The sequence below is a fragment of the uncultured Tenacibaculum sp. genome, assembly GCF_947499065.1.
GTDB lineage: Bacteria > Bacteroidota > Bacteroidia > Flavobacteriales > Flavobacteriaceae > Polaribacter.
Genome location: NZ_CANMMT010000012.1, coordinates 1 through 57,671, shown reverse-complemented (window position 1 = coordinate 57,671; position 57,671 = coordinate 1). Strand labels below are relative to the sequence as shown.

The window sequence follows — 57,671 nt, the reverse complement described above, 5'->3', positions numbered from 1 at the left end:
TAGCTCTTTATAATTACGATAATGGAAAACTTATTTGGGAAAATGATTTAACTAAAAGTGGTTTTTTCAAGGCTGTCAAAGAAGCTTTTCTTGATACTGAAAAAATAATGTTAGATAAGCATGGCGATATTTTTTGGTTACATAATAAACAGCTCCTAAAAATAAATAAGCTTACAGGAGAAATAGTATTTCACCAAAAGGATGTGAATACTATAGAGATGAATAGAGAAAAAGATGTAGTCTTTGTATTTACAGATAAGATAGCTTTAAAAAAGCTAAACGAAGAAACTGCAATTTTTGCTAAACATACCAATTCTATGGAACCTGTATGGGAAGCCCCTATAAAAGTTGTAGGTAACATAAAAAATACAATTGTCGATAATGAAAAAATGGTGGTTATTACATCTAAAGGATTTAATGTAATAGATAGTTTAGGCCAAAAGCAATGGGAAAAACCTGAGCTATTACCCTTAATAAGAAAGATAGTTCCAATAGAAAAAGGGTATTTAGTTGTTCAAGAAAAGGAATTGAATTTTATTAATACAAAAGGAAAAAAGCAGTGGAAAAAGTCTGTGAAAATTTCACTAATGCCTAATGAAAATCCAATACATTTATTTAATGAAGGAGACAAAGTATTATACATAACACCTTCTAAAGCAAATATTATTGATTTATCTACTGGGAAAGCTTTGGATAAAGAAATCGCCTTGAACGATGAAGGATTTATTGTAAGAAACTTAAGATTAAAAAAGCATTTCTTTAGAATTTGGTACGATCAAAAAAAGCAACAGTTTCCTGTGTATAACGAAAACGAATTGTATGTGTTCAACATAAATGATTCTTTACCAAAACCGTCTTTCAAGTTTAATTTTAAAGAACAAATTCCAGATTTAGACATTCGTGAAAAAGGATATTTTATGCATTGCGATAATAAGTTTTACTTGTTTGATTTTAAAGGAAGCTTAATTTACGAAAGAGAATACCCATCAAATCAGCATAGATCATTTTTCGAAAAAGCTTTTGGTCTAGTAGAAGATGGTCTAGGAGTGTATACAGCAGCTATTGGTTTTGTTGGAAGTCAATTAAATCAAACATTTAAAAATGTACTAGTTACTAAAGATCTAGGTTTTTTGAGTACGATGGCTTCTGATATATATGGAACGTATCAATCTTACGAAGGATCCTTAGCAAAACTAACGAAATTGAACGCTATGGATTTCAATTCGAGTTTAATGCAAATATTTAGTCGTTATAAAAAAGGACAAGAGAATAACAATAGCTTATTGGTAACTGTAGCTAATGACAAGGATGATACCAAAAAAATAATACGATTGTTTGTTGATAGTGGGGATGAAAAACTAGTAACTAAGTTAAACGAAGATCAAGATGATTTTATCATAGACCAAATTGAAAACAGAATCTTCTTCTTTACTAAAAAAACAATAAGCATAAAAAAGCTAAACTAATATCTTATCTAAGAAATTATAATGCATAAAGATGTAAATTCTTTATGCATTTTTTTGTGAATTATTCATAGTACATGAATGAAGCTATTGACTAATAAATAAGTAGAAAATAAAAGATACTCAATATTACAAAGAAGTATTAAATATAGTAAGTTTGTACTGTAGATAGTAGTAATTACTTCAAGTGAATCTACTTAATTAAAAAGGTTGATAAAACACTCCAAATAATGACAAAACCAACAATCAATATAGGGATATTGGCTCATGTAGATGCAGGAAAAACAACGCTTACTGAACATTTTTTATATAATTCAGGAGCCATTAGAACTTTAGGGAGTGTAGATAAAGGTTCGACAAGTACTGATAGTTTAGAGCTTGAAAAAGAACGTGGTATTTCTATAAAAGCAGCAACGACTTCTTTTGAGTGGAAAGGAACAAAAATTAATTTGATAGATACACCAGGCCACGTAGATTTTTCTAGTGAAGTAGAACGAGCATTATGTGTAGTAGATGCCGCAGTACTAGTAGTATCGGCAGTGGAAGGAGTACAAGCGCATACACTAAACATTTGGGATTCTTTGCAAGAATTGAAAATACCGACTATTATTTTTATTAATAAAATTGATCGTCAAGGAGCAGATACCGAAGCTACCCTAGCGCAATTAGAGCAGGATTTAAAAATTAGACCAGTTGTATTGTATGCTTCAGAAAACGATGGGCTAACCAATGCTACAACCGTTCCTGTTTTTAATACAGATGCTCACACAACAGTTAAAGAAAAATCGATAGAACATATTTTAGAAGGAGAAGAGGATTTGTTAGAACGCTTTTTAAATTCAGAAGCTATAACAGATGAAGAATATTTAAATAGTATTTCTAAACTAACAAAAAAACATAAAATAGTTCCAGTATTTACAGGAATAGCCAAAAATAACATAGGAGTAACTGATTTATTAGATGGAATTATAACTTATTGTCCTACTTCAAAAGTAGTAGCAAAAGAAGAGTTGTCAGCCTTTGTTTTTAAGTTAGAACATCATAAGGTGTATGGTACCATGGCACATGTAAAAGTTTTTTCGGGAGAATTATCTTCAAAAACAACAATTTACAACCATACACAGCAATTAGAAACCAAAATCAATCAAACCAAACAACTACATCACACCAAGTATATTGATAATGTAGTTTTAAAATCGGGAGATATAGGAGTAATTACTGGAGTTTTAGGAACTAAGTCGGGAGATATTTTAGGTAGTCCAGAAGGTATTCCTAAGCTTCCACAATTACATATTCCTGTACTAAGTGTTCAAGTAGTTCCAGAAAATAAAGCCGATTATAATAGTTTGGCTGAAGCACTTCAACAAATAGATAGAGAAGATCCTTCTTTAAATTTTAAATGGTTTAAAGCAGAAAAAGAATTACAGTTGTTGTTAATGGGACAAATGCAGATTGAAATTTTAGAGCATGTTTTAAAAGACAGGTTTTTAATCAAAGCAAGTTTTACAGAGCCACAAGTAGTATATAAAGAAACAATTAGTACAAAAGCAGAAGGTTATATTAGGTATTGGATGCCAAAACCTTGTTGGGCAATCATGACTTTTTTAATTGAGCCAGCACCTTTAAATTCAGGGGTGAGTTATAGTTCTATTGTATCACAAAACGATGTACATATTAAGTATCAAAATGAAGTAGAACGTACAATACCCAAAGCGTTAGCACAAGGAATATTGGGGTGGGAGGTAACCGATGTAAAAATTACCTTGATAAAAGGAGAGGATCATAATGTACATTCAAGACCGGGTGATTTTAATTTAGCAACTCCTATGGGAATTATGAAAGGATTACAGACGGGAGGAACTCATTTATTAGAACCCATCTTAAGTTTTGAAATCAAAGCAAAAGAAGCTTTATTAGGAAAAATAGTTTCTGAATTAAGTACTCGAAGAGCTATTTTTGATTCTCCAGAGTTTAAAGACGATATTTTTAGTTTAAAAGGAACCATTCCAGTAGCAGCTTCTTTAGATTTAAGTATTAAACTAAATGCTATAACAGGGGGTAAATTAAGGTTACGATTACAATTTTATGGCTACGATACTTGTCCAGAAGGAGAAGGAGTGATTAGAGAATATAAAGGAGTAAATCCTTTAGATGAAGCTCAATGGATATTACATCGTCGTGGAGCCTATAAAGCAGATGAGCGTGTGATTTAATTTATTAAAAAAGTTTGCGTCTTTTTTAATCTTATACGTCTACAAATAAATCAAAGATTTATTTTTGTTATTATGAGCAATGAAATAGTACATGTTTGGAACGATATGAATACAAGATTAACCAATTTTGTGAATTCTAAAGTCCATGATTCTGAGTTGACTAAAGATATCGTTCAAGATGTGTTTTTAAAAGTATTTACTAAATACGAAACCTTAAAAAATAAAAAGAAATTAGTTTCTTGGATATATCAAATTACAAGAAATGAAATTGTTTCTCATTTTAGAAAGTTTAGATATAATGAGACTTCAGAGAATATTGATTCTGAAGACTTTTCAGAAGAAACTCTTACCTCAGAACTTACAAGTTGTATAAGTCCATTTATAAATTCTCTTCCTGATAAATATAAAGAAGCTATTGTATTGGCAGATTTAGAAAATATTTCTCAAAAAGAAATAGCTCAGCGTTTAAATATCTCTTATTCAGGAGCAAAATCGAGAGTACAACGAGGAAGAGAAATGTTAAAATCTGCTTATGAAGAATGTTGTACAATATCTACCGATGTATACGGAGATGTTATAGATTATAAAGAGAAAAAATGTAATACTTCGTGTAAATAAAAATCTTTGCATCTTTTTTAAAGAGTGACGTCTATAGAGTGAAAATAAACACTTTAAATAAACAGATTATGTCACAAGAAATAAAAGAACAAGTAAAAGAAGCATATACAAGAGTAGCAAATTCAGGAGCAGGATGTGGTTGTGGACCTACCTCTTGCGGTTCGCCAGCTCAGGATTGGACATTAAGTGAAAGTTATTCGAAAGTTGACGGTTATGAAGCAGAGGCCGATTACGCTTTAGGATGTGGAATTCCTACAGAGCATGCCAATATAAAAAAAGGAAATACAGTTCTTGATTTAGGTTCAGGAGCAGGAAATGATGTTTTTGTAGCTCGAAGTATTGTTGGAGAAACAGGTCATGTAATTGGAGTAGATATGACCGAAGCAATGATTGAAAAAGCAAATGATAATAAGCAAAAACTAGGTTATGATAATGTAGATTTTATTTTAGGAGAAATAGAGGCTTTACCGTTAAAAGAAAATAGTATTGACGTTGCGGTAAGTAACTGTGTATTAAACTTAGTTCCAGATAAAAAGAAAGCGTACGAAGAAGTATACCGTGTTTTAAAATCGGGCGGTCACTTTAGTATGTCTGATATTGTTCTTCAGGGTGATTTGCCAAGAGGTATTATGAATGCAGCTGAAATGTATGCAGGATGCATTTCTGGAGCTTTACAACAAGAAGACTACATACAAGCAATAAAAGATGCAGGATTTAAGAATATTAGAATTACTAAAGAAAAAGTAGTAGAAATGCCTGATGATGTTTTATTAAACTATGTGAATTCTCAAGAGTTGGAAACATTTAAGGCTAGCAATAATGCTGTTATTAGCCTTGGTGTTTATGCTGAAAAATAAGTTAATCCACACATAAAATAAGTCTCAATAAAAAAGAGGCTTATTTTTTTTTGCGTCTTTTTTTTAGTGATGCGTCTATAGAGAAATTAACTATAAAAGTATTACAATGCAAAACACAGAAGATTTAGATAATTGTCCTTCAAATTGTTGTTCTCCAAATAAGAAAGGAGAGAATAAAGGAATGAAAATTAAACTAGGACTGGGAATTTTTACTTTAGCATTCATTTTAGCAATTACATCAGCTTTTAAAGAAGCTACAAGCGCTGAGTCTGGTTGTAGTTCAATAACTAAAGAAGTAGTCTCAAAAGATGATTTTAAATGGATAACAACAGATAAAGAAGTTGTTTACGTATTTCTAAAAGGAAATGATAGTAATAAAAATAAAGTTATAAGTAATATAACTCGAAATGTAGTTTCAGAATTAAATAGTTCAGAAGGGTCTGCAGATTATTTAGAATTAGAGAAAGCAGAGAACAATTTCAAAGAGGTTGTTTCTAAGTTGAATATTAAAGAAATACCCACTATTGTTGTCTTAGGAAAAGGTGTGTCAATTATCGAAAATATTCATCTAACAACATTAATTAGAGCTTATGATTTAGTTCTAGATTCAAAAGTATTGTGCTCGGTAAATAGTAAAGCTTCTTGTAATACAAAGTTGAAAGAAACATTTACTACAAAGCAAAAAGCTTCTTGTAAAAGTTCCAATAAGTAAAATTAGAAAGTATGTTGGAAAATATTCAGGAATGGACGAATGCTATCATTGAAAATCAATTGAATTCTCCACTATTTTTTATAGCAGTTTTTATGTTGGGAGTTATAGCGGCAATAGGATCTGCTTGTAATTTAGGTGTCTTAGCTGCTGTAACTAGCTATGCAGGTTCAGAAGCAAGTGTAAAAAACAAAAAATCACATATAAAAACGGGGCTGTCATTTTTATTAGGAAATATTATCTCTTTATCATTAATAGGAGCTTTAACAGGGATAATTAGTGTATCTATTGGGCAAATAGTAGGAAAGTACTGGACAATTATAGCAGGGGTTTTGGTAGTATATTTAGGTTTGATGAGTTTAAATATGCTTCCATTTAACTTAAAAATTGGAGGGAGTTTTTCATCCAAAATCGTAGATTTAACTAATAAGAGCTTTTTATTTGGATTGCTTTTAGGAGGATTTGCAACTGCCTGTTCTGTTGGTTGTAGTCCAATTTTCCCAATAGTTTTAGGTACATCATATTTACAAGGTAGCTTATTTCTAAGTTGGTTAACTCTTTTTGTGTTTGCTATTGGTTATAGTATTCCCTTAGGAACATTATTAATAGGAATGGGCTTCGGATTTAGTAAAGCTTCAGATAAATTATTACAAAACAAACAAATTATAAATCAAATATCAGGAATCTCCCTAATACTGTTAGGCTTCGGATTGTTATTAGGTTGGATTTAAAGAAGTAAAGAAAATAAAAGAATGAACAGATTAAACATAACATTAATAGTACTAACAGTTACTCTAGGGATGTATGGACAAAACTCCATCTTTTCTACAATCCATGAAATAGAACCAGTGAAAAATCATTATAAAGAATTTAAAAAACTTAGTAATGAAAAAAGAGCTGAATATGCGTTTATGGATACTATTGAATATCCTACCGACAATTATTTAGATTTTATATTGGTTTATGCCTCGAATAAACCATACTATTTGAGTTCTAATCAGGTAGACTTTATAATGCAGTCCGTGAATTTTCCAGCAAATAGTTCTGAACAAACCAGAGCTGAACTTGATTTTTTACTTTCTCTTCAAAAAAAGAGAACAGAAAAACAAGAGGAACGAGTTATGGAATTAGCAAGAGTAGGGTATTGGCCCCATAAAAATTACACTAAAACTGACGATAGATATGAGCGTAATTTAAAAGATTTATTCTTTTTAGTAAGAGAAACTTTTGACGAAAGTTACAATCCAAAAAAGTTTCCAAATACAACAAAATTATTAAAAGGAATTATGAACGATGCAAGGTTATTAGAGTTTGTTTTAAAGTTTAATAAAATTAGGGCAAGACCTTATCATTTAGATTCAAAGATAAAACCATTACAAAAAATACCAACTCCTTCATTTGCTAGTGGTCATACATTATGGGCTTATATTCAGGCTTATACCTTGAGTGAGTTGATTCCAGAAAAAAGAAGTAAATTTATATCTTTAGCTTATGAAGTAGGTTTGTCTAGAGAAATTATGGGAGTACATTTTCCTAGTGATGATGAAACTGCAAGACAAATAGCACATAGAATGTTGTTATTGATGTGGAATACGAGTACGTTTCAAAAGGATTTTGAAGCTGCTAAAGCTGAATGGAATTAATAATGAATTAGAGAAAATTATAATGAGTCAATTTGATATAACACGAACAGTAGAAAATAACTTTGCAAAGAGTAATTCAAGTTATTTAAAAGCAATGTTTGGTGCAACAGATGTTATGCCTTTATGGATAGCAGATATGGATTTTGAAGTTGCAAACCCCATACAAGAGGCTTTGAAAAAATTAATGAATAGAAACGTATATGCATACGAATTTAATACAGGAGAAGTTTTTAAAGCTATTTCAGATTGGAATCTTAAACGCAATAACCTGAAGTTACATCCAAAATCATTTGTACAAGTTTCTGGAGTACTAACGGGAATTGGAGTTCTAATTAGAGAATTATCTGAAAAGGGCGATAGCATTATGGTTCAAACACCAGTATATCATCAATTTTTTAAGCTAATAGAATCGGCAGGTAGAAAAGTAATTCAGAACAAATTAAAACTAGTAAACGGGCATTATGAAATGGATTTTGAAGACCTTGAACGCAAGTTTAAAACGTTAAATGTAAAATCATTTATACTTTGTAATCCGCATAATCCAGTGGGAAGAGTATGGACTAAGGAGGAATTACAAAATCTGGTAAACCTTGCAAATGAACATAATGTAACTATTATTAGTGATGAAATTCATTCAGATATTGTGTATTCAAACTCTCAGTTTAATAGTATTGCATCTATAGAAAACAGTGAAAAACATATCGCAGTTATAGGATCTCCAGCCAAAACATTTGGAATGCAAAGTATTTCTAATGGTTATTTATATATTCCTAATGAGAATTTTAAAGAACAGGTAAAAGCAAGTGTAGCATCGTTGTATTTAGATCATGGAAATATACTCTCAGCACACGCTACTATTGCAGCTTATAAAGAAGGAGAGGAGTGGTTAAATGATTTATTAGTTTATTTAGAGAAAACATTAAATTGGGTAGAAAGTTATATTCAAAAAGAATTGTCTGAAGTTACTCTATACAAACCAGAAGGAACCTATCAAATTTGGTTAGATTTTAGTAAGTTGAAGTTATCAGATAAAGCATTGAAACACTTAGTTGTAAATCAAGCAAAATTAGCTTTAACTCCAGGTGATTGGTTTGAAAAAGGACATACACAATTTATGAGAATGAATATAGCTTCGCCATTTTCAACAATTCAAAAGGCATTTCAACAATTAAAAAGTGCTATTGACAATGGAGTAGATGCTTCTTTTAAAGAAACTACAGCATCAGATAATTGCTGTTCTTGTTAAAGAAATAAAATTTTTAGAAAATAAAAAAAGCTTAGAATTCTATTCTAAGCTTTTGTGTTTGTATATAGTAATAAAAATTAAAAGTAAATTCTAAAAACGGCATTAGGAGTAAAACCTAAAGAGAATCGTTGAATAACTTGCTCTAAAATAACCTCTAATTCCTCAGGAGTACTACCTGTAGTTCCTTCAACTGCAATACCACCATCGTCTAAAGGTTTACGTTCAGCTTTGTAAATTAGGTTTAAAGGCTTAATTCTGTTGTATATATTTAAGAAGGAAATACCTAATTGCGCTTTTAATTTCTTATTTCTAGTATTGATATTAAAATCATGTAAAATTGAAGCATCTAAACGATGAAAATCAGGCAAGCGCTCACTGTTTATAGCTCCAAAATTAACAACACCAGCAGGTTCACCATCGGCATCTATTTTTATAACATAGCTGTTTACAGGTGTAATAGGTTTTCCTGATCTAAACTGCCATCCAAGAGAAAACTGCCAGTTTTTAAGCTGTAGGGTATTAGAGATTCTAAAATGATGTGTTATGTCGTTATTTCCAGGGAAATTATCAGAAGTATCTTTTAAGTTAGGAAACTTAAAAGTAATATCATTAAAAGTATAACCAGCCCATATTTTATAATGATCCCACTTATATTTTAAAAGAACATCTAAACCTTTAATATTACTTTTACCTTTTTCAAGGTTTTCTAACGGATTACTAAATCCACTAGTAAACGTAGTTAAACCATCTAGTTCTTTATAATAAGTATCAATATCGATGTTTAAATTCTTATGATGATATAATAATCCACCCGATATTTGATTACTACTTAATAGAGGAAACTGTTCCCCGTCAGATAATCGCCATAATTCATTTTCTAAACGAAGTTCAGTATGGTTAAACTCAACCAATTGAGAAATAGGCTGATTTCTTTTTTCTAGGGCGGTTTTAAATCGTAAACTACTAGTTATAGGATATTCTAAATTGATCCGTGGTTCGACCAAAAATTTATTTAAAGAACTGTAGTGCACAAATCTAAGTCCACCATTTACAAATCCTTTATTTTTAAAACTAAAAGTGTACTCTCCAAATAAAGCATTTTTTAAGTTGGTATCATCTTGTATTGATTGTTCTAATTTATTTTTTACAGGATTTTCCTTGCTTATCAATACATTTAAATCAGTATAAGAGAGTTGATAACCTAAAGTTAATTGTTGAAAATCTTTTATTTGAGTTGTAGAAGTGAAGTTTAAACCAAAATCGATGATATCATTTTTACGAATATTAATCTCAGCTAAGTCTAAAATACCGTTACCAGTTTCATCTTTGATTTCGTTATTTTGATACAATGAATTGTATTCAGAATAGTAAGCAGTTAGCTTTTCTTTTTGCTTTTCATTAGAAATATGTGTCCAATTAAAACTTAAGCCTTTATTTTGAGTTTTAAGCGAATCTATGAGCTTTTCATCACCACCAGTAAAGTTAAAATCTAAACGATTTCTAGTATATAAACCACTTAAAGAAATGGTGTTTTTTTCATTTGGCTTATAAATTATTTTAGAATTGAAGTCGGCAAAAGAAAAATCATTAGTACTGGTTTCAGGGCTATAGTCATCATCAGTTTCCAGAACTAAAGGAGTACCATTTATATCTTTTACAACACCAAAATTGGTAAAGATTTTATCTTCATAACTGTTATAAGTTGGAGTTTTTACAATGTCGTTATAAGATCTTCTAGCAAAAGCATATACAGCTAATTTATCGGAAAGAGCAGTTTTTACATATCCATTAATAGATAAACCGTCAATTTCAAAACCACCTTCAGTTTTTTTAGGAATATCAGTACCACTTGAAATATCTATAATTCCAGATATTCTATCTCCATAACTGGCACTTGTTCCCGATCTAAAGATGGTTGCTTTTTCGGTAGCAAAAGGATTAAAAAGTGAAAACATTCCATAGAAATATCCTGTATTGTATAACTTTATATCATCATATAAAATTAGATTTTGATCAGGAGAACCTCCTCTAATTTGTATTCCTGTAGCAGATTCATCTAAAGTAGAGATACCAGGTATTAATTGAATACTTTGTGAAATATCTGGACTTACTAATCCTGGAAGAATTCCTAACTTCTTTGAGTCTACAGAAATAGAACCGTCTTTGTTTCTATCAATACCAGAAGTAATATATCCTAAAACGACAACTTCATCAAGTTGAGAAGATTGTGGGTGAAGGTGTAGTGTTTTACAATCATCATTAGTACTTAAAGTAACTTCCTTGTCTTGGTAACCTAATAAAGTTAGCGAGATTTTTTCCGAATTTTTTGGAGGATTTTCAAAACTAAAAAAACCACTTTCATTAGTGGTGGTATATAGTTTACTATTTATAATTACATTGGTATACGCTAAAGCTTCGTTAGTGTTAGCATCAATAATATAACCACATATTCTTCTAGGTTTACTAATAATGATTTGCTTATTGCTAAGAACTTCAAAAAGTAAACCTGTTTGTTGTGTTAACTCAGGAAGAATATTTTTAATACTTACTTTTTCTTTAGTAAACGTAACTTCTTTTTTATGAATTACTTCTTTAGAGTATGAAAAAATGAAAGTTGTTTTAGCTTCTAAATCGGCAATAACTTGTTGAAGAGAAGTTTGTTTGTAAGAAACATCAAACTTTTCTTGAGAAAAAGTATAATTAACGAGAAATAAAAATACTATAGTTAGTATTGATTTTTTAATCATTTTAAGGGAAAAAAATTAATTATTGTAAAGATACAATTGTTTTATCTTCTGATAATGTGTAAACTATCCCCATTGGAGTAAGAGTAGTTTTTAACGCATTTTCTAAATTGTTATGAGTAAAACTTCCTGAAAAACGTTGAGTTGTATCAATTTTATCAGTTTTAAAAGAAATTTTATACATACTACTCAATTCATTTAAAACATCTTGTAAAGGACGGTTTTTAAATAAACTAATTCCTTCTATCCAATTTGGTTTATTAAATTGAGTTTTTAGTTCAGAAATTACTTCTTTTTCAATAATAATTTTATCGTTTGCAGTTAAAATCTTTTGGTTTTCGCTGTCTTTTTGATCAAACCTAACTTTACCTTCATAACAGTTTAATTCAAAAACATGAGTTCTAGATTTTACATTGAATTTGGTTCCTAATACAGTTACATTACCATAATTAGTAATTACTTTAAAATCGCTCCCTTTTTCTACTTCAAAGTATGCTTCTCCTTCTATGTCTAATTGGCGGTTGTTTGTCCAAAAAAAGCGCTTGTGTTCTAAGCTTGAGTTTGCATTTAATTGTACTTCACTACCATCGGGTAAAACAATGGCTAATTGCTCTCCAATACCTGTAACATAGTTTTTAGTAGAATTTATTAAAAAGTAACCAGAAATAAGAATAGCAATAGAGGCTGCTACAGAAAACCAAAAGCTTTTATTGAGTGTTTTTACTTTTCCTCTTTTCATTTTAGCTTTTGTACTTAACAAAGCAGCTTCTTTGTCAATTTTAGGCCCTTTAAACTGTTGAGCAAATTCATTAATACGATTAAAATCTTTGTATGCGTCAGTTTGCATGAATTCAGCAAGTTCGTCTTCACTCAACTCATTTGCAGCCCAACGTGCTAAAAAAGATTTATCTGTTTCGTATTTTTTCATGTCTTTTATTTAGTGCTCTTATCTATTGTACCGTTATATCTTTAATTACCCTATTAAAATTTTAAATCTTTTCCTAAAGTTTTTCTTAAACTAATAAAAGCATTGCTCATTCTTCTTTCAACAGCTTTTACTGTAATGTTCGTAATCTCAGCAATTTCTTTATAGGTTTTCTTTTCAATTCTACTCAATAAAAAAACTTCTCTTTCCTTATCTGATAAGTTTGAAATAGCGTTTTCCAGTTTATTTCTAAACTCTTCAGTTTCTAAAATAAAATCGGGACTTTCATGATCTTTATCGCTTTTGGGTATTGCTTCATGACGTAAAACTACTTTTTTATGAGCAAACTCATTGCGTAAAGCATTATTGCAAATAGTGTATAAAAAAGCTCTTGCTGTTTCATAAATTACTTCTGCACATTTTTTCCAAATCTTTACAAAAGCATCTTGTACAATGTCTTCTGCCTGCTGTAAATTACCACATTTGTAATAAATATACTTTGTGGCAGTTTCGTAGTAGGTATTAAATAAAGAATCGAAATTCTTTTCTTCACAAACAGATTTTTGTTGGTCGGGCATTGACAAAAATTATTGGTACACAAATCTAAAAAAAAACATGATATAAAATAGGGATACCTTCATTATAGCTGTACAAGTAATGAAACAAAACAGAAAGGAACCAAGGATTATTTGAATTTACTCAAAAGAAATTTTTAAGACCATCATATTGTAATAGGTTATATTTTAATTTAAAAGGATATGTACGGTACCATTTTTACGTAGAGATGTAAAGTTAAATTGAAGTATCCTTTGTTTCTGTTTTGTATAGAGTTTTGTATAGGTTTTTATTTGAAAAACTATGCAAAATATTGTTTTAAATACATATAGGTATTATGCTAATTATTTATAATCAAATGGATTTATGAAGTTTTATACCCTAGTTGCTCTTATGGTGTTTTCTTTGGTGCAGGGACAACAAAAAATGGATTATATATATATTCAAGATAGTTTGAAGATTGAGAAACTATATGCTTTGGCTAAAGAATATTCGAATCGTAAACCTTATATAGCCAAGGAATATTTATATCGAGTTGTAAGCTATATAGATAGTATTGTAGGTCTACGTGAACAAAAGAATAATTATTTTAATAAAAGAAAGGCGGATGCCTATCATTTTCTTAGTTATTATGAACGTAGAGAACATAATTTTGATGAAGCCGCAATTTTAGCTCAAAAAAGTATCAATATAAAACTTGAAGAAGGTTTAGATACTTTGTTAGCAATATCGTATCATCAAAAAGCTAAAGCTTGGATTTCTGTTATAAATTCTATGGATGATGGAATAAGGCAGCTTAAAATAGCCGAGCAGGTTGCTAAGAAATATAATCAAACGGATCAGTTATTAGAGATATATAGTTCATTAGGATCGGCATATGGCGTGAAAAAAGATACTATTCTTGCTATGAAGTATTATAATAAGTCTATTCATTTGGTAAACGCCATAGGAACAGATTATCAAAAAGCAGCTATGTACTCTAATTATTCCGCTATTTTAAGACGTTTTAATGACTACAAGGGTAATTTACCATATTTAAAAAAAGCAATAGAACTTCATAAAAAAAACAAAAATAAAATAGGATTAGAGTCAGGCTTGTACGCTCTAGGTATACATTTTACTGAAACTGGTAATCCTCAAAAAGGTGTTTTGTATTTAAATAAAGCGATAACTTTATGTATGGAACTTAAAAGTGATGCTGTATTGCCATTTAGATATCTAGCTTTAAGTAGAAGCTATAAAGCATTGGGAAATTACAAAGAGAGTTATAATACATATGTAAAATATCATAAACTATTAGAAAAACGTAATGATGTAGAAGAAGCAAAAAAATTAACAAAACTTGAAACGGTTTTTATGTTTAAAAAGCAAAAAGCTATTGATAGTTTAAAATTTGTGGCAGAAAAAAGAAGTTTGGAATTAATAAAAGATAAAGAAGAAGCTAAAAAGCAATTGTATTTTCTATTATTTATTATCACTGTTCTATTAGGAATTTTAATTAGTATATGGTTGAAAAGATACTATAAGGAGAAGAACCAACTGGTAGTAGCTAATTTTGAAAAAAAGGAAAGTGAATTAAAAGCATTTACCAACGAACTACTTAAAAAAATAGAAGAGCAAGAACAACAAATAAAAAATAGTATTCAGGAAAAAGAAGAAAGCAACATAAATAAAAAACTTCATGTATCTGTTGCAGAAAGAATATTAACTAAAGAAGACTGGTATAATTTTAGGGAAAAATTCAACAAAGCGTATCCGTTATTCTTTAGAAAAATACAAGATAAAGGAATTAAATTAACTAATTCAGAAGAACGACTTGTATCCTTAGAAAAATTAGGTTTAGATAATAACCAAATAGCAAAAGTGCTAGGTATTTCACTAGATAGTGTTTTTGTAAGTAGATATCGACTTCGAAAAAAGATATCAGCGCCAAAAGAAATATCTTTAATAGAGTATTTAAGTTAAAAAGGAGCATGTGCTCCTTTTTTTTATGAAAAATATTTTTTGAGTGTTATATGATTCTAAGGTGTTTAATGTGTTGGTAGTTAGTTTGTTATTGTTTTTTGTATGGTGTTTTGTATAGGTGTGCTTTTAGTGTTCTTTATAGAGTAAGAATAGTTTTGGTAAAAAATAAATAGGGTGTTTAAAAATTTAACTGTACAGCAAGTATAGGACACCTTAAAGGTTTAATAATAACAAACAAAAACTAATTTAAAGAACCTCTCATGAAAAAAACTACTCTCTTGTATGTGATGTTTTTGTGTTTGATGATAACACAAACATTTTCACAAACCTTTAACGAGGTTGAGAACAACAATTCCGTCAGTAATACACTGATAAGTTCTCAAAGTCGTATCTATTCATCTGCTAATTATGAAGGAACGGTAACAAGTTCAGATTCTGATTTTTGGATTATTTCAAGAAAAGCAACTCAAGCATCAGATATTATACTCTATTTTGATAGACTTTGGGTAAATAGTAATCCAGGTTTTGATTTTAGAATATGGGAATACCGAGGAGGAAATTGGGGGGTAACTCCGGTAAATATCGGAACCCTTAGAACCTTAATGCAAGTATCAGGTATTTATAATTATAGTATAACACTGCCATATAGTAATAATGTAAGCGGTGGTAACAGTAATAACTTTTATGCAATTGAAGTATTTACTGGTGCAGCTAACTTTAATTATAATTTTAAACTAGGAGCTAGTTCAGTAAACTCTTTTTATTACTGTTATGAGTTCGGGATAACAGATCCAGTGCCTAACCAAGTAAATGATGCAGATGTTACTTTAAACGATTTAAGAGTAAATGGAATTGATGATGTATATTATATCGTAAAGTTTTCTGCTACTAATTCTTTTACAGATTTTACGGATGCTTATGTTCAAAATCAAGCTTTACCTGTAAAAGCTGCTAACAATTCATATAGTGGTTCTGGAGAACATATAGCCTATGTAGGTACAGATAATGGTGCGTTACAAGCAGCGTTGACGATGACAAATTTGCAACGAAATACAGCCTATTATTATAAGGTCTATACCTATAGTAATTGTAATGGTTATATTAATTATAATAACTCAATTGCATCAATACCAGTAACTACTTGCCCAGGCACAGCTCCAGGAACAAGTTCTGTAAATTCAGTTTCGGCAACTTCACCTACTTCAGCAACAATAAATACGTTGGGAAGGCCAGCAGGAGCTGATACTTCTATGGGATATTTAGTAAAGTTTAGTGATACTAATAGTTTTACGGCTCCAGTAAGTGGAACAACAATACCAGTTGCTTCTTTAGATTATTCAGGGAAAACTGGTGAGCAAGTTGTGTATACAGGAGCTATTGGAAGTGGTGTTGGAAGTACAGATGCTATTAATCAGGTTGTTACTGGATTACAAGTTAATAAAGATTATTATGTAAAAGTATATACCTATGATTTATGTGGAGGAAAATATAACTTTGAAACTACAGGATCTACTGTAGTTACAACTAATTATGTATGTGCAGCTCCTTCAGCAGCTAATAATGTTACTGCTAATGCTACAGGAACTAGCACTATGACATTAAGTTCTTTTACCGGTTCTTCAGCAGCAAATGGTAGTATAGAATATATTGTTAAATTAAGTGATTCGAATTCATTTACTACACCAAATGCAGTGCCTGGTAGCTCAAGTACAGTATATAACTCAGCTGCAGGAGGAGAACAAGTTATGTATGTAGGTAACTCTGTTACTCCAAATCTTAATATAACTGGACTTGCTGCAAATGGAACTTATTATGTAAAAGTGTATGCTTATAATAATTGTGGAGGAACAAATTACTTCGAAACTACTGGAAGTACTTCAGTAACAATTACTACATGTGGTACACCAACAGGAAATGCACAATTAGCGAGTTTTAGAGAAGATTTAAATTGGGAGAATAGAGTTTCTCCAATTATATCAAATGTTCCTGCTGATGCAGAAGGTCAAATAGTAAAAATGAATATTGAAAATTCATTTACAGATATTACAGGTGTACAAAATACGTTACCTACAGCAAATGTAACCTATTCGGGTTCTGGAGAGCAAGTAATTTTAGCTGGAGCTTTTCCAAATGGACAGGCATTTACAGGACATAACTTATTACCAAATACTGAATACTTCTTTAGAATATATTCTTATAAAGAATGTAATGGTCAATATTATTTTTCAAGTACAAACGATAGCACATCAAAGTTTACAGCAGGAGTTTCAACAAAACTAGCTTCTAATACGGTTGTTAATAATCTTACAGGAACAGCTTTTACTTTAGCTTCTTTTACAGGTGCACCAGCTGCAGATAATGGTAATGGAATACCAACTGGTTATATTGTAAAAATGAATACAACCAATAGTTTTTCATCATATGGTTTTAGAAGTAATTTACCAGCTTCAAATGCAAATTATTCAGGAGGAGAGCAAGTTGTATATGTTGGAACATCAACTACACCAAATCTTGAAATAACTGGTTTAACAGCCAATGCAACTTATTATTTTGCGATTTATGCCTACAGAGATCATGGTTCACCATATTTTTTCAAGAGTTATCAGCAAACTGGACATCAGTTTTCAATAACTAATAATGCAGCACTGGTTAATCCAACTATTACATTTGATAATGTACAAGCACAAGTTGGTGATGCAAACTTTAATTTGAGTGCAACCTCAAATTCAACAGGAACAATTACTTATGAAATTATTAATGATGGAGGAACAGGAACTACTTTAAGTGGTACCAATAATGCTACAGTTACTATAGGAAATAAAGCAGGAATTGTAATTGTAAAAGCATCACAAGCTGCAACTGCAACACATCAAAGTGCAGTTAAAACAATGACTTTAACCATTAATAATCAACCAGCTACTTTATCAGGTTTTATAGGTTATCAAGTAAATTCGGGTATTACCACCTTGGATATGACTACTAGCTTAACTTCTGCTTCTACAGGAGCTTATACTTTTGAAATTATTGGACCAGATTTAGGATATTCTGTTAATGGAAATTTATTAAATGTAAATAATGTAGCAGGATCTATTATTGTAAAAGTAACACAAGCAGCTGATGCTAATTATGGAGAATCTACAGCATATTTTTCTACATTATTTTACAATGCAGCGTTGAGTCCTAAAGTTCCTGCAGCACATAACTTATTTGATTTTTCATTAGATGTTGGAGAAACAAAAACTATTGTAGCCGCAAATAATGTATTTAGTACTTCTGTTACTTACAGTATTGTTGATAACGGAGGGACAGGTTCTACCATTATAGGAAATGTATTTACAGCTGGGAACACACCAGGAACGGTAACGTTACGTTCTTCAACAGTGGAAGATACTGGGTATTTGGCTACAACGAAAGATGTAACAGTAACGGTAACAGGAACTTTACCACAAAACATAACATTTGGAGCTTTAGCAACAAAAACATATGGTGATACAACTTTTAACTTATCGGCTACTTCAAACTCTGGATTACCAGTTAGTTATGCAAGTTCAGATACTTCAATAGCTACAATTTCAGGAAATACGGTAACTATTATAGGAGCAGGTACAGTAACTATTACAGCATCACAAGCAGGAAATGCAATTTATGATCTAGCTACAGATGTACAGCAAAATTTAGTAATTAATAAAAAGATGTTAGTAGTTTCTCCTAAAGATGCTACTGCAACATATGGTATCTTAGATTTACCAGCAGATAATTCTACAGAAAACTATCCTTTTCAAGTAGAAGGATTGGTAAATGGAGATTTAGCAACTAATGTATTAAGATTAAGTACGTCTTTTTCTGATATATCAGATTTAGTAATTGTAAATGCTGCAAATCCAGGACAGCCTTTAAATGTAGGAACTCATACAGGGGTAATGACATGGGGAACACCTCCAATTATTGATATTTTATCGCCAAACTATGAGTATAGAGCAAATGCAACTGGTAATTTAACGGTAACTGCTGCTCCTATAACTGTAACAGCAGAAGTAAAATCTAAAAGTTATGATGGTGGTTCAGCAGCTGATCCAGTTTTAACTTATACAGTAGATAGAAGTAATTTACCAACAGGAGCAGATGTAATAAATTATCCAAATCCATTGGTTTTTACTGGAGGATTGAATAGAGTATCAGGTCAAAATGCGGGAGCTTATGCGATAAACCAAGGAACTTTAAGTTTAGGAAGCAACTATGCTATAACATTCAATAGTGCTAACTTTACTATTAATAAAGTAGATTTAACTGCAACCTCAGTTTCAAATAAAGTATATGGAGATGCATTGGGAACTTTACCTATTCAGTATACAGGATTTGTAAATGGAGAGAATGCTACAGTTATAGGTACTCAACCAAATGCTATTCCAGCAATAGCAATAGACGGAACAACTCCAGCAGGAGGACCGTATGTAGTTAACGTATCTGGAGGTACCGATAATAATTATAATATTGTAACCAATAATGGAACTGTTACAGTTACTAAAAGAGCTTTAAATGCTGTAGTAGAAAATAAAACAAAAGTATTCGGTGATGCAAATCCTACATTTACCATGCAATATTCAAACTTTGTAAATGGGGATGATGAAAGTGTTATTACACAAAATGTAAACTTAGGAGCTTATGAAGCTGGTTCAACTTTAGTAAGTGAAACATCTCCGGTAGGATCTTATGTTATTACAAATTTACCAGGTTTATTTATTGCAGATAACTATTTTATAAACTTTACCAATTTAGGAGTAGCTCGATTAACAGTTTCTAAAAAAGCAATTGAAGTAACAGCAGAGGCAAAGTCAAAAGTATATGGAGATGCTGATCCAACGTTTACTTATCAAATTACGAATGGAAATTTAGTAGGAAGTGATGCTTTTACTGGAAGTTTATCTAGAGTTACTGGAGAGAATGTTGGAACTTATGCAATAGATAAAGGAACTTTAGCTTTAAACGCTAATTATGATGTAAGCTTTGTAGCTGATAATTTAACTATTAGTAAAAGAGCGATTGAAGTAACAGCTGATGTAAAGTCAAAGGTATATGGAGATTCAGACCCAGCACTGACTTATAGAATAACAAACGGAAGTTTAGTAGGAAGTGATGTTTTTACAGGAAGTTTAACTAGAGAGGCTGGAGAAACTGTATTTAATAGTTTACCATCAAATCCTTTTTATGCAATTACTCAAGGTACATTAGCATTAAATGCAAATTATGATTTAACTTTTGTAGATTCTAGACTTAGAATTGCACCAAGAAATGTTAATTTTTCATTAGAAAATACAAATAAGGTTTACGGAGAAGGAAACCCTATCCCAGTATTAAATATAGTTGATGGAACTGCAATGGCATATGATGATGCACTAGTTTTAAAGAATGTGAGAAGAAAATCTGGAGAGAATATAGGTACATATGAATATGGAGGTTTTATAACTAATTTTACTGGTGATTTTGAATTTGAAGTAACTTCTTCTCATAGTACAGATTTACGTAACTATCAATTTAATTTTAGAAGTTATGGGTCACCTGGACTTACAATTACTAAAAAATCAATTGAAGTAACAGCTGATGTAAAGTCAAAAGTATATGGAGATTCCGACCCAACATTAACTTACCAAGTAACTAATGGAAGTTTAGTAGGAAGTGATGCTTTTACTGGAACATTAAGTAGAAATACAGGAGAGAATGTTGGTAATTATGCTGTAACTCAAGGGAGTTTAACATTAGGTAACAATTATACGCTTTCATTTGTTTCTAATGATTTAACAATTAATAAAAAGGATATTGAAGTAACCGTAGATGCAGGTCAAGCAAAATCATTTGGAACAACTGATCCTACGTTTATTTATAGAGTTACTTCAGGAGCTTTAGTTAATGGAGATACATTTACAGGAGCGTTAAGTAGATTAGCAGGTGAAAATGCTGGAACATATGCTATAAACCAAGGAACTTTAGCTTTAAATGCAAACTATAATTTGTCATTTGTTCCTAATAGTTTTGAAATTCACAAAGGAGCTGCTACGGTTATTGTTAATAATTTAACTCAAACTTATGATGGAACAGCTAAGCCAGTTTCACCAACTACAATGCCAAATGGATTATCGGTTGATGTTACTTATGATGGAGGAAGCACAGTACCAACAAATGCTGGTACGTATACAGTATTAGCTACTGTAAATGATGTAAATTACCAAGGAAACACTACGGAAACTCTTACCATTAACAAAGCAAATCAGGTAATAACCTTTGGAGCTTTAAGTAACGTAACTTATGGTGATACTAGTTTTAATTTAACAGCAACTTCAGATTCAGGATTAGGAGTTACATATTCGAGTTCAGATACTTCGGTAGCAACTATTTCTGGAAATACAGTAACTATTGTAGGAACTGGTTCAACAACAATTACAGCAAATCAAGTAGGTAATATAAATTATAATGCTGCTAATGTGCAACAAACATTAACAGTAGGTAAGAAAGCAATTGAAATTACAGCAGATGCTAAAACAAAAGTTTATGGAGATGCAGATCCAGCATTTACTTATACAGTAACTAATGGAAGTTTAGTAGGAAGTGATGCTTTTACAGGAAGTTTAACAAGAGCTACTGGAGAAGCCCAAGGAAATTATGGAATTACTCAAGGAACTTTAGCATTAAATAGTAATTACGATGTTACGTTTGTTGGAGCTAATTTTTATATAGATTATCGTTTTATACGTATTGTGCCAACAGCAGCAGTGCAGAAAACATATGGAGATTCAGATCCAGCTAAATTAAATTTCCCTTTTGCTATTACACAAGGTTCATTAGCTTTTGATGATGCTATTGAAGTATTTGGAACATTTAGAGATAGTGGAGAAAATGTAGGAAGTTATCAAATAAGAGGTTTATCATCTACTTTTACATCAACTAATGGAGGTCAATCTTCGTACTCAATTACTTATACTCATGCAGGATCAGTACGTCTTCAGATTAATCAAAGAGCAATAGAAGTAACAGCAGATGCGAAGTCTAAAGCTTATGGTGATACAGATCCAGCTTTAACTTATCAAGTTACCAATGGAGCATTGCAATTTAGTGATGCCTTTACAGGAACATTAGAAAGAGTAGCAGGAGAAGCTCTAGGTAGTTATGCAATTAATAAAGGAACTTTAACCCCTGGAAACAATTATGCAGTAACTTTTGTAGGAGATAACTTAACAATAGGAAAGAGAGCTATTGAAGTAACAGCAGATGTTAAAACAAAAGCTTATGGAGATGCTGACCCAGTATTTACTTATCAAATTACTAATGGAAGTTTAGCAGGAAGCGATGCCTTTATAGGAATTTTAGAAAGAGCACCGGGAGAAAGTTTAGGAACATATGCCATTAACCAAGGTACTTTAGGTATTAACGGAAATTATACAATATCATTTGTTTCAAAAGATTTGACTATAGGAAAAAGAGCTATTGAAGTAACAGCAGATGCAAAGTCTAAAGTTTATGGAGATGCTGATCCAGCATTGACATATCAAATTACTAGTGGAAGTTTAGCAGGAAGCGATGCTTTTACAGGAAATTTAGAAAGAGTTTCAGGAGATAATTTTGGAACTTATGCAATAAATCAAGGAACGTTAGCTTTAAACTCTAATTATGCAGTTACATATGTAAGTAATGATTTGACCATTACTAAAAAGGATATTATGATTCTTACTGCTAATCAAGAAAAAGAATATGGTGAAGTAGATTCAAATATTGCTTACAGTTTATTCCCAGGTTCAATTTTAGCAAATGGAGATTCTCTTTCTGGTAGTTTAACAAGGGAGGCAGGTGAAAATGTAGGAATTTATAATATTAGTTTAGGAACACTTTCAGCAGGTCCTAATTATAATATGACACTTTTTGGTTCTCCTACTTTTGAAATTACTAAAAGAGTTATTGAAGTAACAGCAGATGCTAAATCTAAGGAGTATGGAGCGTTAGATCCTACATTAACTTATCAAATTACTAGTGGAAGCTTAGCAGGAAGTGATTCATTTACTGGAGGTATAGTAAGAGTAACAGGTAATAATGCTGGAACTTATGCTATAAATCAAGGTACATTAGCTTTAGATAATAACTATACCTTAAACTTTGTAAATAATGATTTTACTATTACTAAGCGTCCAGTAACTATTACAGCAGATGCTTTAGTGAAGGTGATTGGAGATGCTGATCCAGCATTGACATTTAAAGAGACATTAGGATCAATACTTGTAGGTGATTCATATACTGGAACTTTAGAAAGAGTAGCAGGAGAAACATTAGGAAACTATGCTATTAATCAAGGAACAGTTACCGCAGGAAATAACTATACAATTACTTATGTTGTAGCTGATTTAGAAATTATTGAAAAAAAGAATGCTACAGCATTAAATTTTGAAGGACCAGCTAATGGAACTTATGACTACATTGAAGTAGCAGATGATTCAAGTTTAGACTTTACATCGGCATTTACATTTGAAACTTGGGTAAACTTTGATGAGATTACACGTTATAATAACGGATGGGATTGGCAATGTTTATTTGCAAAGTCTAGATTTAATGAATCTTATGGGTTAATGTTATTAACTGAAGGATCAAAAATATTAAGATTTTACCATGCTGGATTCGGAACAGGACATACCGATTTTAATTGGACTTCTACATTAGCAGCGAAAAAATGGTATCATTTAGCTGTTACTTTTAACGGAACTAAAGCTACAATTTATGTAGATGGAGTTGAGGTAGCTTCTCAAACTGATACAGCAAGTAATTTAGTTCCTAACAACAATTCATTAATGATTGGTGCTAATAAAACAGCAGGAGCTGACCCATATCCATTACAAGGTACATTAGATGAGGTTCGTTTTTGGAATGTAGCTAGAACAGCAACAGAAATTAACGACTATAAGTCAAATGAATTAGAAGGAAATGAAACTGGATTAGTTCTGTATTATGATATGAATCAAGGAAATGGTTTTGGAAATAATACAACTATTACACAAGTAACAGATAAATCTTCAGTAGGAAATAATGGAACATTAAACCAATTTGCTTTAACTGGAAGAACAAGTAACTTTGTTAATGATGTAACAAATGGAGTAACTCCAAAACAAGATCAGGTAATTACATTCAATGCAATTCCAACAAAAACTTATGGAGATGCCAACTTTAATTTAACAGCAACTTCAGATAAAGGATTAGATATTGTATATGCTAGTTCAAATAGTAGTGTTGCAACAGTAAGTGGAAATACAGTAACTATTGTAGGAGTTGGTACAACAACTATTACTGCAAGTCAGCAAGGAACTGCTCTAGTTAAGTCTGCTTCTGCTACTCAAAGCTTAACAGTAATTGCAGGTGCTAATAAATCAGTTTGGAATGGTAATACAAGTTCAATATGGACAATTGCTACCAACTGGAGCGACAATATAGTTCCAACTATTACAGGAGATGCAATTATACCAAATGTGACAACTACACCTGAGGTTGGAACTACAGTACAATTAAATGACTTAACTGTTGAGTCACTTGCTTCATTCGATATTAATGAAAATGGAAGTGTAATGGTTGACGGTAATTTAGATAATAGTGGAAACTTTACAATGACTTCTACAGAAACAAAGAGTAGTACATTAATAGTAAAAGGAACTTCTAATGGACAAGTTACCTACGAAAGAGGAGGATTAAAAGCCAATGTTTGGAGTATCGTTTCTGCACCAGTAGCAGGGCAAAGTATTAAAGAGTTTGCTGAGAATTCAGCAAATGATATTAGAGTTAATACAAGTGTAACACCTAATAGATATGCAATTGCGTATTATGATGATAGTAAACCAGCTGGTTCTAAATGGGTATATTATACAACTGATGATTTAGCTACGAACACTTTAACCTTTGAAAAGGGTAGAAGTTATGCAGTGTCTAGAGCAACGAACGGTAGTGTAACATTTACAGGAACTATAGAAACTACAGATGTAGCAAAATCAATTGTGGCATCAGAATGGAATGCTATAGGAAACCCATATACAGCGTTTTTACCAATCAATGAAAATGCAGGAACTAACTTTATCAATAGTAACGTAAGTAAATTCAATCCAGCAAATGTTGGTGTATACGTTTGGGATAACGCGCAAGCTAAGTATGTAGGGAAATCATTAATAACAGGAGAAAGCTCATTAGCACCTGGACAAGGATTCTTTGTAAAAGCAGCAGTAGGCGTATCAAATGTTACTTTTAATCAATCGCAAAGAAAAGTACAACCATTAACAGGTGGAAACTTTAGTAAAGGAGGAGCGGTAGTTCCAAGTATTCAATTGCTAGCAACATCAAAAGGTGTAACAATTGATACGAATATTAAATACTTCGAAAATACAACTGAAGGTTTAGATCCAGGTTATGATTTAGGAAACTATGCAAGAGCTTCATTTGATGTATTTACAAGATTTGTTGGAAATGATAAAGGAGAAGACTTTACAATTCAATCTTTACCAGTAGAGAGTGTTAATAGAACAGTTCTTCCAATCGGTTTAAATGCTACTGCAGGAGCAGAGGTAACGTTTACTGTAAACTATAATAATTTACCAGAAGGAGTAGAAGTATTTATTGAAGATAAAGAAGAGAATACTTTTACAAAGTTAAGTTCTGAATTGAATGAATTTTATACGGTAACAATTACAGAGAAAGTAAATGGAGTAGGTCGTTTTTACTTACGCACTCAACAAAAAGCTAAAGTAAATACAAAAATTAATAATGTTAAGATTTACAATACATCAGATAATACTTTAATTATAGAAGGAATTTCTAAGGGTACTTTTAATATGACTTTATATGCTATTCATGGAGCTGCAGTACTAAGTAAAACAGTTGAAGGAAAAGGAAGAAATACAGTAAGTCTTCCAGATTTAGAAACAGGAGTTTATGTAGTAAGAATAACTTCAGAATTAGGTAAGAAGAGTAAGAAGATTATTATTAAAAAGTAGAAATCATGAAAAACAATATAAAATCACAAAAAGAAGTAATCACTAGAAAAGAAGCATTACAAAAGTTGGGAAAGTATGGTAAATATACAGCCCTAACAGCTTTAGGAACTTATATGCTTTTAAATCCACAAAAAGCACAAGCACAAAGCCCAGAGGATCCAGGGGATGGGTTTTAGTAAACTAAAATTAGGGGTTTAGTTTACACAAAAAAAGACAGCTAATTTTAGCTGTCTTTTTATTTTATATAACAATAAGGTTACTTAATTATTTATATAATTATGATACGTCTTTTTCTTATTCATTTCTTGTTTAACCATTTTACTAAACTTTTTACCGTGTTGTTTTTCAGTAAAACCATTCTTTTCAGATTTGCGTCTTTCTAAATATGCAAGTTCTTTTCTTAAGTGTAAAAAACTATCATATCGTTGAGGTGTTATATAGCCTCTTTCTAGTTCCATTTGAACAGCACAACCAGGCTCACCTTCATGTTTACAATCACGGTATCTACAGTTATTAGCAATGCTAGATATTTCAGAAAAAACGTCATCAAGATTTTCCTTTTCAGCCCATGCTTGAACTTCTCTTATACCAGGAGAATCAATAATAAAACCACCACTTTCCAATTCAAACATATAAGAAGCTGAGGTTGTATGGCGTCCTCTTTTATCTTTTAATTTAGTAGCTCTTGTTCTTTGAACTTCTTTTTTCAAAAGAATATTAGTAAGAGTAGATTTACCAACACCTGATGGACCAATAAAAACGCCCACTTTTTCTTTAGTTAAATATTCTAGAATAGTATCGATACCAATATTATCTTTTATACTACTTATAATTATATCAACTCCAGGCGCGATAGTTTCCGCTTGCAATTTCACAAATTCTGCTTGATTATTTAAATCAGCTTTATTAAGTACAACTAGGGGAGTAGCTCCACTGTTCCAAGCTACAGTCATTAAACGCTCTAAAAGACGATCAGAATAGTTCCTTCCACCATCTAGTCCTAATACAACTACAACATAGTCTACATTAGAAGCAATTACTTGTTCTTTTGTAGCATTGCCTGGTAGTTTTCTACTTATTTGGGTTTTCCTTTTAAGAACGTTTTCTATAACAAGTATTTCGTCATGTTCAGAAACTTCAACCCAGTCACCAACACAAGGAAAAATATTATTAGCTTCTTTAAATAGTTTTCCTTTTAGTTTAGCATTTTTAACAATACTATCTACTTGTACTTTATAGTTATTGTAATGTTTTTCAATAACTCGACCGATTTTATTCTTAGTGTACATTTTCTCCTCCTTTCTCTAAACTTAGCTTATGCATGGTAGAAATAATTGAACTAGAAGGGAAAGGCAAAGACATCAATGGTGCTGCTGACATTGTTAGTAGCATTAATTCATTGTCGTCTGCTGCAATTCTATTCATTCGTATGGTATTGCATTTATTACATTTGTGTATAATAGACCATTCTTTATTTTTTTGCACGTAAATACTAATTGGTTTCATTATGCCTCTACAACTTGAGCGTCTGTCACCAGGTGTAATGTCTATGTGTAAGCTACTCAAACAATGTGGGCAATGATTTCTATGTTTACCACCTATTTCAAGTGGAGTAACTCCTTTTCCGCATGAAGCACAAATAAATGACTCTTGTGGATTTTCTCTTAATATTTTATTTCTTGACATTTTAATCATTTTTCAAGTACCTGTTATGGGTACAAAAGCCGAAAATGAATATTATTAAATTATATAGGATTATTATTCGACTTTATATTATTAAATTTTTTGATTGATATCACCTAAATCATAGGTATACCTTTTTATAAATTTTTGTTTTACCAAGTCTAGAGGATAGTCATCAAAAGAGTATATATAATTAATAGCTATCCCGTCTAAATCGGAAACAAACATGAAGCTATCTACTATGGTAGCATGCTCTGAATATTCACTAAGTATTTTATGAGCATTATCTAACAGGAATGCATATTTTTCCTTTATCAAATCATTCAATATAGCTTTTGTAGTTGGCTGTAACATTACATTCAAATACAATTGAAAGAACAGTTTATCTTCAACCATTTGCTTAAAAGCACCATCAATGAGTTCAATTAATCTTTCCTTAGGAGAAATTTCCTTTTGAACACTATCGTTTATTTCAACAATAATATTTGTTGTTTTTTTAAATATTTCTCTCAACAACTCATTTTTGTTTTTGAAATGATGAAAAACAAGTCCGTTAGACACCTTAGCAGCTTCACATATCGCGGAAACCGAAGTTTTTTCAAATCCACGCTCAGAAAATAATCTTGTAGCGACTTCTAATATTTGTTCTCTTTTATCCATATAATCATGTGTTTATAAAAAACCGACTGACTAATCGGTTTGCAAATATATAAAAAAATAATAGAATAAAGATTTATTAATATCTTTATTCTATTTGTTGAAAATCAGTCGTTTATTTATAATGTGATTTTACTTAGAATTAATTAAAAAGAAATATTTTTATAAAGATTGTTTTGTAGTTTTCAGACTATTTATTTCTTTTTGTTTTCTCGGAGAGGGTTGTCCCGTTTCAGCATAAATTACTAAATCATCTAATATACCTGGATATATTTTGTTTAAAGCCATTTTCATTGGAATTTGTGCAATAGTTCCAATTAAAGGTTTTACTTCAATACGAGGACCGAGTATAATCTCAGTTTTAGTATCACTTAGTTTTTTTAACTTCCATGTACTAACTACAGAACGAACAAAAAAGGGTAAGCCTTTTACAGAAAATTGTAATTCATAATTTTCATCATCTATTTTTATAATTGTATCTATAAGCCTACCGCTTTCAGTTTCGCAAACTCTATCAAAGTCTTCGTTAGGCTTAGCCTTTCTACATTTTGGAGTTCCTGCTGCCCATAAATGAGCATCGTAAAAATCATCAATAATAAATCTCCAAACTTCTTGAATTGGTTTATTAATATTTCGTTTAAATTTTAAGTCTATCATGGTTTATTGTTTTATGGAGTGAATGTTCATTCCAAATTAATTGTAAAAAATTTTATTCTTTAATTCCATCCCAAATCATTTGTATGTGATTTTTTAAGGATGTTGTTGCTTTTTCTGAATTATTTAGATTTTGTTTTAAGTAAGATGAAATACCTCCACCTATAAAAACAAGTATCTCTTGTGTACTAATGTTTTTAATTATTCTATTAAGTTTTCCTTTTTCTAAGAGAATAGCTACAATTTCTACAGATTTTTGTCCTTTCACTTTATTCTCTTTCGTAATTATAGGAGAGGCTTCTAGTTGTTGAAGAAAGTTAAAATAAGATGGATTATGAATAAAAAAATTGATGATTACTTTTAAGTAATCTACAAACTGTTTTTTTATAGTAGCATCAGTATTTACTTTTAAAAATAAGGTTTCCTCTTGCTCTTTAATGCCTATATAGATTTCATTAATTAAAGCTTCTTTGTTAGGAAAATAATTGTAAATGGTTCCCATACCAGTTCCCGCTTTTTTAGCTACTTCTGACATTGGAGTATTATGAACTCCTTTTGTAACAAGAAGTTCAAGAGCTGCATTCAAAATATTTTCCTTTTTATTCATATTGCAAATATATATAAGTTGGAATGAATATTCCAAAAAATATTTTTATAATTTAAAGAGAGCAGTAAGCTATGTGAAATGCTCCAAAGATTTTAATAAAATAGAAATTGAATAACATTAATTTTTTTAACCTAAAACAATAAAAATATCTAACAAAATTCTAATTAAATTTGTTTCGATTATGAGATATCTAGTTACCGTTTTTTTCGCCTTAATAATTACCAAAAGTTTTTCACAAGAGGAAGTATTAAATGCAGTTCAATTACATGAAAAAGTAAGAAATGCTACCAACAATCAAGAGAAAATTAAATTGTTGTTACTTCTAGCAGAAAATCAGTATGAAAACGATTTAAACTTTTCAGAAAAAAGAGTAGAGGAAGCTATAGAATTAATAGGTAACAAAGAAGACAGTATTAGTAAGCAACAATTAGGAAAAGCATACGTACTCAAAGGGATAGTAAAAAGGAGAGAAGCCAATCATCCAGAAGCCATAGAATATTACCTCAAGGCCAAAAAAATATACCAAGAACAAAAAGATTTTAAGAAAGTTTCAGATGTATATCATAACATGGGAATGGTTTTCAGGCATCAAAAAGAACATGATAAAGCAATATCGTTTTATAAAAAATCAATCAAAGGAAAAGAATTGGTAAATGACTATCATGGTATGGCAGCTAGTTATAATATGATGGGAGTATCGTATCGTCAATCGAAAAAGTTAGATTCAGCACTAATTTGCTACCAAAAAGCAAAAGAACTTTTTAGTAAAATAGGAAGTGTAAAAAATATACAAAGAGTGTATAATAACATGGCTATGTTATATCATAGTAAAAAAGAGTATGATAAAGCCATATCATTAGTAAATGAAGATATTGCTTTTACCAAGAAAAACAACAAAATATATTCATTGTGTACCGCTTATAGAAATGCTTCAAATATTTATAAAAAAACAAAAGAATACGAAAAATCATTAGCCTACATAGATTCGTCAATACAAATAGCCAAAAGAGAGAAGTTTAAAGACTTAATAGCCAAAGGATACCTTAGAAAAAGTTTTCTATCAGCTAAATTGTCAAATTATAAAAATGCTTATGAAGATTATAAAAAATTTAATAGATATTCTGATTCGTTGTTTAATATAGAAAATATTAAAAAGATTCAGGCATTAGAGCTTAATTATCAGTTTAAAAAAGAAAAACAAGAAATAGAATTATTAGCAGAATCAGAGAAGGCTAAAAATAAATTATATATCATCATTTTACTCTTAATTGTGTTGAGTTCAATATTTATAGGGTTTTTATTGAATAAAAATTATAGAAATAAAACGGTTATCCTAAAAAATGAAGTAGAAAAAGAGAAAGAACAAAAGGAGGAGCTTAATAAAAAAATAAAAGTAAACGAAGAAGAAATAAAAGGTTTGATAGCTGATAATACAATGCGTTTAGAGTTTAAACAAGAACTTCTAAATAGATTAAAAGAAGATGTATTATTGGGAGAAGTTAAAGAAGTTAAACAAAAAATAAACACGTTAACTTCAGAACTACAAGCTCAATTACAAACAGAAAATAAACTTTCTGAAGTTCAAACAAAAATATCAGAAGTAAACAAAGGTTTTGATTTAAAATTAAGAGAACTGTATCCCACTTTAACAAAAACTGAAAGAGAGATATGTTCATTATTACGTTTGAATTTATCTATCAAAGAAATCATGATTGTAAGAAATGCATCATTAGATTCTGTAAAGTCTGCAAGGTATAGAATCCGCAAAAAATTAAAGCTTAACTCAGGAGAAGAGCTTGAAAAATTCATTCAAAATTTATTTTAATGCTTTAAAATAATATTTTATTTAAGTTATTGCTAGTCAGTTGTTAGTGTTGTTTTGCCACTTTTTGCCACCACTAAAATCTGCATGAAATGAAGGAGTAAGTGTATATTTGATTACCATAAAACAAACTACTTACACAAACCCTTTCAAAACCCACTTCATGAGAATAAAACAACTAACTATTTTATTTTTATTCCTTAGTAATTTAGTCTTAGCCCAAGAAACTTTAGTTCCCGATGATAATTTTGAAAACTATTTAGAAACCCATGATGCAACTGGAAATGTAGTCGCTTTAGGAGCAGCTACAAGTATGGGGAATGGAATTGCAAACGATAATTATGTAACTACTTCAAAAGTAGCTAATGTAGTAAGCTTGAACATTTCTAATCTAACAATTACAGATGCAACAGGAATAGAAGCTTTTACGGCATTAGAAGTATTAAGCTGTTTTAATAATGCATTATCAAGTATAAATCTATCACAGAACTTAGCTTTAAATGATTTAAATGTTGGAAAAAACAATTTAACAAGTTTAGATATAACTAATAATACAGCCTTAACTAAATTGAGTTGTAGTAAAAATCAACTTACTAGTTTGGATGTTTCTCAAAATACACAGTTAGAAACTTTAGGCTGTAGTAGTAACCAATTAACCAGTTTAGATGTTACAAAAAATACAGATTTACTGAACTTATCTTGTTATAACAACCCCTTAGGAAGTTTGGATGTAACCAAAAATTTGTTGTTACAAGGTTTGGATTGTGTAAACACACAATTAACTAGTATTGATGTATCTAAAAATACTGAATTATTAGAATTACAAGTGTATGAAAACTCATTAACAAGTTTAGATGTTAGTAATAATGTTAAGCTAATAGAGCTCTATGCAGAGTATAATCAGATTACTAGTTTAGATGTATCTAAAAACACAGCTTTAGTAGATTTGTCATGTTATAACAATCAATTAACGTATTTAAACTTTAGAAATGGAAATAATACAATATTAGACTCAGGTGATTTTGATATAAGAAATAACCCAAATCTTACTTGTGTCTCTGTAGACGACCCTACTTATGCTACTGCTAATTTAACCGATAAAGATGCACATACAGTGTATAAAACTTCTTGTACACAAGTTAATGTACCGGACGATAATTTTGAAGCATATTTAGAAACACATAACAATATAGGAGGAGTGGTACCAGTAGGAGACCCGACAAGTATGGGAAATGGTATTGCAAACGATAATTTTGTTGGAGCTGAACAAATTAAAGATATTACTTATTTAAATATTTCTAATCAGGGAATTACAGACTTTACAGGAATAGAAGAATTTAAAGCATTGGAAGAGTTACGTGCTTTTAATAATACAGTAACTTCTGGAAGTTTAGATTTAACTGGTAATGTAAATCTTACAGAAATTGCTTGTTCTGATATGGGACTTAGTTCTATTAATATTTCAGGTTTAGTTAAATTAGAAAAAGTTGGATTACGAAGTAACAATTTCACTACTATTAATTTAAGTACAAATACAGCGGTGAAGTATTTGTATTTAGATTATAACAATCTTACCGCTATTGACGTAAGTACAAATACTGCTCTTGTCGATTTAAGAGTAAGAGAAAGTTCGTTAACAACACTTAATTTAGCTAACAATACAAATTTAACTAGTCTATACTGTGACGATAATTTATTAACGACTATAGATGTTTCAAATAATACACTTTTAAGAACATTTAATTGTAGTAAAAATAAGTTTACATCCATTAATGTTAGCGGATTAACAAGTTTAACCGATTTATTTATTGATGATACTCCAACACTTACAACACTAGATGTAACTAATAATTTAAATTTAGAAGACATTGGAGTTAACAATACAGGATTAGCAGTTTTAGATTTGACTAATAATACAAAGTTGATAGAGGTTTATGCTAATAATACTTCCATAACTAGTTTAGATTTTAGTAATAGCCCAGATATTGATTATATAGAATGCAAAGATGGAGTACTTACTACTTTAAATCTTAAAAATGGAAATAATAGTAGTAGTATAGAATTATATGCAACAGGAAATTCTAATTTATTATGTATTCAAGTAGATGATGCTTCAGCTAGTTATTTAAGTAGCTGGAATAAAGAGAGTAGTACATCATTTGGAGAAGATTGTAATTGGACTTATGTTCCTGATGATAATTTTGAAAATTATTTAGAAACTCACGACGCTAATAACGGTTTTGTTTCAGTTGGTGACCCAACAAGTATGGGGAATGGAATAGCTAACGATAATTATGTGACTACAGCTAAGATTAAAAACGTTGTAAATTTATTCGCTCAATTTCAAGGGATAACTGATTTTACAGGACTTGAAGACTTTACCGATTTAGAAGTATTATTCATTTTTAATAATGTAATTAATACTAGTTTAGATGTAACAAGTAATACGAAGTTAACAAGAATTGATGCTGGAGATATGGGGATAACTAGTATTAATATTACTGGTTTAACTGCCTTAGAACGATTGAGTGTACCTCGTAATAGTTTTACAAGCATTGATGTTTCTACCAACACAGGTTTGAAGGATTTGATAATTTCTTCTAATAACTTATCAGGGTTAGATGTAAGTCAAAATACTTTGTTAGAAGATTTACAAATTCATGAAACTACTTTAAGTACTATAGATGTAAGTGCTAACGTGAATTTAACAAGAATTATAGCTTCATTAAATCAATTTACAACATTAAATCTTGAGAAAAACACAGCTTTAGAGAGATTAAACTTGGCTAAAAATCCTTTTACTTCTTATAATCTAAGTCATCTGACAAATTTGAAAGAAATAAATTTAGATGAAACAAATATTACATCAATAGATATAAGTAAAAACACAAATTTAGAAGAGTTTAGTGCAAGAAACAACAATGAATTAGTAGAACTAAATGTAAGAAATGGTAACAATAGTAGTTTTACCGAATTTGAAGTTGATGGTTGTCCAAATTTAACATGTATAGAAGTAAACGATCCTTCTGCCGTATTTTTATCGGGATGGAGTAAAGATGCTACCGCTAATTATGCAGAGTATTGTAGATTTACTAGCATACCAGATGCAAATTTTGAAACGTATTTAGAAACACACAACCAATATGGAGGTTCAGTGGCTTTAGGAAGTTCTAATAGTTTAGGAAATGGAGTTATTGATGATAATTTAGTGCCAACAGCAAAAATTGAAACAATTCAATTATTAACACCTAGAAATGAAGGAATCCAAGATTTTACTGGGATTGAAGATTTTGTTAGCTTAATTCGTTTATGGATAGATAACAATACATTAACGAATACAAGTTTAGATTTAACAAATAATAAATTATTAGAAAGTCTAACCCTAGAGAATACAGGAGTTACAAGTATAAATGTTACAGGGTTAACAGCCTTAGAATCATTAGAAGCAGCAAACAATAGTTTAACTAGTCTAAACATAACAACTAATACAGGGCTGAAATTTTTAAATTTAGGAGATAACAATTTGACTAGTTTAGATGTAAGTAATAATGATTTAACAAGTTTAACAGTTACAAATAATCAGTTAGGAACTTTAGATGTAAGTAACCAGACTAATTTAACATCATTGTATTGCGAAAACACAAATATTTCTTCATTAAATGTTCAAAATAATACCTTATTAGAAAACTTAGAATGTGGTCAAAACTCATTAACAGCTATAGATGTAACAGCTTTGACAGATTTATTCTATCTATCATTTTTGAATACGAATATTGCTACCATCGATTTAAGTAAAAACGCGAACCTAAGTAGATTAGTTTGTGATAATACACAACTTACAACTTTAGATTTGAGTAATCAGAATACGCTAGATAATTTATCATGTAAGAATGGTTTATTAACAAGGTTAAATTTACGTAGTGGTAATAATTCAGATTTAGACAATGTAGATGTAACAGGAAATCCAAATTTGACGTGTATTTCAGTTGATGATCCTTCAGCAAGTGTTTTGGCGGGTTGGTTAAAAGATGCTACAGCGAGCTATGCTCAATATTGTCGATTAACCTATGTTCCAGATGATGTTTTTGAAGCTTTTTTAGAAAGCAATGGTTATGGAAATGGAATAGCAAATGACAACTATGTTTATACAGCATTGGTGGAAGTTTCAGAAGGAATAGTTTTCCAAAATAAAACAGCTTCGGATTTAACGGGAATCGAAGACTTTAGAGATGCATGGTATTTTGTAATTCGTAACAATCCAAATTTAACAAGTATCGATTTAACTCAGAATACTAAATTGACTACACTGAGTTTAGCAAACAACAATCTTTCAAGTTTAGATTTAAGTAAAAATACCATTTTAGAAAAAGCATATCTAGACAATAATACTAATTTAGGAGATGTTAATATAGCTCCGCTATCACAATTAAACACATTAGATGTTTCAAATACAGGAATTAATAGTATAGATATTTCAAATAACCCATTATTAAGAGTATTAAACCTTAACGATAACAGTTTTACATCATTAGATTTATCAACATATCCAAGTATTTTACAATTAAGAATAGTCAATAATCAATTAACATCATTAAATGTAGCTAATGGAAATAATACCAACTTTACATGGTTTGATGCTCAAGGAAATGCCGATTTAACTTGTATTACTGTTGATGATATTAATCCAGATTCTGGTATATGGCATAAAGATGCTACAGCAAATTATGCCTTGTATTGTGATCTTACTAATATACCAGATGCTAATTTTGAAAACTATTTAGAAACTCACGATGCGAATGGAAATACTGTTGCTGTAGGAAATATTTTAAGCATGGGGAACGGAATCGCTAATGACAATCAAGTAGCAACTTCAAAAATTAAAGATGTAACTACATTAGATATTAGTAGTCAAAATATTTCAGATATAACAGGAATTGAGGCTTTTACAGCTTTAGAATCCTTAAATGTTGATTATAATAATTTAACTTCATTAGATTTAAGTAGTAATACAAGTTTAAAAATCTTAGACGCAGCAGAAAATAATTTTACGTCGTTGGATTTATCAGGTTATTTAGCTTTGGAAGAAGTAGAGTTGCGATCAAATTCAATAGAAAATTTAATTGTTTCAAATAATCCAAACTTAACAAAGTTAAGAGTCGGTAAAAATAAATTAGCAGTTTTAGATGTAACAGCTTGTAAACAATTAGAAGAGTTAGCAGTACATCAAAATGTATTAGTGTCTTTAGATGTTAAAAATGGTAATAATGCCAATATTACAGATTTTGTAGCCTTATATAATTCAAGTTTAACCTGTATAGAAGTAGATGATGCAGCTGCGGCTTATTTAGCAACTTGGCAAAAAGATGCAACAACAAACTTTAGTGAAAATTGTAATGCTACAGTTTGGTTAGGGACAAATAACGATAATTGGAATGAAACAAGTAACTGGGTTGCAAATGCAAAACCACAAACTACTAGTAATGTTATTATACCTTACAGAACCAACACTCCAAGATTAACTTCATCAGAACAAATAAATGACTTGAGAATTACAGAATTTTCATCATTTGATATTACAGAAAATGGATCAGTAAAGGTTGATGGTAACTTTAATAATTCAGGAACATTTACAATGACATCAACAGCTTCTAATAGTGCAAGTTTATTAGTAGAAGGATTAGCAAATGGTGAAGTTACTTACAAAAGAGGAGGATTAAAAGCAGGTAAATGGAGTATTGTTTCGGCACCAGTTTTTGGGCAAAGTATTAAAGAATTTGTAGAAAATTCAGCCAATAATATTCGAGTGAATACTTCAGTAACTCCCAATCGTTATGCAGTAGGATATTATGATGATAGCAAACCAGATGGGACTAAATGGGTGTATTATACAGTAGACGATTTAACATCAAATAATATTGTATTTGAAAAAGGAAGAAGTTATGCAATTTCAAGAGCAACAGATGGAGAAGTAAGCTTTACTGGGACTGTAGAAACTATAGATGTTAGTAAACCGGTGGCTACATCAGAATGGAATGCTGTTGGAAATCCGTTTACAGCATTTTTACCAATTAATGAAAATAGTGGAGTAAACTTTATCAATGATAATCTTGCTAATTTTGATCCAACTTATGTAGGAGCTTATGTATGGGATAATTCACAAAATAAATACATAGCCAATACATTAGTAAGTGCAGAAAGTTCATTAGCACCGGGACAAGGATTTTTTGTAAAAACAGCCGCAGGAGCAAACTCAATTATATTTAAAGAAGCTCAAAGAAAAATTCAACCAGCAAGTGGTGGAATCTTTAGTAAAGGACTAGGAGAGAGTCAATCAGCAGTTGAGTTATCAATAGCCACAAAAGGAGTAAAGGTAAATACAGTTGTAAGTTATAGAAATGAAGCTACCAAAGGTTTAGATATAGGGTATGATGTAGGAAACTTTGATGGAGCAAGTTTAGATATTTATACACAACTTATAGATGGTTCATCAGAAAAGAACTTTACTTATCAATCAATACCTAATACTGGAGAAGCGAATATAATTCCAGTAGGAGTAAAGGCTAAAGAAGGATTAGAAGTTACTATTTCAGCAAAGGCAACAGCATCTGAAGGAATGAAGGTTATTTTAGAAGACAAGGAATTAGACAAGTACATTGATTTAAGCAAAGAAAATTATACTATAACAATGTCTAAATCAGAAAATGGAATAGGAAGATTCTATCTACACACACAAGTACAAGGAAAGGTACCTGAGGATACAGTTGCTGATATCAAAATTTACAGTATAAATAGAACACTAATTGTAGAAGGTATTTTAGGAGAGAATTTTAATATCTCGATGTACAATCTATTAGGAGCAGAAGTTTTCAAAGGAACATATGAAGGAACGAATAAAAATGAGATAGACTTACCAAAGGTAGAAACAGGAGTATATCTAATAAAGTTGGAAACTACTGAAGGAACAAAGAATAAGAAGATAATTCTTAAAAAATAGTTATCAATGAAAAATCAAAATATACAAAATCAAGATCCTAAAATAACTAGAGAAGAAGCTTTAAAAAAGTTTGGTAAATATGGAAAATACGCAGCATTAACAGCTTTAGGTACCTATATGATATTGAATCCACAAAAGGCACAAGCACAAAGTCCAGACAATCCAGGAAGCGGATTTGATTAAATTTAAGATATAGAAAAAGACAACTATTTCTAGTTGTCTTTTTTTGATAATATTTTAGGAACTAGCTTTTAATTAACTTTTTAGTACATATAGTTCCAGTTTTATTGTTTTTAATTTGAACTAAATATATCCCAGTTGATAGTTCAGGAATTTTAATCATACTATTTGTTGATGAAATTTGTTTTATCATCTTACCTTGTAAGGTAAATATTTTAACAGATAAGTTATCATTTTGTTTAATGTAAAAATGACTGGATGCTTGGTTAGGATAAATTAAACATTTATTATTTTTAGAATTTACATCTGGATTATTTAAATTATCATCAACTATTTTACCACCAATAATCATAGGGTGAGTTATAGCATTTTTTGGAGTAATAGTACCTCCAAAAGAAGAACCAAATTCACTTTTTAATTGTGCATTACTTTTGTTAAGATATATATTAGGTGTAACACGCTCTGGAAATAAATTTTCAGCAGGATATAGATATGGGGTTAACAAGTCAGAAGTTGGTACTGGGATATAATTAGCTTCTTGTTCATTAAAATAAAGCTTAGTATTATTAAAAGATCCAAAGTTTAATCGAATATCATCAGGTAATAAAAAGTAAGCAGTCATTTTAACTCCAGAACCATCTGGATGTAGTAATGCAAATGAATCACCTGCATTATTTACTAAATGCATTTGAGCGTCTAAAACAATATTTTTATTTGAATTTTTAAATATAATATTTCCTTTAATATTAATAGTTCTCCAAGGTGTAATAAGGTCTTTAGGTGTTGGATTAATATAGTGAGGAGGGTTGGTATTACTTTCAGTATTATTTACGATTCTTTCATCCCAACCTTTGGCCCAATTTACTTCCCTAATTAGAATGTCTGTACCAGAATTATCAAAAGTACCTCCATTTACAACTACTTTTGCATTTATGGGCAAAGTTAATGCTTGCGATTCTCCATTCCAACCGGCAATAATATTGTTTTCAATTGTCCAACTACGCGTGTTATGGTAATTGTCTAAATCTACACCAATAGAGTGAGGCTCTACTTCTAATCTACCAGAGTATGGATTAGGACTTGGGTTCCAAGGAGCTAAACCAGTATTAGTACCATAACCATATACTTTATTGTTTTTAAGGGTGATTTGTGCACAAGTTTCAAATTGCATTCCTGTTCTCCTAATTCCCCAAAGTAAAGTGTTTTCTATTACTAGATTCATTGAGTTTCTATAATTGGTAGGCATCATATTGTATTCATTACTGGTTGAATTTCCGTTTTCATGAAACTCTGTCATAATATAATCTCCCCTAAATCCTTGAGCAACAGTATACCCTATGTTATTTTTAAAAGGTCTTGGGTAAATATACCAAACATCAAATAACCAAGTTGGATTAGCTGCAACATGAGCTTTAAGTTCTGCATGTTGTGTAGGATATTCAGCTTGAGGAACATAAGCATCAACATAATGCTGCATTTGTGGGCGTCCTTTAAGGCTTTCCCATAGTCCTTCTGTCCAATAAATATATGCATGTCCACTAGCACCTGAAACAACATTTCCTTCTAATGTAACTCCACAGCTATGTAGCCAAAAACCATCTCCTTGATGAGCAAAATCTGAAATACCTTCTCTAGCATCAGTAAGACCATTCGTTCTCCCTCCATGTATACCTAAAGTATTATCTACTGGTCTTCCTAAATTTAAAGGTTCAATTGGGTTATAAGTTCTAATGGCAATATTGTTTCTAAAGATACCTAATTCATCACCAGCTTCAGTTGAGTAAGCAGAACCTACAATATTGTAACTGACATTATTATTGAAATCTACATTAGAAGAATGATTAACATATGCCCAACCTGGATCATTATTAACGACACATCCTTCAACTATTGCTTGAGTCATGTTTAATGTTGTTGAGCCATCATTTTTGCGTCCCATAGATCTATGAAAATGAATAGAATATCTACCTCTTGGATTTCTACCTGCTCCTGCTGGATAGGGAACAGTTGTACTAAATCTAGGGTTGGGTTGTCCTTCTAGTCCTTCTTCTGGAACGGACCAATCATCTAGTTCAAGAGCTTTATCTGTTCTACCTAGATTTTGTGTTTCTACATATCGTATTTGCACATCAGGATTATGCATAAACATAATGTGCCCTCTAGGTTTTCCATATCCATCAGTTCCGTCTAGAGCAGTCACACTTGGGTTTTCAGATGATATTATGATGTTCCTTGTATTATTAGAAACATGAACATCTACAATATTTGCTATTTCAGTAGGTGGTTTATGGCTTTTAGTAAGTGTAGTTTTTAAAGTAACTGTATTTCCAGAAATATTATTAATAGTTACCAATTCATCGCTCTTATAATCATTGATGTCAGTACCTGCAATAACTAATTTGTCATCAATTTTCCAACCTGTAGGGGGAGTACTTAGAGTTAATTGATTGGTACCTGTTGATGGGTGAATAGCTAATGTTGTCCAGCTGGTTTTAGTTGTACCTTGCATTATTACTGGCCCCATTAATACAGCACCTGGTGCAAATCTACTATTATCTTGATTTTTAGTAGTGCCGCCTCTCCAGGCAAATACTAAATTAGCCTTAACGTTAGAAGCTATAGGGGTAGTGCTTGTTCCAATTTCAAAAAAGGCTCCCATTTCACTTACTAAATATTCTGTTCTTAATTCGGTATTTACATTTGTAGCATATTGAAGTTTGCCTTGAGAAGCTATACGAATTGACTTAAACTCTTGAGATATCATACCATCAACGGTAACTGTAATATTTGCGGGAATAAGTATTCTATCATCATTTTGAGGTAAGGCTCCTCCCCAAGTATTAGGGTTACTCCAATTACCAGAATTGATAGCTGTTATTGTAGGTAAACCTGCAACTTGAATTGGATTTTGAGCATTAATAAAACTAGTTATTAATATAAAAGGTATAATAAATAGTTTAGATAACTTTTTAAACTTCATTTTATAATATTTTGGGGTTATAATTTTATAACAAGCAAAACTATTTTTTTATATGTGAAGTTGGTTTTTTTTAACTGTTTTCTATATATACTTTTTATATACAGGTTTGTTTAATGTGTTGTTTTGTAGTGTTTTATTTAAAACTTTCGTAGGGTACTGACTAGATTAATATTTGAATCTAATTTCAACTTTTTTCTCAATCTACTACGATTAATATAGACAGATTGTAATTCAATATTTTGAATTTGTGCAATTTCTTTAGAAGATAATTCTAATTTAAGAAGTGAGCAAAGTCTTAATTCATTTTTGGTAAGATTTGGGTATGAATTTAATAAGTTTGTGTAGAATTCGTTATTTAAAATATCGATTTTATTTTGATATTCTAACCTGTTCTTTTCAATGGAAGTTTTTACTTTAATTTCGTTAACTAACTCGTTAAGATTTTTTTCTTTAGTTTTTCCTTTTGAATCTTTAATTTTTTTCAAAGAATTTAAAAGATAATCTCTCCATTTTGTATTTTCAGAAATTGTACTTGCCAAATCCATTAAATCTTTTTGCTTATTGGCAATTTGAGTTTCTAATAATCGTTTTTCCAGTTTTGTGTTTTCATATTTTCTTAAACGATTAATTTTATTTTCTCTGATTTTGATAATATATAAAAGAAGAGAGCTAAAAACGATAAAATAAAAGATGTAGGCAAAATTAGTTCTATACCAAGGTGGATTAATTTTGATATTGAGGGTAGTAACATCATTACTCCATATACCATCGTTATTACTAGATTTTAATATAAAATTATAATTACCAGGTTTTAAGTTCAAATAATTGGCAGTATTTTCATGTGTAATGTGAGTCCATTTTTTTTCAGCATTTTCTAAATAATAACTGAATTTATTTTTAAAAGGGGCAGTAAACTCTGTTGCAGCAAATTTTAAACTTATGTTGTTTTCATTATGATTTAAATTGATGCTTTTTAAAAATTCAGAAGAAAGTTCTTTTTTAATATGTTTATTATTGATTTTAAGTTCAGTTATAAATGCTTTTGGAATTTTAGTGTTTAGTTTTAAATCTTCTGGTTTAAAAGAGTTTAATCCATTAATACCACCAAAATAAAAAGTTCCTTCATTGCTTTGTCCAAAAGCAAAGGTGTTATATTCATTGCTTTGCAAACCATCATCTTTTAAAAAGTTTTTTAAATTATGTGTAGTTTTATTGTAAGAGATGATTCCTTTATTAGTACTTAACCATAAATTATGGTAATTATCTTCCAATATTCCATATATAGTATTGTTTGGAAATTTATTTTTTATCCCAATACGTTCGAAATTATTATTATCTATATGGTGTTTATGTAAACCACCACCTTTAGTTCCTATCCATAAAATATTTGAATTATGTTTATCAATATGTAAAGAAGCTACATTATTATTTGCAAGGTTAGAATTATTTATAGTGAATAATTTTTTATGAATTTTATTATTTAAAATTTCTATATGAAGCAGTCCTTGTTGTGTACCAATCCAATATTCATTTTCATTAATAACTAGAAAAGATAAAAAATCATAGTCTTGATGTAATGAATACACTTTTTCATTCCCATAAGTTAAGTTAATGAGTTTAATTTTATTACCCATTAGAATAATTAATTGGTTACTCGTAGGATCTATTTCAAAAAAGCGCTTGTGAAAATTGAAATTAATTGGAAGTTCTTTAAATGGTATAAATTTATTTTGATTTAGTTTATATACTTTTAGAATTTTAGGATGTACTGAGATACCTAAAGTTAATTTTTTGTTTTGAACAAATTCAACTTCTCTATTATTATCACAAAAGTTTTTTATAAGTTTATATTCAATTGAATCTGTCCCTTTAATGAGTAAGTTTTCTTCTGTAGTTGGATTATAAAAATGAACAGTTTCTTTATTTGAAATAAAAGGTTTAGCATATATTGATTTTCCTTTGAAATAATGCTGAATTTTTAGCTGACGAATGTTAAATTTCATTAATCCATAACCAGAAGAACCAATCCAAATATTATTAGAGTTATCCTCTAAAACATTATAGAAACTCGTTTTTTTCGTTTTAAAAATGTAAGATGCATTTTTATAATCAAGCCCTTTTTTAATTGATTCGTAATCAAAAAATAAATATTCATTGAGTGTACTAAAAACTACCATTTTATTTTTAGGTAATGAAATAGCATTTAGTATTTTAAAATTTACAGGAAGTTTTATCCAGTTATTTGTTTTTGCTTTATGAATATAAATGTACTTATTAGTATATACTAAAATTTTATTATCAAAAGTGGTATAACCTATCTTAGCATTTGTTGAAATTTTTTGAGCTGTAATTTGAGGAAGTTCAAAGGTTTTTTCATTATCAAGGTTAAAAAGCATTGGAGTTTTAAAAATACTATCTTGTTGAAAAAAAAGAATGTTATTTTTAAAAGAAGTAAGTTTGAAGTAAGAATTAATATTGACGTACTGTTTTGTTTCAATTTTAAAATACTCGTTGAGAGTTATATTCTTATTGTCTATTTTTTTTACCTGAGATAGTTTATGTATTTTTCCATTAATGCCAGCTAACCAAAAAGTATTATTATTTTGTTTAAAAATATCACCAATACCAAAATCTAATTTGAAAGGATAAAAAATATTGTATTTAGGTAAATACAAATATAAATCTCCCTCTGTAGCGATTAATATAAATTCATCATTACCTTTTATACTTCTTATTTGATTATTTTGAAGCGATGTAATATCGTTCTCAAAATATTTAAAAGTTCTTCCATCAAATCTATTTAATCCAGATTTTGTACCAATCCATAGAAATCCATTGTTGTCTTGATGTAATGCGGAGATAAATCCTTGAGATAAGCCATTTTCATTAGTTATCCAATTCGGAGTGATTTTTTTTTGACTAAAAAGTCCAAGACTAAAAAAAAATAATAAAATGAATTGATATAATAGTTTATTATTTATAATCATATTTATTGTACTCGATATTGAAAGTTATGAAAAATTGAAATATCATTAATAACGTTTAGTTTTCAAAAATAATATAAACCCAATTGATTACATGTTTAAAAGAAAACGTAACTAAAAAATAAATAACTACTATAACTTTTTGAGATATTGGAGAAGTAAAAAGTACTCTGTTTTATAATAAAAAATAATACTTCAGAGTGCATAGTTGTCTTATTTAAAGTCTGAATACAGGGAATGAGTTTTTAAAATAAAAAGGAATAATTAACGAAAATTTAGAAACTCAGTTAAGTATTTTGTAAAAGTTAAAAAACGTTAATTTTTTAAGCTCTTTAATTTCAAATACCTAACTTGTTGCAGACGAAAATTTTGAATAATGATTCAATTTTTTCGTGAACCAAACTTTTACTTTAATTCAACTAAAATAAATTAAATGAAACGTAGAAAATTTATTCAAGCTGCTGGATTAGGTGCAGGCGCATTAATGATGCCGTCTCTCTTAATGGGAAATAATATTTCAGTAGATGCTTTGCTAGCTCCAGGTATGGATGTGTTAGTAAAAAAGCGCTTAGCTGATGTAGCATTAAACACAGCAAAATCACTAGGAGCATCATATGCTGATGCTAGAATTGGTAGATACTTAAATCAATATGTATTTACAAGAGAAAATAAAGTACAAAATGTAGTAAATACAGAATCTTTTGGTATAGGAATTCGTGTAATTGCAAATGGTACTTGGGGATTCGCTTCTACTAATAATGTAACAGAATCAGGAATTAAAAAAGCTACAGAACAAGCAGTTGCGATTGCAAAAGCAAATTCTAAAATACAAAAAGAGCCAGTAAAATTAGCTCCAGTAAAATCTTATGGTGAAGTTTCGTGGAAAACACCAATTAAAAAAGATTTTAAAGATGTTCCTGTTTCTGATAAAGTAGATTTATTATTAAGCGCTAATGCAGCTGCATTGAAAAATGGAGCTAATTTTGTGAATTCTGCTTTATTTATGGTAAATGAACAAAAATATTTTGCCTCTACAGACGGTTCTTATATAGATCAAGATGTCCATAGAATTTGGCCAGTGTTTAATGTAACTGCAATTGATAGAAAGAAAGGTAAGTTTAAAACTAGACAATCTTTAAGTGCACCTATGGGAATGGGGTATGAGTATATGGATGGTTTAGCTTCTGAAAAATTAAATGGCCCAGATGGAACTGGTATTAAGTTGTATAGAAATAGTTACGATATAGTTGAAGATGCAACTATGGCAGCTAAACAAGCTAAGGAAAGATTAACAGCAAAATCTGTTGATGCAGGTAAATATGATTTAGTTCTAGAGCCTAATCACTTAGGACTAACAATTCATGAATCTGTAGGTCACCCATTAGAATTAGATAGAGTATTAGGTTACGAAGCTAATTATGCAGGAACAAGTTTTGCTACATTAGATAAATTTAAGTCAGGTGATTTTAAATATGGAAGTGATATTGTAAACCTTGTTGCAGATAAAACTCAAGTAGGGTCATTAGGAGCAGTTGGTTATGATGATGAAGGAGTTAAAACTAAACAATGGGATTTAGTTAGAAATGGTGTTCTTAAAAATTACCAGGCTATTAGAGATCAGGTTCATATGATTGGACAAAACGAATCTCATGGATGTTGTTATTCACAAAGTTGGAATGATGTACAATTTCAAAGGATGCCAAATGTATCATTAGAACCAGGTAAAGAAAAGTATTCGGTTAATGATATGATTAAAGATGTAGAAAAAGGAATTTATATTGCAGGTAGAGGTTCTTATTCAATAGATCAACAGCGCTACAATTTCCAATTTGGAGGAACTGTTTTTTATGAAATTAAAAATGGTAAAATTGTAGGTATGTTAGATGATGTTGCTTATCAATCTAATACTAAAGAATTCTGGAATTCTTGTAGTAAAATATGTGACAAAGATGATTATCGATTATTTGGATCTTTCTTTGATGGAAAAGGGCAACCATCGCAAGTTAGTGCGGTATCTCATGGAAGTTCTACTACTAGGTTTGATGGTGTAAATGTTATCAATACAGGTAGAAAGATTTAACCAATCATTAATATTAAAGAAACAAATCATGGCAATATATACAAAAGAGGAAGCAAAAAAAATAATGGAAAAAGCATTGAGTTTTTCTACTGCTGATGCTTGCGAAATAAATTTAAGTGGAAGCGAAAGTGGTAATATTCGCTACGCACGTAATACTGTGTCTACTTCAGGACATAGATCTAATCAAACTTTAGTAGTTCAGTCTAATTTTGGAAACAAATCTGGTACAGCTACTATTGATGAGTTTGATGATGCTTCTTTAAAAAAAGTAGTAAAAAGAGCTGAAGAGTTAGCAAAACTATCTCCTGAAAATCCAGAGTTTATGGAACCTTTAGGACCACAACAATATGACAAATCAGTAACATTTAGTGAATCAACTGCTAAAATTACACCAGATTATAGAGCTTCAGTAGCTTCAAGTAGTATTGGTCCAGCAGCTAAAAAAGATGTAACTGCAGCAGGTTTCTTAAATGATTCAGCAGGTTTTTCTGCAATGATGAATTCTAAAGGACTTTTTGCATACAATAAATCTACCAGTGCAGACTTTACAGTTACTATGCGTACCAACGATGGAACAGGTTCTGGATGGGTAACTCGAGATGTAAATGATATTGATAAATTTGATCCAGTAGAGGCATCAAAAATAGCAATTGACAAAGCAGTAATGTCTAGAGAAGCAAAAGCCATAGAGCCAGGTAAATATACAGTTATATTGGAACCAGCTGCTTCTATAGGATTATTACAAAATATGTTTGGAGCTTTTAATGCTAGAACAGCTGATGAAGGACGTAGCTTTATGTCTAAAAAAGGAGGAGGAACAAAACTAGGAGAAAAAATTGTTGATGAGCGTATTAACATATGGTCAGATCCTTTAAATAAAGACGTTCCAACTGCAACTTGGAATGGTTCTGGACAGCCTCTAAAAAAAATGAAGTGGGTAGAAAATGGAGTAGTAAAAAATCTAGCTTATAGCCGTTATTGGGCTAAAAAGAAAGGAGTAGAACCAGTTCCTTTTCCATCAAATGGAATTATGGAAGGTGGAGATGCATCTTTAGAAGATTTAATCAAGAGCACTAAAAAAGGAATTTTAGTTACACGTTTATGGTATATCCGTAGTGTAGATCCTCAAACTCTACTATATACAGGATTGACTAGAGATGGAACTTTTTATATTGAAAATGGAAAAATTAAGTATCCAGTAAAGAATTTCAGATTTAATGAAAGTCCAATAATAATGCTTAATAATCTAGAAACATTAGGTAAACAAGTTCGTATAAATGGTAATTTAATTCCTTATATGAAAATCCGTGATTTCACGTTCACGAGTTTATCCGATGCTGTTTAGTATTTGAATGAATTAAAAAATATAGGCTGGTTGTATTGATGTTCTTTGCAACCAGTTTTATATTTATATTATTAAAAAAAAGAATAAAACTCTGTGTTACTAAGTAATAAATTTTTCTTTACTCGATTACAATATGAATCAGGAGATTGGGATGTAGATCAGCGAATGCCATCTAATATTTTAAACTCTTTGATAGAGTATACTACACTTGAAGTTGATACAAGAGAAAACATTATTCCTTTAAGTAGTGATGAAATTTTTAAATGCCCATTTTGTTATCTATCTGGACATAAATTAGTCCAGTTTAATAAAGATGAAAGGGCTAATTTTAAAAAGTATGTAGAAAATGGCGGATTTGTTTTTGTAGATGATTGTAACCATGATATAGACGGATTATTTTCTAAGTCTTTTGAAAGGCAAATGGAAGAAATTTTTGGCCCAAAAGCATTAAAGAAAATACCTAATAATCATGAGATTTATAATGTGTTTTTTCAATTTGAAGATGGACCACCTACAACATCACAAGAACTCAACGGATGGGGAGATGATATTGTACACGATTATTTAAAAGCTATTGAAATAAACGGTAGAATAGGAGTACTTTTTAGTAATAAAGATTATGGTTGTGAATGGGATTATGACTTTAGAAATAAACGTTGGTATAAAATAGACAATACAAGATTTGGTGTAAATATAATTATGTATGCACTAACATCATAAAATGAATTATGAATAACGAATTATTACAGTTAGAAAAAGAAGTTAACACATTAACGAATAAGCTGGTTGATTTAAAAAAAGAAATAGGAAAAGTAATTATTGGTCAAGAAGAAACTATAGAACAATTAATTATTACTTTTTTAGCAGGAGGTCATGCGCTTTTAGAAGGTGTTCCTGGATTAGCAAAAACCTTGATGATTAATACACTTGCTAAAACAATTGACTTACAATTTAAAAGAATTCAGTTTACACCAGATTTAATGCCATCAGACATTATTGGAACAGAGGTTTTAGAAGAAGATCAAAACGGACTTAAACATTTTAAGTTTACCAAAGGACCAATTTTTGCCAATATTATTCTGGCAGATGAGATTAATAGAACTCCTCCAAAAACCCAAGCAGCATTATTAGAAGCAATGCAAGAATTTGAGGTTACATATTCTGGAAACACCTATGAATTAGATAAACCTTTTTTCATTTTAGCTACCCAAAATCCTATAGAACAATCTGGAACATTTCCTTTGCCAGAAGCTCAGTTAGATAGGTTTTTGTTGTATATAAAAATAGGATACCCAACCGCATTAAATGAAACTCAAATATTAAAAGCAACTACAAGTTCATCTAAAGTTACACCACAAAAAGTAATTTCTGGAGAAGAGATAATTAGATTACAACAATTAGTTAGAGAAGTTCCAATTAGTGATGATTTAATAGATTTTGTAAGTAAAGTGGTTAGAGCAACAAGACCAGAAAATTCAAATGAGTTTGTAAATAAATGGGTAGGTTGGGGAGCAGGACCAAGAGCTGGACAAGCAATGATTTTAACGGCAAAAGCAAGAGCGCTAACTCAAGGAAGATTAGCAGTTACTTTAGACGATATTAAAGTAGTTGCATATCCAGTTTTACGTCATAGAATTATTATGAATTTTAGAGCAGAAGCTGAAGGAATTACTTCTGAAGAGGTTACTAAGCATTTACTATCTTCATTAAAATAAATTAAAGTGAAACAAGATTATCATCAATTATTAAAACCAGAGATTATACATACCGTTTCAGGATTGTCTTTGGTTGCCAAAATAATTGTAGAAGGTTATTTAAATGGAATTAATCATAGTACTAGAATTGGTTATGGAATGGAATTTAGCCAATACAGACCTTATGAAATTGGTGATGACTTACGTTTGCTAGATTGGAAAATGGCGGCTCGCTCTGGAAGATATTATATCAAACAATCAGAAATAGAAACTAATGTTTCTGTGAAGTTTATTTTAGATGCAAGTAAATCTATGTTGCATAAAGAAGATGAATTAAATAAAATGGATTATGCAAAAATCCTGATAGCATCTTTATCTTACTTAGCTAAAAAACAAGGTGATGCTGTAGGCTTGTTTGCTTTGAATGAAGATGAGTTAGTGAGCTTACAACCTAAAATTCAGAAACAATATTTCAACAGATTATTGTCAGAATTAATTGCCATTCAACCAGAAGGAAAGTGGCCAGTTGATACTATAAATTCTGATAAGTTACACGATAGAGCACATAAAGAATTAGTGTTTTTTGTTACTGATTTATATGAGCACGAAAAAGAGTTAACACAATTTATAAAGCGATTAAAAACGACTAAAAATGAAGTAGTGGTTTTACATCTTTTAGGAAAAAATGAACTTGATTTTGATTACAAAGGAGTATTAACTTTTGAAGATTTAGAAACAGGTGTCCAGTTAAAAGTAGATGCCAAAGAAGCAAAAAAGGCTTATTTAGAGAAATCAAAGATAGCTATTGAAAAAACAAAGAATTTTTTATTTCAAAATAATATAAATTATCATTTGTTTCAGTTGGATGCTCCCATCAATGAAGCTATTAAATTTTATATTGATAAAAGAACTAAAATGCGTTAGATGAGTTTTGTAAATCCAACATATCTATGGGCCTTTTTAGGATTTTTAGTTCCAATTGCTATTCATTTTTGGAGTAATAAAAAAGGGAAAGTAATTAAGGTAGGTAGTATTCAATTATTAGAAACATCGGATTCTACAAAATCTAAAAGCATAAAATTAAACGAATACTTATTGCTATTTTTACGCTTGTTACTATTAAGTTTTTTAATACTAATTTTAGCAGAGCCTCAGTTAAAACAGAATTCCAAAAAATCAGCATTAACCTATTTGATTGAACCAAGTTTACTTGAAAGTAAACCAATTCAATCAATGATTGATTCTTTAGCGTCAGATACAGAAGTTAGGGTTTTTACAAACAAATTTCCTGAACTAGATAGATTTGATTTTGAAGAAAATAATACTTTAAAAATAAATTATTGGCAATTATCACAACAGATAGATAATTTACAAACAGACAGTGTTGTAGTATTCACTAGTGGAAAAAACATCAATTTAAAAGGTAAAAGGCCTAATATTAATAAACCGATAAAATGGATTGTTTTTGAGGAAGAAATTGAAAGTAAATCCAAACCATTAATAGCTTTTAAAAGAGCTAGTAAAATAGATGTATTTAGTCTAAAATCTACAGCAAAAAACCTATCATTTGAAAAGAGAATTTTAGATGAAAATTCAAATAAGATTCAGATAAATTCTAAAGGAGATAGTGTAGTTTTTAACGCTAAAACAATTCCTTTAAAGGCAAACCCTAAATTAAATATTTTAATTGCTTTTGATAAGAGGTATAAAGATCAATCCTATTATATAGAAAGTTCTATTAAAGCTATAGAAAAGTTTATTCAGCAAAATATAACGATTAATAAAACAGCACAATTAGATAAATTAAACTTAGAAAACCAGTCATTATTAATTTGGTTGAGTGATAAGACTTTACCAAAATCGACAACCAAGATTTTACGTTATAAAAATGATGATTTAGCAAACAATATTATTGAAGAAAGTGAAGTAAAAAACATTTATAATTTAACAGAGTTATTAGCAACTCAAAAGATTATAGAAACCAACTTTATCAATCAATTATTAAAACTATTAACTGTAAATCAAATTGAAAAATCAATTATAAATCAATTAGATGATAGAGTAGTCTCAGAAATAGAAATTCAAACAAACTTTGAAAAGAGAAAAGCCCAAAAAAGAAATGTACAAACATTATCTATAACCAATTGGTTGTGGTTATCTTTTATCTTTTTATTACTTATAGAACGTATAGTAGCAAAGCTTAGAAAACAATGATAAATGCAAAAAACATATTAGTAAAGTTTACCAAAAACTGGCAACTATTAGTGTGGTTAGATGCTTTTTTATATGCATTAGCATTAGGTGCTTTTGTATACTTACTAAGTTTAAATTGGCTATTAGCTTTTGTGTTTTTTTTGATAACTTTTTTAATTAGTTCTTTTCTAAAGAAACCATGGGAAATTACTTTGCAAAAGACATCAAAATATATAGATGAACAATTAGAAGAGGTAGAATATAGTTCAAGTTTATTTTTAAAAGATAATCAGCACATAACAAGTATCGCAAAACTTCAACAAGCTAAAGTTGAACAAAAACTAATTAAACAAATCAATAGTATTAGTCCACCTACAAAATTAAAACAAGCAGGTGTTTTCATGCTTCTTTTTTTGCTATTTGGTTTTCTAGGATACACATTTAATATTAAAGATTACTTCATAAACTCTGCTACTAAAAATAATACGGTAGAGAATATCAATTTTAATTCAGTAAATCCTGTCGCAACTAAATATCTTCCACCAAAGGTTATGGAGCAAAGTTTACGAATTGCATACCCTTTATATACAAGATTAGGAGTTAAAAAAACTTCAAATATGAGTATAAAAGCAGTGGAGGGTTCTAAAATCTATTGGTCTTTACAATTTGATAAAAAAATCAAAAGTGTAAGTATAGAAAGTATGGGGAATTCTTATGAGATGAAACTAAAAAACGGAGCTTATCAAGGAAGTTCTTTACTTAAAAACTCTGGTTTTTATAGTTTTAAATTTCTAGATACATTAAATAACACTTATACTTCTAAATTGTATACCATTGATGTTACTCAAGATAAAGAACCTAAGATAGATATTACAAGTTTAGAAAAGCGTTCAGTTTTTGAGTTTTCCGATAAAAAAATATTGAATTTCACATCAATAGTTACAGATGATTATGGACTTAATGAAGCTTATATCATAGCTACAGTTAGTAAAGGTACAGGAGAATCTGTAAAATTTAGAGAAGAAAAATTATCGTTCAATAAATCGATTTCTAAAGGAGAAAAATCAGTTAAACTTGATAAGCAAATCAATTTAGATAATTTAAAAATGGAACCAGGAGATGAATTGTATTTTTATGTTGAAGCTTCTGATTTAAAAACTCCTCAAAAAAATGTAGCAAGGAGCGATACATATTTTGCAGTGATAAAAGATACAGTTTCAGACCAATTTGCTGTTGAAGCTACAATGGGGGTAAACAGAATGCCCGATTATTTTAGAAGCCAACGTCAGTTGATTATAGACACAAAAAAACTCATTAAAAACAAAAAGAATTTGACTAAGTACGAGTTTGAATTTAAGAGTAATGAGTTAGGTTTTGAGCAAAAAGCATTGCGCATAAAGTATGCTACTTTTATGGGAGAAGAAAATGAAAATATGGACATTGTCGATGAAGAAAATTTAGAAGCTTTAGAGAATGACCATGAGGATGAACATGACCATGATGACCACAATCACGATGAAGAAGATGCTAAAAATCCCATTAAAGATTTTATGCATGACCATGACCATGAAAACGAGCATAATTTAGTAGGTAACAAAAAGAAGGAGGAAGACCCTGTAGAAAAATTTAAACACAATCATTCAGACCCAGAGGAAGCAACTTTATTCGAAGAATCTTTAAAAGTTAAATTATTAAAGGCTTTACAGCAAATGTGGGATGCTGAGTTGCAATTACGATTATATAAACCAAAAGCATCTTTACCTTATCAGTATAAAGCACTTAAATATTTACAAGAAATAAAAAATAGTGCTAGAATTTATGTGCATAGAATTGGTTTTGATCCTCCTCCAATTAAAGAAGAAAAACGTTTAACAGGTGAACTCGATGATATAAAAAACTTTTCTAAACAAGAAGAGCTTGTTGATGAAGATAAATATAAGTTTATGAAACTAGCTTTAATTAGGTTAGAAACATTGATTCAGCAGAAAGAAAAACCTATTGAAACAGATAAAACTTTATTTGAAGAAGCAGGAAACGAATTAGCAATTTTAGCAATAGAAAATCCGGGTAAGTATTTAGTAATCTTACAAAACTTAAAAGAGCTAATGCTTCTTGAAAATAAAGATGTTAAATTGTTAAAATCCACACGAAAAGGATTGTTAGAAGCAATTCCTAACTCAAAACCAAATCCTAATAAAACTAGGAGGTTTAAAGATGGTTTAAAAGATTTAGTGATTAAAGAACTACAAGTAAATGGTAGATAGTATTATTTTTGAAAATAAGCATTTAGTGCTACCAATTGTATTGATTGGTGTATTTCTTTTTTTAGTTTTTTTGTGGAAAGAGTGGGGGAAAAGCAAAAAGCAATTTTTGATTAATAGTTTAGTTGGATTTTTAGCTTTAACAAGTCTTTTATTAATTGCTTTAAAGCCTGTTGTACTTTCAAAATCTAAACCTTTAACAATAGCTTTGTTAACTGAAGGATATAGAGAATCATCTTTAGATAGTTTAAAAAAGTTAAACAAAAAATTAAAGGTTATTCAATATTCAAAAGGAGAAAACTTATTTAATTCAGAAGAGAAGCCCACTAACGCTTATGTATTAGGTCATGGTATTGCTGCATACGATTTATGGCAGTTAGATAATATTCCTTGTATATATATTTCTGGGAAAAACATTTCTGGAATTACGAAACTGAAATACAATTCAAGTCCTTATGTTGGAGAATCAATTTCAGTAAAAGGACAATATAGCAAACCTAAAAAAAAGAATAGATTATTTTTAGTTAATCCAAATGGTAAAAATTTAGATTCTATTAGTTTTTCAAATACTAATGATCAAAAATTTCAGTTGTCTGTAAAAGCAAAAATTTCAGGGAACTTTGTATATTCTTTAGTTGAAAAAGACTCTTTAAACACTATTGTTAAAAATAATTCTTTACCGATTAGCGTAAAAAAAAGAGAGTTTTTAAAAGTGTTAATTATCAATTCGTTCCCAACTTTTGAAACGAAGTATTTGAAGAATTTTTTAACAGAAAAGAATCATAAAGTTGTAGTTAGAAATCAAATTTCAAAAGATAGGTTTAAATACGAGTTTTATAACACTGTTAAAGAAAGAATATCCTTTTCAAGTAAATCATTAGAAACCTTTGATTTATTAATTATTGACAGTAAATCTTTTTTAAGTCTTCGAAAAAATCAAAGAAGCATTTTAAAATCAGTCATTGAAAATAAAGGACTAGGAGTTTTTATTCAACCGGATAAAAATTTATTTACAACTAGAAATTCAATCTCAAACTTTAAGTTTTTGTCAAATAAACAGAATACTTTTACTAATAGATTTAATCAAAGTATTACTAAATATAATTATGTTTTTAGAAATGATAATTCATTAGAGCCAATTCATCAACAAAACTTCAAAATATATTCTGCCTATAAATATTTAGGAGAAGGAAAAATTGGAACTTCAGTGGCAAGTGAAACATATCATTTGGTGTTATCTGGAAAACTAAATTCTTACCAACAATTTTGGACAGATATTATTAATTCAATATCTAAAAAAGAATTACAAACTATAAAATGGGGCAATACTCAAAAAATTAGCTATAAAGACGAACCTTTTAATTTTGAGTTACAAACAAATTATATAAACCCTGAAGTAACTTTAGATTACAGCCGAGTTCTTTTAAGTCAAAATGTGAATAATCCAATATTTTGGAGAGGAAAAGTGTATCCAAATTCTAAGGGTTGGCATCTATTAAAAATAAAAAATGATAGTACAAATTCATTGTCATTTTATACTTTTAAGGATAATGAGTATAAAGCGTTAAATCATTTTGAGACTAAAAGAAAGAATAGGCAAGTTTTAAACAAAACGCATGATTTATCTAATGGATTAAATCATAAAAAAGACATTAACTTGTTTTGGCTTTATTTATTTTTCTTGTTGAGTATTGGATATTTATGGTTAGAACCTAAACTTTAAATAAAATAAGTATCTAGTATTGCTTATTACTAGATATGATATTAAGAAAAAGGCTAATAAATAAAAGGAAGTGTACTTATTTCCCGATACAGAAAGTAAAAACTTAGTAAAATCAATGTACTTAATCGTTTGAGGTAGAGTTAAGGCGGAAGATTTTGTTTCTTTTGCTTCTCTTTTATTAAAAAAATAGGGTAAAGATTAATCTAGCTGTACAAAGCATATAACGTTTAGATTAAAATTGAAATATCCCTACAATGAAAAAACTATTACTATCCCTACTATTATTAATTAGTTTTTATATCAATGCACAAACATTTACCGAGCATACCACAGCAAATATAATTGATGTTTATCAAAGTGATTTAGCTTGGGGAGATTATGATAACGATGGAGATTTAGATGTATTAGTAACGGGTAAAAAAACAATTACTGCTCCTATCGATCCTATTTCAAAAATATATACCAATACAGGGGGAATTTTTACAGAATTGACTTCTGCTAATTTAGAAGGTGTACAATCCGGATCTTCAGCATGGGGGGATTATGATAACGATGGAGACTTAGACATACTTTTAACTGGTTTTGGTGTAGGTAACACCTATATAGCAAAAATATATACGAATAATGGAGGTGCTTTTACTGAACTTACCACAGCTAATCTACAGGGAATTGTTGGAGATGTTGCTTGGGGAGATTATGACAATGACGGCGATTTAGATATATTGTTAGTTGGTGGTGTTGGACGTTCGTCAATATCAAAAATATACACAAATGATGCAGGAACTTTTACAGAATTGACTACAGCCAATTTAATTGGGGTAAATAGTGGTGCTGTTGCCTGGGGAGATTATGATAATGATGGGGATTTAGATATATTATTAACCGGATATACAGGGAGTTTGGATATATCTAAAATATATACTAACAATAATGGTACGTTTACAGAACTTGCTTCAGCCAATTTAATAGGGATATCATACAGCTCTGTAGCTTGGGGGGATTATGATAATGATGGAGATTTAGATATATTAATGTCTGGATACACAGGAAGTACCAATGTTACAAAAATATACACAAATAATGGCGGTAGTTTTACAGAAATTCCAACTCCGCATTTGAGAGGTCAACAAGAAGGTTCAGTGGCTTGGGGAGATTATGATAACGATGGTGATTTAGATATATTACTAACAGGAAGTATAAACACTAAAATATATAATAATAACGCAGGTGTTTTTACTCAAGCAGCTGCTTCAAATAATCTAACTCAAATAGCTGTGAGTGATGGTGTTTGGGGTGATTATGATAATGATGGCGATTTAGATATAGCATTTTCAGGTGTTACCGCCACTTCTTTCACTTCAAAAATATATACGAATAATACGATTGCTTCAAATACACCACCGACAGTACCTACTAATCCTATTGCCCTAGTAAATGGTAATGAAGTTACTATAAGTTGGACAGCTAGTACAGATTTACAAACCCCAAGTAACGGATTAAGTTATAATGTGTATATAAAGGAGAACCCAATAGGGACACCTGTCTATACCAAAACTCCTATGGCACAAGAAAATGATGGTTGGCGAAAATTACCTGTCTTGGGTAATACAGGACAAGGTACTAGTTATAACTATAAATTTCCTGCAGCTTGTACTACGAGTTATACTTTTAAAGTTCAGGCAATTGATCATAATTTTGCAGGATCTTCTTTTTCTACAGAAGGAAGTTTTAGTACTATAGATAATACCAATCCAACAGTAGTAACACAAGATATCACAGTTCAATTAGATACCACAGGAAATGTAAGTATTACACCAGCACAAATAAACAATGGCTCAACCGATAACTGTGGCATCCAATCAATGAGTTT

At 30.1% G+C, this 57,671-nt stretch carries 33 protein-coding genes (1 of these 33 running past the window's edge); 23 read left to right on the top strand and 10 right to left on the bottom strand.

Features of this window, described 5'->3' with window-relative positions; all coding sequences use genetic code 11:
- The 8 genes from Q0958_RS17160 to Q0958_RS17125 all read left to right on the top strand — a co-directional run.
- On the top strand, window positions 1-1,466 hold the 3' portion of the coding sequence (locus Q0958_RS17160; protein WP_299125345.1) for a hypothetical protein. The gene continues 454 nt to the left of window position 1, outside the view; only the last 1,466 of its 1,920 coding nucleotides appear in the window; the start codon falls outside the window, past its left edge; its stop codon occupies window positions 1,464-1,466.
- 227 nt (window positions 1,467-1,693) lie between these two features.
- Window positions 1,694-3,676, top strand: coding sequence for a TetM/TetW/TetO/TetS family tetracycline resistance ribosomal protection protein (locus tag Q0958_RS17155; protein WP_299125343.1), 1,983 nt, complete (start codon window positions 1,694-1,696; stop codon window positions 3,674-3,676).
- Between the two features lie 72 nt (window positions 3,677-3,748).
- Window positions 3,749-4,294, top strand: a complete 546-nt coding sequence (gene sigZ / locus Q0958_RS17150) for an RNA polymerase sigma factor SigZ (RefSeq protein ID WP_235274865.1) — start codon at window positions 3,749-3,751, stop codon at window positions 4,292-4,294.
- Window positions 4,295-4,362: 68 nt separating this feature from the next.
- Window positions 4,363-5,151 (top strand): arsenite methyltransferase, encoded by a 789-nt coding sequence (arsM, locus tag Q0958_RS17145; RefSeq protein WP_299125339.1) that lies wholly within the window; start codon window positions 4,363-4,365, stop codon window positions 5,149-5,151.
- 106 nt (window positions 5,152-5,257) lie between these two features.
- The gene (locus Q0958_RS17140) at window positions 5,258-5,863 is read left to right on the top strand and encodes a hypothetical protein (protein WP_299125337.1); all 606 of its coding nucleotides are present in this window, start codon (window positions 5,258-5,260) and stop codon (window positions 5,861-5,863) included.
- 11 nt (window positions 5,864-5,874) lie between these two features.
- The gene (locus Q0958_RS17135) at window positions 5,875-6,591 is read left to right on the top strand and encodes a cytochrome c biogenesis protein CcdA (RefSeq protein ID WP_299125334.1); all 717 of its coding nucleotides are present in this window, start codon (window positions 5,875-5,877) and stop codon (window positions 6,589-6,591) included.
- 21 nt (window positions 6,592-6,612) lie between these two features.
- Window positions 6,613-7,503, top strand: coding sequence for a phosphatase PAP2 family protein (locus Q0958_RS17130; protein ID WP_299125331.1), 891 nt, complete (start codon window positions 6,613-6,615; stop codon window positions 7,501-7,503).
- Window positions 7,475-8,749, top strand: a complete 1,275-nt coding sequence (locus tag Q0958_RS17125) for a PatB family C-S lyase (protein ID WP_299125329.1) — start codon at window positions 7,475-7,477, stop codon at window positions 8,747-8,749. The genes Q0958_RS17130 and Q0958_RS17125 overlap by 29 nt, the downstream gene beginning before the upstream one ends.
- 77 nt (window positions 8,750-8,826) lie before the next feature.
- On the opposite strand, the gene Q0958_RS17120 is transcribed toward Q0958_RS17125, so the two are convergent.
- From Q0958_RS17120 to Q0958_RS17110, 3 genes are read right to left on the bottom strand one after another with little or no spacing between them, the layout of a single operon-like run.
- Window positions 8,827-11,496: a carboxypeptidase-like regulatory domain-containing protein gene (locus Q0958_RS17120; protein WP_299125327.1), complete on the bottom strand. Its 2,670-nt coding sequence runs from the start codon at window positions 11,494-11,496 to the stop codon at window positions 8,827-8,829.
- 19 nt (window positions 11,497-11,515) lie between these two features.
- Window positions 11,516-12,421, bottom strand: coding sequence for a FecR family protein (locus Q0958_RS17115; protein ID WP_299125325.1), 906 nt, complete (start codon window positions 12,419-12,421; stop codon window positions 11,516-11,518).
- 53 nt (window positions 12,422-12,474) lie between these two features.
- Window positions 12,475-12,996 (bottom strand): sigma-70 family RNA polymerase sigma factor, encoded by a 522-nt coding sequence (locus Q0958_RS17110; protein ID WP_299125323.1) that lies wholly within the window; start codon window positions 12,994-12,996, stop codon window positions 12,475-12,477.
- 403 nt (window positions 12,997-13,399) lie between these two features.
- Between Q0958_RS17110 and Q0958_RS17105 the strand changes: the two genes are divergently transcribed.
- The 3 genes from Q0958_RS17105 to Q0958_RS17095 all read left to right on the top strand — a co-directional run bounded on the left by Q0958_RS17105 (window position 13,400) and on the right by Q0958_RS17095 (window position 26,120).
- Window positions 13,400-14,938, top strand: coding sequence for a hypothetical protein (locus tag Q0958_RS17105; RefSeq protein WP_299125321.1), 1,539 nt, complete (start codon window positions 13,400-13,402; stop codon window positions 14,936-14,938).
- Window positions 14,939-15,198: 260 nt separating this feature from the next.
- The gene (locus tag Q0958_RS17100) at window positions 15,199-25,944 is read left to right on the top strand and encodes an MBG domain-containing protein (RefSeq protein WP_299125319.1); all 10,746 of its coding nucleotides are present in this window, start codon (window positions 15,199-15,201) and stop codon (window positions 25,942-25,944) included.
- A 5-nt stretch (window positions 25,945-25,949) separates the two neighbouring features.
- Window positions 25,950-26,120 carry a hypothetical protein gene (locus tag Q0958_RS17095; protein ID WP_235274876.1) on the top strand — a complete coding sequence of 57 codons (171 nt, stop codon included), beginning with the start codon at window positions 25,950-25,952 and terminating at the stop codon, window positions 26,118-26,120.
- A gap of 84 nt (window positions 26,121-26,204) precedes the next feature.
- On the opposite strand, the gene rsgA is transcribed toward Q0958_RS17095, so the two are convergent.
- From rsgA to Q0958_RS17070, 5 genes are all read right to left on the bottom strand, one after another.
- Complete coding sequence (gene rsgA / locus Q0958_RS17090) at window positions 26,205-27,233, bottom strand: ribosome small subunit-dependent GTPase A (protein ID WP_299125315.1); 1,029 nt, start codon at window positions 27,231-27,233, stop codon at window positions 26,205-26,207.
- Complete coding sequence (locus Q0958_RS17085) at window positions 27,223-27,630, bottom strand: RNHCP domain-containing protein (RefSeq protein WP_235274878.1); 408 nt, start codon at window positions 27,628-27,630, stop codon at window positions 27,223-27,225. The genes rsgA and Q0958_RS17085 overlap by 11 nt, the downstream gene beginning before the upstream one ends.
- A gap of 90 nt (window positions 27,631-27,720) precedes the next feature.
- Complete coding sequence (locus Q0958_RS17080) at window positions 27,721-28,287, bottom strand: TetR/AcrR family transcriptional regulator (protein ID WP_299125313.1); 567 nt, start codon at window positions 28,285-28,287, stop codon at window positions 27,721-27,723.
- A gap of 159 nt (window positions 28,288-28,446) precedes the next feature.
- Window positions 28,447-28,941, bottom strand: coding sequence for an SRPBCC family protein (locus Q0958_RS17075; protein ID WP_299125311.1), 495 nt, complete (start codon window positions 28,939-28,941; stop codon window positions 28,447-28,449).
- A 52-nt stretch (window positions 28,942-28,993) separates the two neighbouring features.
- Window positions 28,994-29,545, bottom strand: coding sequence for a TetR/AcrR family transcriptional regulator (locus Q0958_RS17070; protein ID WP_255689374.1), 552 nt, complete (start codon window positions 29,543-29,545; stop codon window positions 28,994-28,996).
- A 181-nt stretch (window positions 29,546-29,726) separates the two neighbouring features.
- Here Q0958_RS17070 and Q0958_RS17065 point away from each other — a divergent pair, with 181 nt between their 5' ends.
- From Q0958_RS17065 to Q0958_RS17055, 3 genes are all read left to right on the top strand, one after another.
- Window positions 29,727-31,370, top strand: coding sequence for a tetratricopeptide repeat protein (locus Q0958_RS17065; RefSeq protein ID WP_299125305.1), 1,644 nt, complete (start codon window positions 29,727-29,729; stop codon window positions 31,368-31,370).
- Window positions 31,371-31,530: 160 nt separating this feature from the next.
- Entirely contained in the window at window positions 31,531-38,361 is a 6,831-nt protein-coding gene (locus Q0958_RS17060; protein ID WP_299125302.1) for a T9SS type A sorting domain-containing protein, read from the top strand.
- Window positions 38,362-38,367: 6 nt separating this feature from the next.
- Window positions 38,368-38,544 carry a hypothetical protein gene (locus Q0958_RS17055; protein ID WP_299125299.1) on the top strand — a complete coding sequence of 59 codons (177 nt, stop codon included), beginning with the start codon at window positions 38,368-38,370 and terminating at the stop codon, window positions 38,542-38,544.
- A 61-nt stretch (window positions 38,545-38,605) separates the two neighbouring features.
- Here the strand turns inward: Q0958_RS17055 and Q0958_RS17050 are convergent, their stop codons facing one another.
- Complete coding sequence (locus tag Q0958_RS17050; RefSeq protein ID WP_299125296.1) at window positions 38,606-41,521, bottom strand: G8 domain-containing protein; 2,916 nt, start codon at window positions 41,519-41,521, stop codon at window positions 38,606-38,608.
- Between the two features lie 137 nt (window positions 41,522-41,658).
- Window positions 41,659-44,508 carry a two-component regulator propeller domain-containing protein gene (locus tag Q0958_RS17045; RefSeq protein WP_299125294.1) on the bottom strand — a complete coding sequence of 950 codons (2,850 nt, stop codon included), beginning with the start codon at window positions 44,506-44,508 and terminating at the stop codon, window positions 41,659-41,661.
- 430 nt (window positions 44,509-44,938) lie between these two features.
- On the opposite strand from Q0958_RS17045, the gene Q0958_RS17040 reads away from it, so the two are divergent.
- From Q0958_RS17040 to Q0958_RS17000, 9 genes are all read left to right on the top strand, one after another.
- Complete coding sequence (locus Q0958_RS17040; RefSeq protein WP_299125291.1) at window positions 44,939-46,585, top strand: TldD/PmbA family protein; 1,647 nt, start codon at window positions 44,939-44,941, stop codon at window positions 46,583-46,585.
- Window positions 46,586-46,613: 28 nt separating this feature from the next.
- Entirely contained in the window at window positions 46,614-47,930 is a 1,317-nt protein-coding gene (locus tag Q0958_RS17035; protein ID WP_299125288.1) for a TldD/PmbA family protein, read from the top strand.
- A gap of 93 nt (window positions 47,931-48,023) precedes the next feature.
- Window positions 48,024-48,650 carry a DUF4159 domain-containing protein gene (locus Q0958_RS17030; protein ID WP_299125286.1) on the top strand — a complete coding sequence of 209 codons (627 nt, stop codon included), beginning with the start codon at window positions 48,024-48,026 and terminating at the stop codon, window positions 48,648-48,650.
- Window positions 48,651-48,658: 8 nt separating this feature from the next.
- Window positions 48,659-49,645 carry a MoxR family ATPase gene (locus Q0958_RS17025; protein WP_299125283.1) on the top strand — a complete coding sequence of 329 codons (987 nt, stop codon included), beginning with the start codon at window positions 48,659-48,661 and terminating at the stop codon, window positions 49,643-49,645.
- A gap of 6 nt (window positions 49,646-49,651) precedes the next feature.
- On the top strand, window positions 49,652-50,548 hold the full coding sequence (locus Q0958_RS17020; protein WP_299125280.1) for a DUF58 domain-containing protein: 897 nt from the start codon (window positions 49,652-49,654) through the stop codon (window positions 50,546-50,548).
- The gene (locus tag Q0958_RS17015) at window positions 50,549-51,838 is read left to right on the top strand and encodes a BatA domain-containing protein (RefSeq protein ID WP_299125276.1); all 1,290 of its coding nucleotides are present in this window, start codon (window positions 50,549-50,551) and stop codon (window positions 51,836-51,838) included.
- Complete coding sequence (locus Q0958_RS17010; RefSeq protein ID WP_299125272.1) at window positions 51,835-54,081, top strand: tryptophan-rich sensory protein; 2,247 nt, start codon at window positions 51,835-51,837, stop codon at window positions 54,079-54,081. The genes Q0958_RS17015 and Q0958_RS17010 overlap by 4 nt, the downstream gene beginning before the upstream one ends.
- Complete coding sequence (locus tag Q0958_RS17005; protein ID WP_299125270.1) at window positions 54,071-55,801, top strand: hypothetical protein; 1,731 nt, start codon at window positions 54,071-54,073, stop codon at window positions 55,799-55,801. The genes Q0958_RS17010 and Q0958_RS17005 overlap by 11 nt, the downstream gene beginning before the upstream one ends.
- A 254-nt stretch (window positions 55,802-56,055) precedes the next feature.
- The coding region (locus Q0958_RS17000; protein ID WP_299125267.1) for a VCBS repeat-containing protein at window positions 56,056-57,671 on the top strand (1,616 nt) is incomplete at its 3' end.

Excerpts from the sequence above, each read along its gene's own strand:
- Q0958_RS17050 (WP_299125296.1), bottom strand. The coding sequence starts at position 41,521 with ATGAAGTTTAAAAAGTTATCTAAACTATTTATTATACCTTTTATATTA.
- Q0958_RS17155 (WP_299125343.1), top strand. The coding sequence starts at position 1,694 with ATGACAAAACCAACAATCAATATAGGGATATTGGCTCATGTAGATGCA.
- Q0958_RS17010 (WP_299125272.1), top strand. The coding sequence starts at position 51,835 with ATGATAAATGCAAAAAACATATTAGTAAAGTTTACCAAAAACTGGCAA.
- Q0958_RS17120 (WP_299125327.1), bottom strand. The coding sequence starts at position 11,496 with ATGATTAAAAAATCAATACTAACTATAGTATTTTTATTTCTCGTTAAT.
- Q0958_RS17015 (WP_299125276.1), top strand. The coding sequence starts at position 50,549 with ATGAGTTTTGTAAATCCAACATATCTATGGGCCTTTTTAGGATTTTTA.
- rsgA (WP_299125315.1), bottom strand. The coding sequence starts at position 27,233 with ATGTACACTAAGAATAAAATCGGTCGAGTTATTGAAAAACATTACAAT.
- Q0958_RS17065 (WP_299125305.1), top strand. The coding sequence starts at position 29,727 with ATGAGATATCTAGTTACCGTTTTTTTCGCCTTAATAATTACCAAAAGT.
- Q0958_RS17135 (WP_299125334.1), top strand. The coding sequence starts at position 5,875 with ATGTTGGAAAATATTCAGGAATGGACGAATGCTATCATTGAAAATCAA.
- Q0958_RS17105 (WP_299125321.1), top strand. The coding sequence starts at position 13,400 with ATGGATTATATATATATTCAAGATAGTTTGAAGATTGAGAAACTATAT.
- Q0958_RS17045 (WP_299125294.1), bottom strand. The coding sequence starts at position 44,508 with ATGATTATAAATAATAAACTATTATATCAATTCATTTTATTATTTTTT.
- Q0958_RS17075 (WP_299125311.1), bottom strand. The coding sequence starts at position 28,941 with ATGATAGACTTAAAATTTAAACGAAATATTAATAAACCAATTCAAGAA.
- Q0958_RS17005 (WP_299125270.1), top strand. The coding sequence starts at position 54,071 with ATGGTAGATAGTATTATTTTTGAAAATAAGCATTTAGTGCTACCAATT.
- Q0958_RS17040 (WP_299125291.1), top strand. The coding sequence starts at position 44,939 with ATGAAACGTAGAAAATTTATTCAAGCTGCTGGATTAGGTGCAGGCGCA.
- Q0958_RS17085 (WP_235274878.1), bottom strand. The coding sequence starts at position 27,630 with ATGTCAAGAAATAAAATATTAAGAGAAAATCCACAAGAGTCATTTATT.
- Q0958_RS17100 (WP_299125319.1), top strand. The coding sequence starts at position 15,199 with ATGAAAAAAACTACTCTCTTGTATGTGATGTTTTTGTGTTTGATGATA.
- Q0958_RS17140 (WP_299125337.1), top strand. The coding sequence starts at position 5,258 with ATGCAAAACACAGAAGATTTAGATAATTGTCCTTCAAATTGTTGTTCT.
- Q0958_RS17130 (WP_299125331.1), top strand. The coding sequence starts at position 6,613 with ATGAACAGATTAAACATAACATTAATAGTACTAACAGTTACTCTAGGG.
- Q0958_RS17025 (WP_299125283.1), top strand. The coding sequence starts at position 48,659 with ATGAATAACGAATTATTACAGTTAGAAAAAGAAGTTAACACATTAACG.
- arsM (WP_299125339.1), top strand. The coding sequence starts at position 4,363 with ATGTCACAAGAAATAAAAGAACAAGTAAAAGAAGCATATACAAGAGTA.
- Q0958_RS17055 (WP_299125299.1), top strand. The coding sequence starts at position 38,368 with ATGAAAAATCAAAATATACAAAATCAAGATCCTAAAATAACTAGAGAA.
- Q0958_RS17115 (WP_299125325.1), bottom strand. The coding sequence starts at position 12,421 with ATGAAAAAATACGAAACAGATAAATCTTTTTTAGCACGTTGGGCTGCA.
- Q0958_RS17070 (WP_255689374.1), bottom strand. The coding sequence starts at position 29,545 with ATGAATAAAAAGGAAAATATTTTGAATGCAGCTCTTGAACTTCTTGTT.
- Q0958_RS17095 (WP_235274876.1), top strand. The coding sequence starts at position 25,950 with ATGAAAAACAATATAAAATCACAAAAAGAAGTAATCACTAGAAAAGAA.
- Q0958_RS17060 (WP_299125302.1), top strand. The coding sequence starts at position 31,531 with ATGAGAATAAAACAACTAACTATTTTATTTTTATTCCTTAGTAATTTA.
- Q0958_RS17080 (WP_299125313.1), bottom strand. The coding sequence starts at position 28,287 with ATGGATAAAAGAGAACAAATATTAGAAGTCGCTACAAGATTATTTTCT.
- Q0958_RS17035 (WP_299125288.1), top strand. The coding sequence starts at position 46,614 with ATGGCAATATATACAAAAGAGGAAGCAAAAAAAATAATGGAAAAAGCA.
- Q0958_RS17110 (WP_299125323.1), bottom strand. The coding sequence starts at position 12,996 with ATGCCCGACCAACAAAAATCTGTTTGTGAAGAAAAGAATTTCGATTCT.
- sigZ (WP_235274865.1), top strand. The coding sequence starts at position 3,749 with ATGAGCAATGAAATAGTACATGTTTGGAACGATATGAATACAAGATTA.